46 protein-coding genes, 2 tRNA genes and 1 pseudogene are annotated in these 54,540 nt (G+C 41.6%); 47 read left to right on the forward strand and 2 right to left on the reverse strand.

The genetic code is table 11. The features are described 5' to 3' along the window. Positions 1 to 125: 125 nt before the first annotated feature. The 7 genes from leuS (at position 126) to glmS (ending at position 10,282) form a co-directional block, all read left to right on the forward strand. Positions 126 to 2,627 carry a leucine--tRNA ligase gene (leuS, locus tag L0M85_RS07860; RefSeq protein WP_238656799.1) on the forward strand — a complete coding sequence of 834 codons (2,502 nt, stop codon included), beginning with the start codon at positions 126 to 128 and terminating at the stop codon, positions 2,625 to 2,627. Positions 2,628 to 2,794: 167 nt separating this feature from the next. Next, positions 2,795 to 3,487 carry a gamma-glutamyl-gamma-aminobutyrate hydrolase family protein gene (locus tag L0M85_RS07865; RefSeq protein WP_048788718.1) on the forward strand — a complete coding sequence of 231 codons (693 nt, stop codon included), beginning with the start codon at positions 2,795 to 2,797 and terminating at the stop codon, positions 3,485 to 3,487. A gap of 146 nt (positions 3,488 to 3,633) precedes the next feature. Continuing rightward, positions 3,634 to 5,019 carry a glycoside hydrolase family 1 protein gene (locus L0M85_RS07870; RefSeq protein ID WP_238656800.1) on the forward strand — a complete coding sequence of 462 codons (1,386 nt, stop codon included), beginning with the start codon at positions 3,634 to 3,636 and terminating at the stop codon, positions 5,017 to 5,019. A 211-nt stretch (positions 5,020 to 5,230) separates the two neighbouring features. Next, on the forward strand, positions 5,231 to 6,157 hold the full coding sequence (locus L0M85_RS07875; RefSeq protein ID WP_238656801.1) for an XRE family transcriptional regulator: 927 nt from the start codon (positions 5,231 to 5,233) through the stop codon (positions 6,155 to 6,157). A 189-nt stretch (positions 6,158 to 6,346) separates the two neighbouring features. Next, positions 6,347 to 7,276, forward strand: a complete 930-nt coding sequence (locus L0M85_RS07880; RefSeq protein ID WP_238656802.1) for an ABC transporter ATP-binding protein — start codon at positions 6,347 to 6,349, stop codon at positions 7,274 to 7,276. Then, positions 7,269 to 8,147, forward strand: coding sequence for an ABC transporter permease (locus L0M85_RS07885; RefSeq protein WP_238656803.1), 879 nt, complete (start codon positions 7,269 to 7,271; stop codon positions 8,145 to 8,147). The genes L0M85_RS07880 and L0M85_RS07885 overlap by 8 nt, the downstream gene beginning before the upstream one ends. Positions 8,148 to 8,473: 326 nt before the next feature. Continuing rightward, a complete protein-coding gene (gene glmS / locus L0M85_RS07890) occupies positions 8,474 to 10,282 on the forward strand; it encodes a glutamine--fructose-6-phosphate transaminase (isomerizing) (protein WP_238656804.1) in 1,809 nt (602 codons plus the stop codon). A gap of 105 nt (positions 10,283 to 10,387) precedes the next feature. Here glmS and L0M85_RS07895 read toward each other — a convergent pair whose 3' ends face one another. Next, on the reverse strand, positions 10,388 to 11,209 hold the full coding sequence (locus tag L0M85_RS07895; RefSeq protein ID WP_061564687.1) for a Cof-type HAD-IIB family hydrolase: 822 nt from the start codon (positions 11,207 to 11,209) through the stop codon (positions 10,388 to 10,390). 552 nt (positions 11,210 to 11,761) lie between these two features. On the opposite strand from L0M85_RS07895, the gene L0M85_RS07900 reads away from it, so the two are divergent. The 9 genes from L0M85_RS07900 (at position 11,762) to L0M85_RS07940 (ending at position 25,433) form a co-directional block, all read left to right on the forward strand. After that, on the forward strand, positions 11,762 to 13,867 hold the full coding sequence (locus L0M85_RS07900; RefSeq protein WP_061564688.1) for an ATP-dependent Clp protease ATP-binding subunit: 2,106 nt from the start codon (positions 11,762 to 11,764) through the stop codon (positions 13,865 to 13,867). Positions 13,868 to 14,158: 291 nt separating this feature from the next. Next, positions 14,159 to 14,404, forward strand: coding sequence for a hypothetical protein (locus L0M85_RS07905; RefSeq protein ID WP_023022151.1), 246 nt, complete (start codon positions 14,159 to 14,161; stop codon positions 14,402 to 14,404). Between the two features lie 146 nt (positions 14,405 to 14,550). After that, positions 14,551 to 14,880: a preprotein translocase subunit YajC gene (gene yajC, locus L0M85_RS07910; protein ID WP_006595033.1), complete on the forward strand. Its 330-nt coding sequence runs from the start codon at positions 14,551 to 14,553 to the stop codon at positions 14,878 to 14,880. Between the two features lie 132 nt (positions 14,881 to 15,012). Further along, on the forward strand, positions 15,013 to 15,762 hold the full coding sequence (locus L0M85_RS07915; protein WP_048788712.1) for an isoprenyl transferase: 750 nt from the start codon (positions 15,013 to 15,015) through the stop codon (positions 15,760 to 15,762). 11 nt (positions 15,763 to 15,773) lie between these two features. After that, on the forward strand, positions 15,774 to 16,577 hold the full coding sequence (locus tag L0M85_RS07920; protein ID WP_061564690.1) for a phosphatidate cytidylyltransferase: 804 nt from the start codon (positions 15,774 to 15,776) through the stop codon (positions 16,575 to 16,577). Positions 16,578 to 16,618: 41 nt separating this feature from the next. Beyond that, a complete protein-coding gene (gene rseP, locus L0M85_RS07925; RefSeq protein WP_061564691.1) occupies positions 16,619 to 17,878 on the forward strand; it encodes an RIP metalloprotease RseP in 1,260 nt (419 codons plus the stop codon). A 17-nt stretch (positions 17,879 to 17,895) separates the two neighbouring features. Further along, complete coding sequence (locus tag L0M85_RS07930; protein ID WP_061564692.1) at positions 17,896 to 19,746, forward strand: proline--tRNA ligase; 1,851 nt, start codon at positions 17,896 to 17,898, stop codon at positions 19,744 to 19,746. Positions 19,747 to 19,888: 142 nt separating this feature from the next. After that, positions 19,889 to 24,280, forward strand: a complete 4,392-nt coding sequence (locus tag L0M85_RS07935; protein ID WP_238656805.1) for a PolC-type DNA polymerase III — start codon at positions 19,889 to 19,891, stop codon at positions 24,278 to 24,280. Positions 24,281 to 24,569: 289 nt separating this feature from the next. Then, the gene (locus L0M85_RS07940; RefSeq protein ID WP_125329785.1) at positions 24,570 to 25,433 is read left to right on the forward strand and encodes an Rgg/GadR/MutR family transcriptional regulator; all 864 of its coding nucleotides are present in this window, start codon (positions 24,570 to 24,572) and stop codon (positions 25,431 to 25,433) included. A 9-nt stretch (positions 25,434 to 25,442) separates the two neighbouring features. Here L0M85_RS07940 and L0M85_RS07945 read toward each other — a convergent pair whose 3' ends face one another. Continuing rightward, the gene (locus tag L0M85_RS07945; protein ID WP_125329786.1) at positions 25,443 to 27,026 is read right to left on the reverse strand and encodes an ABC transporter ATP-binding protein; all 1,584 of its coding nucleotides are present in this window, start codon (positions 27,024 to 27,026) and stop codon (positions 25,443 to 25,445) included. A 191-nt stretch (positions 27,027 to 27,217) separates the two neighbouring features. Here L0M85_RS07945 and L0M85_RS07950 point away from each other — a divergent pair, with 191 nt between their 5' ends. The 31 genes and pseudogenes from L0M85_RS07950 (at position 27,218) to L0M85_RS08100 (ending at position 53,952) form a co-directional block, all read left to right on the forward strand. Further along, positions 27,218 to 27,481, forward strand: a complete 264-nt coding sequence (locus L0M85_RS07950; RefSeq protein ID WP_120701289.1) for a type II toxin-antitoxin system RelB/DinJ family antitoxin — start codon at positions 27,218 to 27,220, stop codon at positions 27,479 to 27,481. Next, positions 27,474 to 27,752 carry a type II toxin-antitoxin system YafQ family toxin gene (locus L0M85_RS07955; protein ID WP_023022161.1) on the forward strand — a complete coding sequence of 93 codons (279 nt, stop codon included), beginning with the start codon at positions 27,474 to 27,476 and terminating at the stop codon, positions 27,750 to 27,752. Before L0M85_RS07950 ends, L0M85_RS07955 begins: the two co-directional genes overlap by 8 nt. Before the next feature lie 37 nt (positions 27,753 to 27,789). Then, positions 27,790 to 28,485: a hypothetical protein gene (locus L0M85_RS07960; protein WP_238656806.1), complete on the forward strand. Its 696-nt coding sequence runs from the start codon at positions 27,790 to 27,792 to the stop codon at positions 28,483 to 28,485. Then, positions 28,482 to 28,631 carry a hypothetical protein gene (locus tag L0M85_RS07965; RefSeq protein WP_238656807.1) on the forward strand — a complete coding sequence of 50 codons (150 nt, stop codon included), beginning with the start codon at positions 28,482 to 28,484 and terminating at the stop codon, positions 28,629 to 28,631. The genes L0M85_RS07960 and L0M85_RS07965 overlap by 4 nt, the downstream gene beginning before the upstream one ends. An 18-nt stretch (positions 28,632 to 28,649) precedes the next feature. Next, a complete protein-coding gene (locus L0M85_RS07970) occupies positions 28,650 to 29,891 on the forward strand; it encodes an aminopeptidase (RefSeq protein WP_238656808.1) in 1,242 nt (413 codons plus the stop codon). Positions 29,892 to 30,476: 585 nt separating this feature from the next. After that, complete coding sequence (gene truA / locus L0M85_RS07975) at positions 30,477 to 31,223, forward strand: tRNA pseudouridine(38-40) synthase TruA (protein WP_238656809.1); 747 nt, start codon at positions 30,477 to 30,479, stop codon at positions 31,221 to 31,223. After that, positions 31,216 to 31,977 (forward strand): bifunctional hydroxymethylpyrimidine kinase/phosphomethylpyrimidine kinase, encoded by a 762-nt coding sequence (locus L0M85_RS07980; RefSeq protein ID WP_238656810.1) that lies wholly within the window; start codon positions 31,216 to 31,218, stop codon positions 31,975 to 31,977. Before truA ends, L0M85_RS07980 begins: the two co-directional genes overlap by 8 nt. Beyond that, the gene (locus L0M85_RS07985; RefSeq protein WP_048691530.1) at positions 31,967 to 32,437 is read left to right on the forward strand and encodes an ECF transporter S component; all 471 of its coding nucleotides are present in this window, start codon (positions 31,967 to 31,969) and stop codon (positions 32,435 to 32,437) included. Before L0M85_RS07980 ends, L0M85_RS07985 begins: the two co-directional genes overlap by 11 nt. Before the next feature lie 3 nt (positions 32,438 to 32,440). Next, positions 32,441 to 33,004, forward strand: coding sequence for a TIGR01440 family protein (locus L0M85_RS07990; RefSeq protein ID WP_140814604.1), 564 nt, complete (start codon positions 32,441 to 32,443; stop codon positions 33,002 to 33,004). A 218-nt stretch (positions 33,005 to 33,222) separates the two neighbouring features. Then, positions 33,223 to 34,506 (forward strand): trigger factor, encoded by a 1,284-nt coding sequence (tig, locus tag L0M85_RS07995; RefSeq protein ID WP_048717652.1) that lies wholly within the window; start codon positions 33,223 to 33,225, stop codon positions 34,504 to 34,506. 217 nt (positions 34,507 to 34,723) lie between these two features. Further along, the gene (rpoE, locus tag L0M85_RS08000) at positions 34,724 to 35,302 is read left to right on the forward strand and encodes a DNA-directed RNA polymerase subunit delta (protein WP_048691524.1); all 579 of its coding nucleotides are present in this window, start codon (positions 34,724 to 34,726) and stop codon (positions 35,300 to 35,302) included. A gap of 263 nt (positions 35,303 to 35,565) precedes the next feature. Then, the gene (locus L0M85_RS08005) at positions 35,566 to 36,261 is read left to right on the forward strand and encodes a phenylalanine--tRNA ligase beta subunit-related protein (RefSeq protein WP_238656811.1); all 696 of its coding nucleotides are present in this window, start codon (positions 35,566 to 35,568) and stop codon (positions 36,259 to 36,261) included. Between the two features lie 163 nt (positions 36,262 to 36,424). Then, positions 36,425 to 36,510 (forward strand) — tRNA-Leu (locus L0M85_RS08010). Positions 36,511 to 36,687: 177 nt separating this feature from the next. Next, on the forward strand, positions 36,688 to 37,569 hold the full coding sequence (locus tag L0M85_RS08015) for a class II fructose-bisphosphate aldolase (RefSeq protein WP_048789867.1): 882 nt from the start codon (positions 36,688 to 36,690) through the stop codon (positions 37,567 to 37,569). 208 nt (positions 37,570 to 37,777) lie between these two features. Beyond that, entirely contained in the window at positions 37,778 to 38,563 is a 786-nt protein-coding gene (locus tag L0M85_RS08020; RefSeq protein ID WP_082162677.1) for a hypothetical protein, read from the forward strand. Positions 38,564 to 38,708: 145 nt separating this feature from the next. After that, on the forward strand, positions 38,709 to 39,464 hold the full coding sequence (locus L0M85_RS08025) for a DeoR/GlpR family DNA-binding transcription regulator (RefSeq protein WP_006595008.1): 756 nt from the start codon (positions 38,709 to 38,711) through the stop codon (positions 39,462 to 39,464). A 221-nt stretch (positions 39,465 to 39,685) separates the two neighbouring features. Then, entirely contained in the window at positions 39,686 to 40,111 is a 426-nt protein-coding gene (gene lacA / locus L0M85_RS08030; RefSeq protein ID WP_006595007.1) for a galactose-6-phosphate isomerase subunit LacA, read from the forward strand. A 16-nt stretch (positions 40,112 to 40,127) separates the two neighbouring features. Further along, positions 40,128 to 40,643 carry a galactose-6-phosphate isomerase subunit LacB gene (lacB, locus tag L0M85_RS08035; protein WP_238656812.1) on the forward strand — a complete coding sequence of 172 codons (516 nt, stop codon included), beginning with the start codon at positions 40,128 to 40,130 and terminating at the stop codon, positions 40,641 to 40,643. A gap of 11 nt (positions 40,644 to 40,654) precedes the next feature. Then, positions 40,655 to 41,584, forward strand: a complete 930-nt coding sequence (locus L0M85_RS08040; protein WP_238656813.1) for a tagatose-6-phosphate kinase — start codon at positions 40,655 to 40,657, stop codon at positions 41,582 to 41,584. Between the two features lies 1 nt (position 41,585). After that, a complete protein-coding gene (gene lacD, locus L0M85_RS08045; protein WP_238656814.1) occupies positions 41,586 to 42,566 on the forward strand; it encodes a tagatose-bisphosphate aldolase in 981 nt (326 codons plus the stop codon). A 291-nt stretch (positions 42,567 to 42,857) separates the two neighbouring features. Continuing rightward, positions 42,858 to 43,691 (forward strand): transcription antiterminator, encoded by an 834-nt coding sequence (locus L0M85_RS08050; RefSeq protein ID WP_048691506.1) that lies wholly within the window; start codon positions 42,858 to 42,860, stop codon positions 43,689 to 43,691. Positions 43,692 to 43,733: 42 nt separating this feature from the next. Further along, complete coding sequence (locus L0M85_RS08055; RefSeq protein ID WP_117745228.1) at positions 43,734 to 44,051, forward strand: PTS lactose/cellobiose transporter subunit IIA; 318 nt, start codon at positions 43,734 to 43,736, stop codon at positions 44,049 to 44,051. Continuing rightward, positions 44,051 to 45,751, forward strand: a complete 1,701-nt coding sequence (locus L0M85_RS08060) for a lactose-specific PTS transporter subunit EIIC (RefSeq protein WP_238656815.1) — start codon at positions 44,051 to 44,053, stop codon at positions 45,749 to 45,751. Before L0M85_RS08055 ends, L0M85_RS08060 begins: the two co-directional genes overlap by 1 nt. Before the next feature lie 102 nt (positions 45,752 to 45,853). Next, positions 45,854 to 47,260, forward strand: a complete 1,407-nt coding sequence (gene lacG, locus L0M85_RS08065; protein WP_238656816.1) for a 6-phospho-beta-galactosidase — start codon at positions 45,854 to 45,856, stop codon at positions 47,258 to 47,260. A gap of 464 nt (positions 47,261 to 47,724) precedes the next feature. After that, positions 47,725 to 48,717 carry an ATP-binding cassette domain-containing protein gene (locus L0M85_RS08070; protein ID WP_238656817.1) on the forward strand — a complete coding sequence of 331 codons (993 nt, stop codon included), beginning with the start codon at positions 47,725 to 47,727 and terminating at the stop codon, positions 48,715 to 48,717. A 1-nt stretch (position 48,718) separates the two neighbouring features. Then, a complete protein-coding gene (locus L0M85_RS08075; RefSeq protein WP_238656818.1) occupies positions 48,719 to 49,537 on the forward strand; it encodes an ABC-2 family transporter protein in 819 nt (272 codons plus the stop codon). 1 nt (position 49,538) lies between these two features. Further along, positions 49,539 to 50,324, forward strand: a complete 786-nt coding sequence (locus L0M85_RS08080) for an ABC transporter permease (protein ID WP_238656819.1) — start codon at positions 49,539 to 49,541, stop codon at positions 50,322 to 50,324. Positions 50,325 to 50,362: 38 nt separating this feature from the next. Further along, positions 50,363 to 50,823, forward strand: a pseudogene (locus tag L0M85_RS08085) (N-acetyltransferase). 47 nt (positions 50,824 to 50,870) lie between these two features. Beyond that, positions 50,871 to 50,943: transfer RNA gene (locus L0M85_RS08090), tRNA-Thr, on the forward strand. Positions 50,944 to 51,332: 389 nt separating this feature from the next. Beyond that, the gene (locus L0M85_RS08095; RefSeq protein ID WP_002908710.1) at positions 51,333 to 51,782 is read left to right on the forward strand and encodes a CopY/TcrY family copper transport repressor; all 450 of its coding nucleotides are present in this window, start codon (positions 51,333 to 51,335) and stop codon (positions 51,780 to 51,782) included. A 19-nt stretch (positions 51,783 to 51,801) separates the two neighbouring features. Next, entirely contained in the window at positions 51,802 to 53,952 is a 2,151-nt protein-coding gene (locus L0M85_RS08100) for a heavy metal translocating P-type ATPase (RefSeq protein ID WP_238656820.1), read from the forward strand. The last annotated feature ends 588 nt before the right edge of the window (positions 53,953 to 54,540 follow it).

A 54,540-nucleotide genomic window follows, 5' to 3' on the forward strand; every position in this document is an offset into this window, starting at 1 on the left:
GCTCGATAATCCAAAGACAATTGAGAGGCTAGGACTTTTGTCCCAGCCTCTTTTTGATGGATAGAACCTTTAAAAATCCCTTAAAAATGGTATAATAGGAGCATCACGAAAATTGGAGAGACAGCATGAGTTTTTACAATCATAAAAAAATCGAGCCTAAGTGGCAAAAATACTGGGCTGACCATCACACTTTTAAGACAGGAACAGATGCTTCAAAACCTAAGTTTTATGCATTGGACATGTTCCCTTACCCATCTGGAGCAGGTCTGCACGTAGGACACCCAGAAGGCTACACAGCGACGGATATCCTCAGCCGTTTCAAACGTGCGCAAGGCTACAATGTCCTTCACCCAATGGGATGGGATGCCTTTGGTTTGCCTGCAGAGCAATACGCTATGGATACAGGAAATGACCCAGCGGAATTCACAGCAGAAAACATTGCCAACTTCAAACGCCAAATCAATGCGCTTGGCTTCTCTTACGACTGGGACCGTGAAGTCAATACGACAGATCCAAACTACTACAAGTGGACGCAATGGATCTTCACTAAGCTTTATGAAAAAGGCTTGGCCTATGAAGCGGAAGTGCCTGTAAACTGGGTTGAGGAACTAGGAACAGCTATCGCCAACGAAGAAGTTCTTCCAGATGGAACCTCTGAGCGTGGTGGCTATCCGGTTGTCCGCAAACCAATGCGCCAATGGATGCTCAAAATCACTGCCTATGCGGAGCGCTTGCTCAATGACTTGGATGACCTTGACTGGCCAGAGTCTATCAAGGACATGCAACGCAACTGGATTGGGAAATCAACTGGTGCTAATGTCACTTTCAAGGTGAAAGGAACAGACAAGGAGTTCACCGTCTTTACGACACGTCCGGATACCCTTTTTGGTGCGACTTTCACTGTTTTAGCGCCTGAGCATGAACTAGTAGATGCCATCACAACACCTGAACAAGCTGAGGCTGTGGCTGACTACAAACACCAAGCTAGCCTTAAATCAGACTTAGCTCGTACTGACCTTGCCAAGGAAAAAACAGGGGTTTGGACTGGTGCTTATGCCATCAACCCTGTCAATGGCAAAGAAATCCCAATCTGGATTGCGGACTACGTTCTTGCTAGCTACGGTACAGGTGCTGTTATGGCCGTACCTGCCCACGATGAGCGTGACTGGGAATTTGCAAAACAGTTTGGTCTTCCAATCGTAGAAGTCTTGGAAGGTGGAAACGTTGAAGAGGCTGCTTACACAGAAGATGGCCTTCACGTCAACTCTGACTTCTTGAACGGTCTCAACAAAGAAGAAGCGATTGCTAAAATCGTGTCTTGGCTAGAAGAAAAAGGCTTTGGTCAAGAAAAGGTGACCTACCGTCTCCGCGACTGGCTCTTTAGCCGTCAACGTTACTGGGGTGAACCAATCCCAATCATTCATTGGGAAGATGGAACTTCAACAGCCGTTCCAGAAAGTGAACTCCCGCTGGTCTTGCCAGTAACCAAGGACATTCGTCCTTCAGGTACTGGGGAAAGTCCATTGGCTAACTTGACAGACTGGCTGGAAGTGACTCGTGAAGATGGTGTTAAAGGTCGTCGTGAGACGAATACGATGCCACAATGGGCCGGTTCAAGCTGGTACTACCTTCGCTATATCGATCCACACAACACTGAGAAATTGGCTGACGAGGATCTCCTCAAACAATGGTTGCCAGTAGATATCTACGTAGGTGGTGCAGAACACGCCGTGCTTCACTTGCTTTACGCTCGTTTCTGGCACAAATTCCTCTATGATTTAGGTGTCGTTCCAACTAAGGAGCCATTCCAAAAACTCTTTAACCAAGGAATGATCTTGGGAACAAGCTATCGTGACCACCGTGGCGCGCTTGTGGCAACTGACAAGGTTGAAAAACGTGACGGTTCCTTCTTCCATGTGGAAACAGGGGAAGAGTTGGAGCAAGCGCCAGCTAAGATGTCGAAATCCCTCAAGAACGTGGTGAACCCAGACGATGTGGTGGAACAATACGGTGCGGATACCCTTCGTGTCTATGAAATGTTCATGGGACCACTTGATGCTTCCATCGCTTGGTCTGAAGAAGGTCTGGAAGGAAGCCGTAAATTCCTTGACCGTGTTTACCGTTTGATCACAAGTAAAGAAATCGTTGCGGAAAACAATGGCGCTCTAGACAAGGTTTATAACGAAACCGTTAAATCTGTTACTGAGCAAGTCGAGTCTATGAAATTCAACACAGCCATTGCTCAACTCATGGTCTTTGTCAATGTTGCGAACAAGGAAGACAAACTTTATGTAGACTACGCCAAAGGCTTTATCCAATTGATCGCTCCATTTGCGCCTCACTTAGCAGAAGAACTCTGGCAAACAGTCGCAGCAACAGGTGAGTCTATCTCTTACGTGGCTTGGCCAACATGGGACGAAAGCAAATTGATTGAAGACGAAATCGAAATCGTCGTTCAAATCAAAGGAAAAGTTCGTGCTAAACTCATGGTCGCAAAAGACCTGTCACGCGAAGAATTGCAAGAAGTCGCTCTGGCTGACGAAAAAGTCAAAGCAGAGATTGATGGCAAAGAAATCGTGAAAGTGATTAGTGTCCCTAATAAACTCGTTAATATCGTTGTGAAATAAAAAATAAATCCTTCAGAGTTCAGCTCTGGAGGATTTTTGTGAAAAAGAAAGATAAATTCTAGAAAACTTCTCCTTATTTGAAAAAACATGAAAAAAGTTGAAAGTCACCTTCGGAGTATGATAAAATAAGGAACTATATTAGCTATGAAGAGATTGGAGAATGAGCGATGAAGAAACCAGTGATTGGGATTACGGGCAACCAACGCCCTTTCCGTGAAGAGGATGGAATGTACCTCAGTTATACACCGACAGGCTTTGTTCAGGGGGTTCAAGAAGCAGGAGGTATCCCTCTGATCCTTCCGATTGGAGACCCAGCAACGGCTGAGCACTATATTTCCTTGATTGACAAGCTGATCATCACAGGTGGTCAGCATGTTTCTCCTCAGTTTTATGGAGCAGAGAAGGAGATTGTTAGCGATGATTACTTGCTCGAGCGTGACCTTTTCGAGTTGGCCTTGATCAAGGAAGCAGTAGCTGCAAAGAAGCCCATCTTTACGGTTTGCCGAGGCATGCAGCTCTACAATGTAGCCATGGGCGGGACACTTTACCAAGATATCGACCATCACTGGCAGGAAAATCCTGCCAGCGAAACTAGTCATTCAATCGAAACAGTTGAAGGGACTGTTTTGCGGGACTTATTCGGAGAAGTTGGTCAGATCAATTCCTACCACCATCAAGCGATCAAGGATCTAGCCCCTCATCTAGAAGTGATTGCTGTTAGTCCTGAAGATCAGATCATCGAAGCAGTGCAATCATCCCACGGGACAGCCTTTCTCGGGGTTCAGTGGCATCCAGAACTGCGTTATCAGATAAGTGAAGGAGACAAGGCTCTCTTTGATTATGTCGTTAATCAACTATAATGGAAACAAAACACGTTAGAAATCGGGTCTTCTGATAGCTAGCGTGTTTTTTCTATAATCTGCGTAAAAATGACTGAAAATAGTCACTAGGAAGAGAGCTGAAAGGGAGTATAATAGAGAGGAAGACAATGAGAGAGGATAAACACATGATCAACTTTCCACAAGATTTTTTATGGGGGACTTCGACATCTGGTCCTCAGACAGAAGGGCGCTTTGCCGGAGATGGTAAGGGGGACAACCTCTGGGACTACTGGTATCAGGTAGAGCCTCATCGCTTTCGCTTCCAAGAAGGACCTGGCTTAACTTCGACCTTTTATGAAAACTGGGAGGAAGACATTGAGCTTCTAGTCGAGACGGGGCATACTGCCTTTCGGACCTCCATCCAATGGTCTCGGATTTTCCCTAAAGGGCGTGGAGAAGTCAATCCAGTAGGAGTGGCTTTTTACCGCCAAGTTTTTGAACGCATCAAGTCCAAAGGTATTCACTTGATGGTCAATCTCTATCACTTTGACCTTCCTTTTGCCTTGCAAGAAGAAGGAGATGGCTGGGAAAATAAGGAGACGGTCTACGCCTATCGCGACTATGCTCGTTTCTGCTTTGAAACCTATGGAGACTTGGTCGATCAGTGGATCACCTTTAATGAACCCATTGTTCCTGTAGAGTTTGGTTACTTTTATGATGCCCATTACCCACACAAGGTGGATGCCGCTGCAGCAGTTAAAGTTGCCTACCATACCCAGTTGGCAAGTAGCCTTGCTGTTCAGGCCTGTCATGAGGTGGATCCAAACTATCGAATTGGAGTGGTCTTAAACTTGACGCCAGCCTATCCGCGGAGTCAGCATCCAGCAGATGTCAAGGCGGCACGAATCGCTGAGCTCTTCCAAGCTAAATCCTTCCTCGATCCGTCTGTTCTTGGGACTTACCCACCAGAGTTGGTAGAGATTTTGCGGGAGCGTGCTCTCTTGCCAGAGGTGGATCCAAATGACTTAGAGCTGATCAAAGAACATACAGTCGACTTCTTAGGGGTCAACTATTACCAACCAATGCGTGTCTCTGCGCCCCGTTATGCGCCAAACCCAGAGTCTCCTATGTTGGTCGAGCAGTTCTACGAACCCTATGTCATGCCAGGAAGAAAGATCAACCCACATAGAGGCTGGGAGATCTATGAGCAAGGCTTGTACGATATTGCCCAAAATATCAAAGAAAATTACAACAACATCGAGTGGCTCCTAACAGAGAATGGAATGGGAGTTGAAGGGGAAGAAAAATTCAGTCAAAACGGGGAAATTCAAGATGACTACCGGATTGACTTCGTCAAAGACCACCTGCGTGAATTGCACCGAGCTATCCAAGATGGGGCCAACTGTAAGGGCTACCTTATGTGGACCTTTATCGACTGCTGGTCTTGGCTCAATGGCTATAAAAACCGCTACGGCCTTGTCGAATTAGACCTAGCCACTCAAGAAAGACGCCTGAAAAAATCCGGTCATTGGTTCCGTGAATTGAGCCAGCAGAATGGATTTGAAGAGTAAGTTTTTGAGGATTCTGTTATCTAAGTACGATAGGCCCGTTCATTTCAGTAAATGACTGACTAGTTTTATTTTCGGAAGTGTGGAACTCCATCAGATGCAGATGTTTCTGACGGCATTCTTCATTTCCGATTTTTCATTTAGTGCTGGAAAAGGTTCAAAACCCTTCAACTTCAATATGTGCTATAATGAAATCAGAAGAAAAGGAGCTTGTATGATGGATTTTAAAACAGAACTAGGACAAAAAGTACAAACTCTACGTGAAAGTAAGGGATTAAGTAGACAAGCAATCTGTGGTATTGAGGACCTATTATCGACGCGCCAACTCCAGCGAATTGAAAAGGGTCAGTCTTTGCCAACGATTGCAACAGCGAAGTATATTGCTGAACAACTAGGTGTTTCTTTGGATGCTTTGACAAATCAAACTAGTTTGGAATTACCTGCAGAGTATCTGAACCTGAAATATCAACTACGGACGTTATACCATTATGGAGATCAAGATCGTCTTCATCGGCATGAAGAAATTATTGAGGATATTTACGAAAACTATTTTGATAACCTGCCAGAGGAAGAAAAACTGTCTGTCCAGGTCGCCCAAGCCACGGTTGATATGATTGGATCCAAAAATCCTTCTTTTGATCAAGGTTTATTAGATGAGTATCTAGAGCAAGCCATGAAGAAAAAAGAGTTAAGTCTCAACGATGTGGAGATTATCAAATTGCGCTTGCTTTCTTTGGCTTTGGGAGCCTTTGATCAAGATGAATTTATACACTTAGTAGAGAAAATCCTACTTGCGATAGATTATTTCCCCTTATCAGAGTTGGAAATACTACAAAACACTCTTATCTCAGCTGCAGGTGTGTTAGCCCATTATGGGATATACGACAGATTGCCAGACATTGTTAAAGCCTTAAATGATATTATGACAAAGAGACATGATTTTCAGGATAATATTTTTGTTTATGCATTAAATTGGAAAGTTGCTTTATTTATAGAAGATAACTTAGAAGAAGCAAAAAATGATTATCAAAAAGTATGCTTGATGGCTGATTTGTTATCTGAGGATCTAGTGAAGAGAAACATGCAAGAAGAGTGGAAAGAGGACCTTGCCAAAAAAGGTCTAAACTACACTGAGGTATAGAGGAGCATTTATCCTTTCGTTTGTTGCCCTCAAAAAAATATAAAATGAACATTAAACACCTGTGAAGATTCACAGGTGTTTTTTGATGAAAAAGATGCTTAGACTGGACATGAATGTCCTCACGTTAAGGGATAGAAATTGGGTATACTGAGAGTACAAGGAAAGAAAAAAGGATCTTGGTGTCAGAAAATGGAAATTAGATTACACAATGTAAAGAAAAGTTATGGTTCCTTTGAGGCTTTGAAAGGAATTGATTTAGTCTTTGAGGAAGGTAAATTTTATGGACTTCTTGGACCGAATGGGGCTGGGAAAACAACGCTTTTTAATTTGTTGATTCAGAATTTCAAGCCAAGTTCAGGAGAGATTTTTTGGGAAGTAGATGGAAAATCATTGTCAACGAAAGATTTTTATCGACATATCGGTGTTGTATTTCAAAGCAATCGTCTAGATGATCATTTAACGGTAGAGGAAAACCTGATTTCTCGAGGAGCCTTGTATGGATTATCAAAATCACAAGTACAAAAGCGTATTAAAGATCTGCAATCCTATTTGGATGTAGCTACTCTTAAAAAGAAAAACTATGGCAGTTTATCAGGAGGACAAAAACGAAAAGTGGACATTGCCCGAGCGTTATTGCCACAACCGTCTTTGCTCTTGTTAGATGAGCCAACAACTGGTTTAGATCCACAATCTCGTCATGATTTATGGGAAGCGATTAATTATCTGAACAAAAAAGAAAATATGACAGTCGTTCTAATTACACACTATTTAGAAGAGATGGCTGCTTGTGATGTCTTAAATGTCTTAATCGAAGGGAACTTGTACTATTCAGGAGATATTGCCAATTTTATTAAACAGCATTCAACCACTAACCTGAATCTTACGTTAAAACCTGGTAAACCAGTCAATTCGTTATCTGTCTCTAAGTTTGCTAATAAGTGTCAGATCCTTTCGGAGGCAGAAGTCGTATGTAAGGATGTTTCCGTTGAAGAGATGATGGAAATTATTGCAGAAAATCAAGGAAAATCAATTATTGAAACATTTAATGTAGAATATTCAAATTTAGAAGCAGCTTATTTGAACTTACTAAGATCTAAAGGAGGAGAAGGGAATGCTTGAATTAATCTCTAGAAATCGGAAAGTCTATATAAGAGATCGCTTAGCTTTCTTTATGTCCTTCTTATCGGTCATCATCTTGATCTTGGTTTATCAAGTCTTTTTAGGACAAATTCAGATTGATGCCATCAAGGAGGCTTTGAATAGTGATACCGCCTCTACGGACACCATCCAGATGGTCAATTATTGGTTAATCTCAGGTTTAACGACCATTATTTCAATGACCAGTACTCTTGGTGCATTTGGAGTGATGGTTTCGGATAGAGAAAAGAAATTGAGTGAGGACTTTAAAGTCAGTCCAGTTTCTAACTTTAAAATTGAACTATCGTATGCGGTCTTTGCGATTTTATTTGGGATTATTATGACCATGTTCTCTTGTATCTTTGCAATTGGTATGTTTAATGGTTTTAGTGCTCTTCTTGACTATTCTATGATGGACTACTTATCTATTTTAGGAGTTGTCACAATGGGAACGATGTTATCTGCAACTATTATTCTGCCAATCCTAGCTTTTATTCGAACCAGTTCAGCATTTACAACTTTGAGTACAATAGTTGGAACTTTTATCGGATTCATTTCAGGTGTTTATCTTTCTATTGGTTCTGTAGGAGGAAGCTTGCAACAGGTCATGACCTGGTTCCCTTTAACACAAGTGAATGCACTACTAAAACAGATTTTAATGAAAGATGCAATTAGTAAAGTCTTCGATCATGCACCGTCTACAGTAATTATGAACTACAAAGAATCTTATGGGATTATCTTGCAGAATGCGAGTGGTGAACAACTATCGACTCGATTCATGTTTGCCTATATTTCTATTATGATAGTTGTTTTGCTAGGAGTTCATTTTATGATTAAGAAGGTAAAAAAATGAAGTGAAGCTTATGAAATTATTGGATACACATTTAGATAAGTTGGAATCAATGACGATCTTAAAATAAGCCAATCATCCTAACCTATCACTAAAAAAGTTGATAGGTTTTTCTTAACCCTTTCTTAACTAGACCAATTTTTGATATATTTGAGGTTGACAAACAGAAAAAAGCATTGTATAATGACTCCGCTGATGATTTTTTTATCGAATCAGACTAGACCAATTTTATAAATTGGCTAAGAAAATAAGGGAACTCAAGAATGGATACCTATTTTCTTTCATTTTTATAGAAGGAGAAAGCACAGCTTGTCTGTGTCGTATATACTATGTGTGGAATTGTTGGTGTTGTTGGAAACACAAATGCAACGGATATTTTGATTCAAGGGCTTGAAAAGCTCGAATACCGTGGTTATGATTCTGCGGGAATTTTTGTCCTAGGTGGTGCTGAAAACCATTTGGTGAAGGCGGTTGGTCGTATTGCGGAATTGTCTGCTAAAACGGCTGGTGTTGAGGGGACAACTGGTATTGGACATACTCGTTGGGCCACTCACGGTAAACCAACAGAAGACAATGCTCACCCACATCGCTCTGAGACAGGACGTTTTGTATTGGTCCACAATGGGGTGATTGAAAATTATCTTGAAATCAAGGAAGACTACCTTGCAGGTCACCACTTCAAGGGACAAACAGATACAGAAATCGCTGTACACTTGATTGGAAAATTTGCAGAAGAAGAGGGCTTGTCAGTACTTGAAGCTTTCAAAAAAGCTCTTCACATCATCCGTGGATCTTATGCCTTTGCCTTGATTGACTCTGAAAATCCAGATGTCATCTACGTGGCCAAGAACAAATCACCACTTTTGATTGGTCTTGGTGATGGCTACAACATGGTCTGCTCAGATGCTATGGCCATGATTCGTGAGACCAACCAATATATGGAAATCCATGACCAAGAGTTGGTGATTGTGAAAGCTGATAGCGTTGAAGTGCAAGACTACGATGGCAACAGCCGTGAGCGTGCTAGCTATACTGCTGAGCTTGACTTGTCTGATATCGGTAAGGGGACTTATCCTTACTATATGCTCAAGGAAATTGATGAGCAACCAACGGTAATGCGTAAGTTGATCCAAGCCTACACAGATGAAGCTGGTCAAGTAGTAGTTGACCCAGCCATCATCAAGGCTGTTCAAGACGCAGACCGCATCTACATTCTTGCTGCTGGAACTTCTTACCATGCAGGATTTGCTTCTAAGAAGATGTTGGAAGAATTGACGGATACACCAGTTGAACTTGGCATCTCTTCTGAGTGGGGATATGGTATGCCACTACTTAGCAAGAAACCCCTCTTCATCTTTATCAGCCAATCTGGTGAAACAGCTGATAGCCGTCAGGTTTTGGTTAAGGCCAATGAAATGGGAATTCCAAGCTTGACAGTGACAAACGTGCCAGGATCAACCCTTTCACGTGAAGCCAACCATACTATGTTGCTTCATGCAGGTCCTGAAATTGCCGTAGCATCAACCAAGGCTTATACAGCGCAAATCGCAGCCCTTGCCTTCCTTGCAAAAGCGGTTGGTGAAGCAAATGGCAATGAAAAAGCCAAAGCTTTTGATTTGGTTCATGAGTTATCTATCGTGGCTCAGTCTATCGAATCAACCCTTTCAGAAAAAGAACTGATTGATGCTAAAGTTCGTGACCTCCTTGAAACAACACGCAACGCCTTTTACATCGGACGTGGTCAAGACTACTATGTGGCTATGGAAGCTAGTCTCAAACTCAAAGAGATTTCTTACATCCAATGTGAAGGTTTTGCGGCTGGAGAACTCAAGCATGGAACCATTGCCTTGATCGAAGATGGAACACCTGTTTTGGCCCTCTTGTCAGATCCAGTTCTTGCCAACCACACTCGTGGGAATATCCAAGAAGTGGCAGCGCGTGGTGCTAATGTCCTCACCATCGCAGAAGAAAATGTTGCCAAAGATACAGACGATATCGTTCTTACGACCGTACACCCTTACCTCTCGCCAATCTCAATGGTCGTACCAACGCAATTGGTCGCTTACTTTGCAACCCTACACCGTGGGCTCGACGTGGATAAACCACGGAACCTTGCTAAGTCCGTAACAGTAGAATAAAAATGAAAAGAAGATAGGATCAAGTCCTAGCTTCTTTTTCTTTTATCAGAGGCTGGGTTAAAAAACAGTGAGTTAGAAAACCCATGAAAGCAGGAGCTCCATGGGCTATTTGTTTGATGGCGGTAAGACATACTCTTGGATAGCTTGCGCTACACCGTGTTCTTGGTTGCTGGTAGTGACAACTTGAGCTTCCTTTTGGACGGCTTCAGGAGCATTTCCCATGGCAACTCCAAGTCCAGCCAGACGAATCATAGGGAGGTCATTGAAGTGATCTCCGATGGTCATGACCTGTTCCAAAGGGACCTGGTAATAAGCAGCCAGTTCAAGGACAGCATCCCTTTTTGAGACGGACTTGGCGGTGACTTCTAGGTAGTTTTCTTTTGAAAGGTAAAAGGCAGTCTGCGGAAATTCTTGTGGATCTAGCTTTTGATAGAGTTCTTGAATGTTCTGAGTCTCGCCGATCAAGAGCAATTTGTGTAGATGGAGAGCATCGTCAGAGAGGGTCTGAGAAAGGGGCTGTATCTGTGGCGTCTCACCAGTAATCGAAGCCTCAACTTGGGTCCACTGGTCCTCTCTAGAGTTAAACCAGACTGCCCCACTATAACAATTAATCGAAATGCTGGGATCTAGTTCTTCCACGCGATGGAGGAAGGTGCGGATCTCATCTTTTTTCAGGCTGTGTTCAAATAGAATCTCTTCTCCCTTGACGATGAGAGCTCCATTGTAGCACGCGATCGGTTCCTGATGGACGCCCAATCTTCTAGCGATAGGAGCAATCCCGATAGGAGAACGAGCCGATGCCAAGATAAAAGGAATCTTTTTTTCTTGGAGCTGGGGGATGAGTTCGATGAGGTCGGGATCGACCTGATGCTGCTGATCCAGAATAGTTCCGTCAATATCACTGACAATTAAACGAATGGAAGACATAGGCACCTCCTTTTTCTTTAGTATACCATATTTTAGGAGGGAAGGATGTGCAGTATCATTAGGAAGTTACGGAAGGGATGGTTTCTTTTCCAGACGCTAAAAAACCCATAGCTGAAAGAAGCTATGGCTGTGGCCTTATCGAGGTTTTATTTCAATAAGGCTCATGTATAAAAGTTGTTGGTTTAGAGAGTACCCGCTAATTTTCGCCTAAATATAAACGTTTTAGTCTTAGGAAAAAATTTTTTAAAAAAATGTTAAAAATTATGTAAAAAGTGTTGACAAAAAAATCATCCTGCTTTATAATAATTTATGTAAACAAAAAGAGGTTGAGAAAATCTCAAAAGTTTACAGGATCAATAGTGGAAAGGAGATGGTAAGATGCTATTTCCAAAATATAGAAAACTAATTGATAAAAGAAGAAATACAAGTTCCTAGCCCTCGAGGCTATTCATTTAAAAGCAAAATAAAATTATGTAAACAAACTTAAAGTAGCTAAATCGGCTACTCATTTTCAAGAATGAATTAAAATTATGTAAATTAGAGGTAAACAATATGAACAACAACTTTAACAATATGGATGATCTTTTCAATCAACTAATGGGAAACATGGGTGGTTTTCGTTCTGAAAGCCGTCGCTACATGATCAATGGTCGTGAAGTAACACCTGAAGAATTCGCCATTTACCGTCAAACTGGTCAACTTCCAACCGAAGGAAGTGAACCAGTGCAACACCAACAAGGCAAAGGCATGAAACAAGATGGAATCCTTGCGAAGCTTGGTCGTAACTTGACTGAAGAAGCTCGTGAAGGAAAATTGGATCCAGTTATCGGACGCAACAAAGAAATTCAAGAAACTGCTGAAATCTTGTCTCGTCGTACCAAGAATAACCCTGTCCTTGTAGGGGATGCAGGTGTTGGTAAGACAGCTGTTGTAGAAGGCTTGGCCCAAGCTATCGTGAATGGTGACGTTCCAGCAGCCATCAAGAACAAAGAAATCATCTCCATCGATATTTCTGGTCTAGAAGCTGGTACGCAATACCGTGGTAGCTTTGAAGAAAATATCCAAAATATGATCCAAGAAGTCAAAGCCATGGGAAATGTCATTCTCTTCTTTGATGAAATTCACCAAATCCTTGGTGCTGGCTCAATCGGTGGTGATAGTGGTTCTAAAGGTCTTGCGGATATCTTGAAACCAGCTCTTTCACGTGGTGAATTGACCGTGATTGGGGCAACGACTCAAGATGAATACCGCAACACTATCTTGAAAAATGCAGCTCTTGCACGTCGTTTCAACGAAGTCAAGGTCAATGCTCCATCTGCTGAAGATACCTTCAAGATTCTCCAAGGAATCCGTGAATTGTATCAACAACACCACAATGTTGTCTTGCCAGATGAAGTCTTGAAAGCAGCAGTTGATTACTCTGTACAATACATTCCACAACGTAGCTTGCCGGATAAGGCCATCGACCTAGTCGATGTGACAGCTGCTCACTTGGCAGCACAACACCCAGTGACAGATGTCCATGCTGTGGAACATGAAATTGAAGAAGAAAAAGCGAAACAAGAAGCTGCAGCTGCTAAAGAAGATTACGAAGCAGCCCTTAATGCAAAAGTTCGGATCGAAGAATTGGAAAAACAAATTGCCAACCATACAGAAGATCACAAGGTGACAGCAACTGTCAATGACGTAGCTGAGTCTGTCGAACGGATGACTGGTATTCCAGTATCACAAATGGGGGCAACCGATATCGAACGCTTGAAAGATATGGGTCACCGTTTGCAAACCAAGGTTATTGGTCAAGACAAGGCTGTTGAAGCAGTTGCCAAAGCAATTCGTCGGAACCGTGCTGGCTTTGATGAAGGAAACCGCCCAATCGGTAGCTTCCTCTTTGTAGGTCCTACTGGTGTTGGGAAGACTGAGTTGGCTAAACAATTGGCCCTTGATATGTTTGGTACTAAAGATGCCATCATCCGTTTGGACATGTCAGAATACAGCGACCGTACAGCCGTGTCTAAATTGATCGGTACAACTGCCGGTTATGTCGGTTACGACGACAACAACAATACTTTGACAGAACGTGTTCGCCGTAATCCATACTCTATCGTCCTTCTTGACGAGATTGAAAAGGCGGATCCTCAAGTGATCACCCTTCTCCTTCAAGTATTGGATGATGGTCGTTTGACAGACGGTCAAGGAAACACCGTCAACTTCAAGAATACCGTAATTATCGCTACTTCAAACGCTGGCTTTGGTTACGAAGCTAACTTGACAGAAGATGCGGACAAACCAGAACTCTTGGATCGTTTGAAACCATTCTTCCGTCCAGAATTCCTCAACCGTTTCAACGCTGTCATTGAATTCTCACACTTGAGTAAGGAAGACCTTTCTAAGATTGTTGACTTGATGTTAGCAGAAGTGAACAAAACTCTTGCGAAGAAAGACATTGACTTGACAGTGAGCGATGCTGCTAAAGAATACATGACTGAAGAAGGCTATGATGAAGTCATGGGCGTACGTCCACTCCGTCGGGTGGTTGAACAACAAATCCGTGACAAAGTGACCGACTTCCACTTGGATCACCTTGAGGCTAAACATTTGTTAGCGGATATGGAAGATGGAGAATTGGTCATTAAAGAGAATACAAACTCAGAAGAATAACTAGGACATCTAGCACCATAAACGGGAGAAAATCAGTTTGAAAAAGAAGGCTAAGAAGAAATTCTTAGCCTTTTTGATATCGATAAAAGAAAAATATATAAGGTATAGTTTTATCGTTTTTTTTCCCAGAAAGTGAAAAATGATAAAAAATAGGTATGTTTTTTCATGAATTGACGCTAAATACAGCGTGAAAATGCCTTAGAAAGCGTCTGTAAGCAAGATTTCCATATAAATGAACAAATAAATTATATAATATATAAAAGACTAAATTTAAGGGGATAGGATGATTTTATGAAAAATCCAATTGATATTTATTCGACAAAAGATTATAAGAAAGTTGAAGCTGTCGTTCAATTGATGGTGGATGGAAAGGTGACAAGTTATAGAGTAGCAACTGAGACAGATATTAGTAAGATGAGTCTAGCTACCTTGACAAAAGGAACCAGTAAAATTAAAAACATTACCTATCAAACAGCGATGTTGTTGATTGAATGGTATGATAAAAATCATGAAAAGTATGGAATCACAATCGATTAGCAAAAACCATAAAAGCTGTCTGGATCGAATAGTGGCTGGACACCTCCATCCATGGACTTATTTTTTTGAAAATCAAGGGTTCGTATTGAAAATACCTATAAAATTTGCTATAGTAGAGCATATATGATTTAAAAAGGAGAAACGGTATGCAAAGTGGTACAACCTTGCTATTTATGCTTGCGCTAATGGTCGGAATGATGTTCTTCATGAGCCGTAGCCAAAAGAAACAATACCAAAAACGGATGGAGAGCTTGAACAAGCTTCAAAAAGGGTATGAAGTGATTACCATCGGTGGTTTGTATGGAACAGTTGATGAAGTAGACACTGAACGTAAAACCGTTGTCTTGGATGTGGATGGCGTATACCTCACATTTGAATTGACAGCTATTAAAACAGTTTTGCCAGTTTCAGAAGGAGTGACAGCTGGTGCAGTTGAAGGCGCTGGTGACTCAGATTCTATCATCGACGGTGAATAATAAGAAAGAGCGATCAAAAGGTCGCTTTTTTCATTTTTAGCTAGATGCCCCCTAGAAAAGGGGCTAGACTGCCATTTTAAGCGGATTTATGATATAATGAAGCGATAAAAACAGTGAAATAGGTAGAAAAACATGTTTCGTTTTAAAAAGAAAGAAAAATTAAGTGTTCCCTTAGAAGTGCCCAAGCACATTGGAATCATTATGGATGGGAACGGTCGTTGGGCCAAAAAACGGATGCAACCTCGTGTCTTTGGCCACAAGGCTGGCATGGAGGCTCTGCAAGAAGTAACCATCGCAGCCAAGGAGATGGGAGTGCAAGCCCTAACGGTCTATGCTTTCTCAACGGAAAACTGGACACGTCCTCAACAGGAAGTGAGCTTTATCATGAATCTTCCAGTTGAATTTTACGATCGCTTTGTTCCAGAACTTCATAGAAATAATGTGAAGATCCAGATGATTGGCGAGGTTTCCCGTCTTCCGAAGGAAACCTTAGAGGCTCTGGAAAAGGCAGAGGCGTTAACCCACTCCAATACAGGCTTGATTTTGAATTTTGCCTTGAACTATGGAGGACGGGCGGAACTGACCCAAGCAGTCAAACAAATCGCCCAGGAAGTTCTCGATGCGCACTTAAATCCAGGTGATATTTCAGAAGAGATCATTGCCAATTATTTGTATACCAGTAGTCTACCCAAGGACTTGCGAGATCCTGATCTGATTATTCGGACCAGTGGCGAGCTTCGCTTGAGTAACTTTTTACCTTGGCAAGCAGCCTACAGTGAGCTTTACTTTACCGATGTGATGTGGCCTGACTTTGGAGAAAAGGCCTTGCATGAAGCAATAGAAGAATACAGCCATCGTCATCGACGTTTTGGTGGTGTATAGGAGAGAAATAGATGAGAAAAGATTTACAGAAGCGAGTGATTTTTGGAGGAATCGCCCTAGCATTCTTTATCCCAGTTGTCCTTATGGGAGGCCTTGTGTTCCAGATTGTAGTGGGACTCATCGCTATGTTGGGTGTTCATGAATTGTTGAAGATGAAAGGTCTGCAGACTGAAACCATCGAAGGAGCCTTGGCCATGCTAGCAGCTCTTGTGTTGGCGTTGCCCTTAGAGAGTTACCTTCCCTTCTTACCAGCGGGTGGCAATTTCATCGCCTATGGCCTTTTGGTCTTATTATTGATGGGGACGACTGTCTTGGCGCAAGGCTATACCTATGACGAGGTTGTCTATCCGATTGCTTCAAGTTTTTATGTTGGATTTGGCTTCCATGCCTTGATTCAAGCACGATTAGCAGGCGTAGATAAAATTCTCTTGGCCCTCTTTATTGTTTGGGCTACGGATTCAGGGGCCTACTTTATTGGGAGCCATTTCGGTAAGAAAAAACTCTTGCCAAGAGTATCACCTAACAAGACTGTTGAAGGAAGTCTAGGCGGGATCGCTTGTGCTATCGTTGTGACGATGATCTTTATGATGCTAGATCGCACCGTTGCGGGGGATTACGGTTGGATGACCATGATTCTCTTTACCATTCTTTTCAGTATAGCAGCTCAGTTTGGTGACCTAGTTGAAAGTGCCATCAAGCGCCATTTTGGAGTGAAAGACTCTGGCCGTTTTATTCCTGGTCATGGTGGTGTCTTGGATCGATTTGATAGCTTGATTTTTGTTTTCCCATTGATGCTATTCTTTGGTCTGTTTTAAACAGAAATCATCCCATCATCAGATAAAACGAAGGAGCGTGTATGCAATTTATTGCCTTTATTATCATTTTTGGCGTCATTGTCCTGGTACATGAGTTCGGCCATTTCTATTTTGCAAAGAAATCAGGCATCCTTGTTCGCGAGTTTGCGATTGGGATGGGGCCAAAGATTTTTGCCCATGTAGGCAAAGACGGAACAGCCTATACTATTCGAATCCTTCCATTGGGGGGCTATGTCCGAATGGCAGGCTGGGGCGAAGATACGACAGAGATTAAGACAGGAACGCCTGTCAGTCTAACTTTGAACCCTGAGGGAACAGTTGTTCGGATCAACCTTTCTGGGAAAAATATCGACCAGACGGCTCTTCCCATGAATGTCACAGATTTTGATTTTGAGGATAAACTTGAAATCACAGGAATCGTCATCGAAGAGACCAAGACCTATCCTGTCCACCATGATGCGACCATCGTTGAGGAGGATGGGACAGAAGTACGGATTGCTCCTCTAGATGTGCAGTATCAAAATGCTAGTATCTGGGGACGACTCATTACCAACTTTGCTGGTCCCATGAACAACTTTATCCTGAGTATTGTCGTCTACTCTCTCCTAGCCTTTATGCGAGGAGGAGCAGTGGACTACTATAGCAACCATGTTCAGGTTGTTCCTCAAGGAGTGGTAGCTAAGGCTGGTTTGAAAGATAATGACCAGATCGTTCAGATCAATGAATATAAGGTTTCCAACTGGGATGAGTTGACAGATTCTGTCCAGAAGGCAACCCGTAACCAAGGAAAAAATCCAGAAGTAACGATTACCTATGAACGAGACGGGAAGACTCAAAAAGTGACGGTCCAACCAGAAGAAGATGGTGGACGCTATTATATCGGTGTGACCAATGCTGTCAAGACGGGCTTCCTCGATAAGCTTCTGTCAGGTGTGACAGATACTTGGTACACAGCAACTCGTATCTTAACGGCCTTGAAGGATATCCTCTTCCACTTTAGTTTGAACAAGTTGGGTGGTCCGGTAGCGATCTACAAAGCGAGTTCGCAAGCCGCGGAGCTTGGACTTCCAGCTATCCTGTCTCTGATGGCCATGTTGTCCATCAATATCGGAATCTTTAACTTGATCCCCATTCCGGCCTTGGATGGTGGAAAAATCTTGATCAATCTGATCGAGCTGGTTCGTAGAAAACCGCTGAAGCAGGAGGTAGAGACCTACTTGACCCTTGCTGGAGTGGCGGTCATGGTTATCTTGATGATTGCCGTTACTTGGAACGATATTATGAAATTATTTTTGAAATAGAAAAGGAATGAATCTGAATGAAACAAAGTAAAATGCTTATTCCAACACTTCGCGAAATGCCAAGTGATGCGCAGGTCATCAGCCACGCTTTGATGCTCCGTGCGGGTTATGTTCGTCAAGTCTCAGCAGGTGTCTATTCATACCTACCACTTGCTAACCGTGTGATCGAAAAAGCTAAGAAGATCATGCGCCAAGAATTTGATAAGATTGGTGCGGTTGAGATGTTGGCTCCAGCCCTTCTCAGTGCTGACCTTTGGCGCGAATCTGGCCGTTATGAAACTTACGGTGAAGACTTGTATAAATTGAAAAATCGTGAGAAGTCAGACTTTATCTTGGGCCCAACTCACGAAGAAACCTTCACAGCGATTGTCCGTGATTCTGTCAAGTCTTACAAGCAATTGCCACTGAATTTGTACCAAATCCAGCCTAAATACCGTGATGAAAAACGTCCACGTAATGGCCTTCTTCGTACGCGTGAATTTATCATGAAAGATGGTTATAGCTTCCACGCTAACTACGATAGTTTGGATGTAACTTATGATGAGTACAAGGCAGCCTACGAGCGTATCTTCACTCGCAGTGGTTTGGACTTCAAAGCCATCATCGGTGATGGTGGTGCCATGGGTGGTAAGGATAGCCAAGAATTTATGGCCATTACACCTTCGCGTACAGACCTTGACCGTTGGGTGGTGTTAGACAAGTCTGTTGCATCATTTGACGAGATTCCTGCAGAAGTGCAAGAAGAAATCAAGGAAGAATTGCTCAAATGGATGGTTTCTGGTGAAGACACCATTGCCTACTCAAGTGAATCAAGCTATGCAGCTAACTTGGAAATGGCAACGAACGAGTACAAACCAAGCAATCGTGTTGTGACGGAAGAAGAAGTGACTCGCGTGGAAACACCAGGTGTCAAATCGATTGATGAAGTTGCAGCCTTCTTGAATGTTTCTGAAGAGCAAACCATCAAGACCTTGGTTTATATCGCAGATGAGGAGCCAGTTGTGGCCCTACTCGTTGGCAATGACCAGCTCAATGAAGTCAAATTGAAAAACCACCTTGGAGCAGACTTCTTGGAACCTGCAACTGAGGCCGAAGTGAAGGAATTGTTGGGAGCGGACTTTGGTTCCCTTGGCCCAGTCAATCTTCCTGAAAATGTTAAAATTATCGCTGACCGCAAGGTGCAAGATAGCCGCAATGCTGTTGTGGGGGCTAACGAAGATGGCTACCACTTGACGGGTGTCAACCCAGGTCGTGACTTCACTGCGGAATATGTCGATATCCGTGAAGTGCGTGAGGGTGAAATCTCACCAGACGGACAAGGCGTTCTCAACTTTGCGCGTGGGATCGAAATTGGTCACATCTTCAAACTTGGAACTCGTTACTCAGCAAGTATGGGGGCAGATGTCTTGGACGAAAATGGCCGTGCTGTGCCAATTATCATGGGCTGTTACGGTATCGGTGTCAGCCGTCTCCTTTCAGCCGTTATGGAGCAACACGCTCGCCTCTTTGTTAACAAGACGCCTAAAGGTGAATACCGTTACGCTTGGGGCATCAACTTCCCTAAAGAATTGGCGCCGTTTGATGTGCACTTGATTCCAGTCAATGTCAAGGATGAAGCTTCTCTTGAATTGACAAGCAAGATCGAAGACCAATTGGTCAAGGCTGGCTACGAAGTCTTGGTAGACGACCGTAACGAACGTGCTGGTGTTAAATTTAGCGATAGTGACTTGATTGGTTTGCCAATCCGCATCACTGTTGGGAAGAAAGCAGCTGATGGTGTCGTAGAAGTGAAAATCAAAGCTTCAGGCGACACGATTGAAGTACATGCAGACAACCTGCTTGAAACTCTTTCTATTTTAAATAAATAAGCAACGGTAGAAGGCTAGAATTCTCAACATCCTAGCCTTCTTTTTTGTAAGCTGATCCAGCTAGCTGAAAGGATCTTCTTATAGTCGAAAAGTTAGGCGAATTATGATAAAATAAAGGCTAGTAATTCGTCAGGGAGAAATCATGTCAACTAGCTTTGAAATCTTAATGAATCAGTTGGGAATGCCTTTGGAAATGCGTGAATCAGACGCTTTTAAAGGGGCTGAAATCCAAGAGGTCATCGTCCATAAGCTCAGTCGTGTTTGGGAATTTCGTTTTGTTTTTGCCGAAATTCTTCCCATCACGATTTTTCAGGAGCTCAAAAACCGCTTGGCTGAGGAGTTTTCAAAGACAGGAAATCGAGCGGTGTTTGAGATTCAGGTAAAGAATCCAACTTTTAGTGAGGAGCTCTTGCAAGCCTATTATCAGGAGGCTTTTGAAGATGGTCCCTGTGCGAGTCAGGGCTTTAAGAGCATGTATCAACACCTACAAGTCCGCTCTCAAGGAGAAGAGTTGATCATTAGTGGCCCTTCATCTGTGGATACGGAGCACCACCGGAAAAACCATCTGCCTAATCTTGCGAGTCAATTGACCAAGTTTGGTTTTCCTCATTTCCAGTGTCGGGTCGAGGCGGATGACCAGATGACAGAAGAACTCCAGCAGGCCTTCGAGGCTGAAAAGGATCAAATCTTCCAAGCAGCTAATGAAGAAACCTTGCGGGCTATGGAGTCCTTGTCTCAAATGGCTCCACCACCAGCAGAGGAAAAACCAGCCTTTGATTTCAAGGCCAAAAAGGCTGCGGCCAAGCCCAAGCTGGATAAGGCAGAAGTCACTCCTATGATTGATATCACGACAGAAGAGAACCGCATTGTCTTTGAAGGAGTGGTCTTTGATGTTGAGCACAAGGTGACTCGGACAGGTCGGGTCTTGATCAATTTCAAGATGACCGACTATACTTCCAGTTTTTCGCTTCAAAAATGGGCTAAAAACGAAGAAGAAGCTCAGAAGTTTGACATGATCAAGAAAAACTCTTGGTTGCGGGTTCGTGGGAATATCGAGGTCAATAACTTCACACGCGATTTGACCATGAATGTCCAGGATGTCCAAGAAGTGGTCCACTACGAGCGCAAGGATCTGATGCCAGAAGGCGAGCGTCGGGTCGAGTTCCATGCCCATACCAATATGTCAACCATGGATGCCCTACCTGAGGTAGAGGAGCTAGTCGCAAAAGCAGCCAAATGGGGTCACAAAGCAGTAGCTATCACAGACCATGGAAATGTTCAGTCCTTCCCTCATGGCTATAAGGCTGCCAAGAAAGCTGGTATCCAACTCATCTATGGGATGGAAGCCAATATCGTCGAAGACCGCGTGCCGATTACCTACAATGAAGTCGACCTAGACCTTCATGAAGCAACCTATGTGGTTTTTGACGTGGAAACGACGGGACTTTCAGCGATTTACAATGATTTGATTCAGGTTGCCGCATCTAAAATGCATAAGGGCAATATCATTGCTGAATTTGATGAGTTCATCAATCCAGGTCATCCTATCTCTGCCTTTACAACGGACCTGACAGGCATTACCGATGATCATGTTCGCAATGCCAAACCCTTGAAACAAGTCCTAGAGGAGTTTCAGGAATTCTGTCAGGATGCGGTTTTGGTTGCCCATAATGCCACCTTTGACGTGGGCTTCATGAATGCCAACTATGAGCGTCATGGCCTTCCAAAAATCACTCAGCCAGTGATTGATACGTTAGAGTTCGCGCGTAACCTTTATCCAGAGTACAAGCGTCATGGTTTGGGTCCCTTGACCAAGCGCTTCGGCGTTGCCTTGGAGCACCACCACATGGCCAACTATGACGCGGAAGCGACGGGTCGCTTGCTCTTTATCTTTATCAAGGACGTCGCAGAAAAACATGGCGTGACCAATCTAGCCAAGTTGAATGTGGATCTAATTAGTCCAGATTCCTATAAAAAGGCACGGGTCAAACACGCGACCATCTATGTCAAGAACCAGACCGGCTTGAAAAACATGTTCAAATTGGTCTCTCTTTCCAATACTCAATATTTTGAGGGTGTTCCTCGGATTCCGCGGACAGTTTTAGATGCCCATCGAGAAGGGTTGATCCTGGGATCTGCTTGTTCTGAAGGAGAAGTCTTTGATGCGGTTGTCTCTCAAGGAGTTGACGCAGCAGTCGAAGTAGCCAAGTACTATGACTTTATTGAGGTGATGCCTCCAGCCATCTATGCCCCCCTCATTGCCAAAGAGCAGGTTAAGGACATGGACGAGCTCCAGACCATCATCAAGAGCTTGATTGAGGTGGGAGATTGCCTTGGCAAGCCGGTCCTCGCGACAGGAAATGTCCACTACCTTGAGCCTGAGGAAGAGATCTATCGAGAAATTATTGTCCGCAGTCTCGGGCAAGGGGCTATCATCAACCGGACTATCGGCCATGGAGAAAACGCTCAACCAGCCCCTCTGCCAAAAGCTCATTTCCGCACAACCAATGAAATGCTGGATGAATTTGCCTTTCTAGGGGAAGATTTAGCACGAAAATTGGTCATTGAAAATACCAATGCTCTGGCAGAAATCTTTGAACCCGTTGAAGTGGTTAAAGGAGACTTGTATACCCCATTTATTGACAAGGCCGAAGAAACAGTTGCCGAATTGACCTATCAGAAGGCTTTTGAAATCTATGGCAATCCGCTACCTGATATTGTTGATTTGCGGATTGAAAAAGAATTGACCTCTATCCTGGGGAATGGCTTCGCCGTGATCTATCTGGCTTCCCAGCTCTTGGTGCATCGCTCCAATGAACGGGGTTACTTGGTGGGTTCACGGGGATCCGTCGGATCCAGTTTCGTAGCGACCATGATTGGGATTACCGAGGTCAATCCGCTCTCGCCTCACTATGTCTGTGGCCAGTGCCAGTACAGTGAGTTTATCACCGATGGTTCTTATGGTTCAGGCTTTGATATGCCCAATAAGGACTGTCCAAACTGTGGACACCAGCTTAGCAAAAACGGCCAAGATATTCCGTTCGAGACCTTCCTTGGTTTTGATGGGGACAAGGTACCCGATATCGATTTGAACTTCTCAGGGGAAGACCAGCCGAGTGCCCACTTGGATGTCCGGGATATCTTTGGAGAAGAATACGCCTTCCGGGCAGGAACAGTAGGTACGGTTGCGGCCAAGACGGCCTATGGGTTTGTCAAGGGCTATGAGCGTGATTTTGGCAAGTACTACCGAGATGCCGAGGTAGAACGTCTGGCCCAAGGTGCCGCTGGGGTCAAACGGACGACCGGTCAGCACCCAGGGGGAATCGTTGTTATTCCTAACTACATGGATGTCTATGACTTCACCCCTGTTCAGTATCCAGCAGATGATATGACAGCCGAATGGCAAACCACTCACTTTAACTTCCACGATATCGATGAGAACGTCCTCAAGCTCGATGTCCTGGGACACGATGATCCGACCATGATTCGCAAACTTCAGGACTTATCAGGCATTGATCCAAACGATATTCCTATGGATGATCCTGGTGTCATGGCTCTCTTCTCAGGGACCGATATCTTAGGAGTCACACCGGAGCAAATCGGTACCTCAACCGGTATGCTGGGTATCCCAGAGTTTGGGACCAACTTTGTTCGGGGAATGGTGGATGAGACGCATCCAACCACCTTTGCCGAGTTGCTTCAGCTGTCAGGGCTGTCTCACGGTACCGATGTATGGTTGGGAAATGCCCAAGACTTGATCAAGGCGGGAATTGCCGACTTATCGACCGTTATCGGATGTCGGGACGACATCATGGTTTACCTCATGCACGCTGGCCTAGATCCAAAAATGGCCTTTACCATCATGGAGCGGGTGCGGAAAGGCATGTGGCTCAAGATTCCTGAAGAAGAGCGTAATGGCTATATCGAGGCCATGAAGGCTAACAATGTACCAGAATGGTACATCGAGTCTTGTGGAAAAATCAAGTACATGTTCCCTAAAGCCCATGCGGCAGCCTACGTTATGATGGCCTTACGGGTGGCTTACTTTAAGGTTCACCATCCGCTCTACTATTACTGTGCTTACTTCTCAATCCGTGCCAAGGCCTTTGATATCAAGACTATGGGTGCAGGCCTAGAAGCCGTGAAAGCGCGTATGAAGGAGATTGCTGAAAAACGCAAGAACAACGAAGCTTCCAATGTGGAGATTGACCTCTACACAACTCTTGAAATTGTCAATGAGATGTGGGAGCGTGGCTTCAAGTTTGGGAAGCTAGACCTCTATCGCAGTGATGCGACGGAATTCATCATCGATGGAGATACCCTTATCCCACCATTTGTCGCCATGGATGGATTGGGAGAAAACGTCGCCAAGCAGATTGTGCGAGCTCGGAAAGAAGGAGAATTCCTCTCTAAAACAGAGTTACGCAAACGTGGTGGCGTCTCCTCAACCTTGGTAGAAAAGATGGATGAGATGGGAATTCTTGGCAATATGCCTGAGGATAATCAGTTGAGTTTGTTTGATGATTTGTTCTAATTTAAAGTCAACTTGTTCAAATAAGCCGACTAAGTTTCATCTAATTAAGACTTAACAGTAAAACCAGTAGAGATGATTTTTTATGATTTTCATTTCTACTGGTTTTTAGATATGATAGAGTATAAGTAAGTTTTTATCCAAAGATTATAACTTTAGGAAGTTATATATTGAAATTATCAAAAATGATTGCTATAAATTACTAATAATGATACTCTCAAACAAGAGTAAGCTTAACGGAAGTAGTGTTTGCTATACCTTAATAACTTTTCGATATGGAATGGAGATAAGTATGATTTTAGGTGAAACTTATAGGAAAATAAGAGAAGAAAAGGGGATTTCTATTTCTTCGTTAGCAGGTGCTGAAATTTCAAAATCTCAAATATCTAGATTTGAATTAGGAGAAACAGAGATTTCTGTCTTTAAGTTATTGTATCTTCTTGAAAGAATAGGAGTAACACTAGAAGAATTTCTGCTTATCTGTAATCATTATCAACCTTCGGATTTTAATACCTTAATAGCTTCTGTTAAACAGGCTGCATATAATGAAGATGCTCAAGCATTACTAGATATGGTAGAGAAAGAAATAGAACTTTTTCATGGGACAAATTCTCATTACCATAAATTAAATGCTATTTTCATTGAAAGTATTGTTTCGGGAATGGATAAGAATCATCAATTGAGTCGTCAAGACGCCTCTTATCTTACAAACTATTTATTTTCTGTTGAAAACTGGGGTTATTACGAAACGCTCATCCTTGGAAATTGCTGTCGTGTTCTATCTCCAGATTTATTATTTAGATATGCCAAAGAGACGCTCAACAAAGGGAAGTTGTATAGTTCTATACCTAGAAATAGACAATCTCTCATTCAACTACTTCTCAATTCTTTGATTATAATGATTGAGAACGACTTATATGAGGAATCTTTATTTTTAAAACAGGCTACGAAGAATATATTAGCGGATTCCACAGATTTTTTTGAACAAACTATTTTGCTGTATTTAGATGGATATTTGGAACTGAAATTCTATCATATTCAAAAATCACTTTTAAAAATCGAAGAAGCTTTAAAAATTTTCGAACTCTTCAATAAAACAATCTACAAAAATTACAAAGAATACTTTGAGAAACACATCATTCATTTAGTAGACTAGGCCATTTATCTATAAGGTAATAACGTGATCAAACTCTTCCAATATTTTTGGATTTTGATCATGAGTAATGACAATAACAATTGCATCTTTAATGGATAGAATGTAGTCCATCATTGCTTTGGCTTTTATTGGATCAAGGTTGCTTGTAGGTTCGTCAAATATATATACAGAATATGGTTTGACTAAAAACCTAGCTAAATCAATTCGTTGCTTTTCTCCTTCTGAAATACTTTGACCTGATTGAGATAGACACTTATTAAGAAATTCTTCATTAAATCCTAAGGCTTTTCTTAATTTTTCAGTTAAATAAAGATTTCTGGATAGTTTGATATTCTCTAGGACATTTCCTTCAATCAGAAAATCATTTTTTTGCACAAATGCAATATCTTTATATAACTCCTCTGAGGAAATATCAATATTCTGTTTTCCGTTGATTTGTATTTCCCCATCATAAAGATTTTTGGAATAATAATTTAGTATTAATTTTACTAAAGTTGTTTTCCCAGCTCCCGAAGCACCGATAATTGCATAGTGTTTGCCTTTTTTAAATTCATAGGAAAAATGATCAAATAATATTTTATTTTCAATTTCATAATGTAATTGGCTAATAGAAATGGTCGAAATGTTATCACAATCAATTGTACTTATTTTATGGAAAATTTCATGATTTGTCTCATATAGATTTTCTTGGATATTATCAATAATGGACTTGCTACTGCTGATTAAATTTTTATTGTAAAGAATAGATTGTAATGGAGCAAAAACACCGTTTAATAATTGAATACTTGCTACGAGTAATCCAATAGTCAGTAAGTTATTTCTTACAAAAAAGATACCAGCGACCATACAGGATAGTTGAGAGCCAAAACTTAGTAAAATTCCAGTAGTTGAAGCTAAGTCTTTTAAGAATTGATATGTTTTTCTGGACTCTTCAAATTCTAAACTGATTCCCTGAATTTTTTCTTGGGTCCAACTTTGAATATTTAATAACTTAATTTGTTCAAAACCATTAATAAAGTTTGTCATTTTTGACAAATAGTGATTATTTTGTAGAGAATAATTATTAGTTGATTTAGTCATTAACTTTCCAGGAATTTGTGATAGAAAAACCGTTATACTTGACAATAAAAGAAAGACTAATGCTAATCGCCATTCTATATAAATAATAGCAACCACACTCATGATAAGGCTCCCTAAATTTGCAATTAGAGAGATTTTAGGGATTAATAAATTTTCTTGAATAAGCTCACTGTTTTTGGTGATATTATTTAAGAAATCTGAATGGTTACGGTTGTCAATTTGGTTAAATTCACGCGATAAATAATGTAATAAGAGACGCATTTTTAGATCTAAAATAACTTTTTTTACATATTGGTTTTTAAGATAGGAATAGGAACAAGAAATCAAGAACCACAGTAAAATCGAACCTACAGAAATAGTGATATGAAAGAGTAATCCACTATTTGAATTAGATATACTATCAAGTATTCTTCCTAATTGCAGAGAGAAGAATGTCATTAAAAGTGCACTTGTTAGACTTAATAAAATGAGCAAGAAATATAGTAATTTATATTGTTTCGTAATCTGGTTCATATTTTTCACCTCTTAATCTATGATAGCAACATTATATTCTAAAACTAAAACTCAGACTGAGATCTCCCATATTTGGGACATTAATTTTATTTCTTTACTATATTTTGGCTTATAGACATCCGTTGTATATCCAATAGATTTACAATAGCCTTCTTTTTTGTTACAATAATCAATAGAAAGAAGGTGAGAGTATGTCTAAGACGAGCATGAGTATTCGTTTGGATAGTGAGGTTAAGGAGCAGGCTCAACAGGTTTTTAACCATTTAGGGATGGATATGACTACAGCCATCAACATTTTCCTCCGTCAGGCTATTCAATATCAGGGTCTACCGTTTGATGTAAAGATAGATGAAAACAGGAAATTGCTTCAAGTGGTCACGGATGTAGAGCAAAATAGGAATATGAGTCGGTCTTTTGAATCTGTCTCAGACTTGATGGAGGACTTGCGTGCTTAAGATTCGCTATCATAAACAGTTTAAAAAAGATTTTAAGTTGGCAATGAGGCGTGGATTGAAAGCAGATTTGTTAGAAGAAGTCTTGCATTTTCTGATTCAAGAAAAAGAACTTCCTGTCAGATATCGTGACCATCAACTGACCAACTCCAAGCATTTTCAAGGTGTTCGTGAGTGTCATATTCAGCCGGATTGGCTTTTGGTGTATAAAGTGGACAAGGATGAATTGATTTTAAACTTGCTGAGGACAGGAAGTCATAGTGATTTGTTTTGATGGATTCAACGATCCTCGCTCGATTTGAGGTTGATTAATGATGGAAAAGAAAAAAAGAGCAACACCCTGGAAGTCAGGGAAAGTCATTTCCATTCGCCTACGAAATGGTGTTTATGTCTTAGCACAAATGGTGCGAGAGCCCTATCTGGTATTTTTTAACCATTTTAAGGAGAAAAATAGCTGGAAGGGAGTGACCTTGAAAGAGGAGAATATTCTCTTTTGTAAAGCAGTCACTCGTCAGTTTCTACGCTCTAGTCCTGTAACGATTGTCAAAGATCTTGACCCTCTCTTAGATTATCGGCTGCCTAAAGAATGGATTTATAGCCATATGGGAGGGCATCCGATTACGGTTTCGGTGAAGGGACGAGAGCGCCAAGTAGCTGGTTTTGGCCAACGGCTTTCCTTGGTTCAAGCGGATAAAGATTGTGGACTACCAGAGGATAATCCTCTAATGGGCCTTTTCCAAGCCTATATCCTACCAGACATCCAAGAGCAAGATTGGGAGCGGGTCGGTCAGGCTGAGCTCATGTCACTTGAAGTCTTTCCGACGCTCAATGAACGTCTCTATCTCTGCTTTCTCCATGGGAAAAATGTGAATCCAGAGCAAGATATTTCTTTAGGAAAACCCTTGCCCGATGATTATGAAACTTATCTCGATATTCTTACCAATAGCCCAGAGGCACGAGGCCTTTATCTAGGTGAGGAGGATGCTAAGAAAGGAATAGAACGATGAGAGTAAAAATTTTTGCAGAAGACAAACCTGCTCAAAAAACATTTAGCTATCAATTAGAGCTAGATAATGATACCATTTTAAAAGTCACTGGCTTGGTCTGCTCCACTGTCGTGGTAGCAAACCTCTTGTCACTCTTAAAGGATTAATATAGAAAAGGATTGAACATGGTTTTACCAAATTTTAAAGAAAACTTAGAAAAATACGCAAAATTGTTGGTGGCGAACGGCATCAACGTGCAACCTGGCCATACCTTGGCTTTGAGCATCGATGTGGAGCAAAGAGAATTGGCCCACTTAATTGTGAAGGAAGCCTATGCCTTGGGGGCCCACGAAGTCATTGTCCAATGGGCAGATGATTTTACTACCCGGGAAAAATTCCTCCATGCACCGATGGATCGCTTGGACAATGTACCTGACTACAAGATTGCAGAGATGAATTACCTCTTGGAACACAAGGCCAGTCGTTTGGGTGTCCGTTCTTCTGATCCAGGTGCCTTGAACGGCGTCGATGCAGAGAAACTTTCTGCTTCTGCCAAGGCTTTGGGAATGGCCATGAAACCAATGCGCATCGCTACTCAATCCAACAAGGTCAGCTGGACCGTTGCTGCAGCAGCTGGTTTAGAATGGGCGAAAAAGGTCTTCCCAAATGCGGCGAGTGACGAAGAAGCAGTGGATCTCCTATGGGATCAAATCTTCAAGACCTGCCGGGTTTACGAAGAAGATCCAGTCAAGGCTTGGGAAGAGCATGCAGCTATTCTCAAGAGCAAGGCAGATACACTTAATAAAGAACAATTCTCAGCCCTTCATTACACAGCGCCAGGCACCGATTTGACCCTTGGTTTGCCGAAAAACCACGTTTGGGAATCTGCCGGGGCTATCAATGCTCAAGGCGAAGGTTTCTTGCCAAATATGCCGACAGAAGAGGTCTTCACAGCTCCTGACTTCCGTCGTGCAGAAGGTTATGTAACATCTACAAAACCACTTAGTTACAATGGGAACATTATCGAAGGCATCAAAGTGACCTTTGAAAATGGAGAAATCGTAGATATCACAGCTGAAAAGGGCGATCAAGTCATGAAAGATTTGGTCTTCAAAAACAAGGGAGCGCGTGCCTTGGGGGAATGTGCCCTCGTACCAGATCCAAGCCCAATTTCCCAATCAGGCATTACCTTCTTTAACACCCTCTTTGATGAAAATGCCTCTAACCACTTGGCCATCGGGGCAGCCTATGCAACTAGTGTAGAAGGTGGTGCAGAGTTTACAGAAGAAGAACTCGAAGCAGCCGGCCTCAACCGCTCAGACGTCCACGTTGACTTCATGATCGGCTCAAGCCAAATGGATATCGACGGCATCCGTGAGGATGGAACACGCGTCCCAGTCTTCCGCAACGGAGATTGGGCAATATAGGGAGCAGGACAGAAATCGGTAACTCGAAGAGTTTGATTTCGTAGTCCTGCCCCCGCCCAGTTGATTAGGAAGTACGAGTACCGCAGGTAGGAGTAGTTCCAATCAACCACTGCTCAGAGAGACAGAAATCAGTAACTCGAAGAGTTTGATTTCTACCTCGCTTTTTGAATTCAAGGCTCGGGCAAAAAAGGTCCACAGGACCTTTTTAGTGCCCCCGCCCAGTTGATTAGGAAGTGCTAGTACAGCAGGTAGGATTAGTTCCAATCAACCACTGCGCCGAGAGACAGAAATCGGTAGACGCAGTCTCGATTTCTTCCTCGTTTTTTGGATTTAAGGCTCGGGCAAAAAAGGTCCCCCCACCCAGTTGATTAGGAAGGGCCTTACTTGGAGCTGTTCTTGGTGCAACAGGGATGGGTCTCAAAGGACGGAAAGAAGACTAATCAGCCCCCCGATTGAACTAAGTTTTTCTATTTTCCAGAGATGGAAAAGGAAAGACTTGGTTCTTTTTTTGACTTCTAAACTGTACCCGGACAGTCATGGCTTTTCTGCCTTGTTCAGCTTGGATGAACTTGATAAAATAAAAACATGACACGATACAAAGCAACTATTTCTTACGATGGAACGCTATTTGCAGGTTTCCAACGCCAACCGCATGCGCGTAGTGTACAAGAAGAAATCGAGAAGACCTTAATGCGTCTGAATCAAGGAAATCCCGTGACCATCCATGGCGCGGGCCGGACGGATGCAGGCGTCCATGCCCTTGGGCAGGTCATCCATTTTGATCTCCCTCAGCCACGGGATGAGGAGAAGCTCCGCTTTGCCCTCGATACCCAGACCCCAGAGGATATTGATTTCATCCGGGTGGAGCAAGTAGCAGATGACTTTCACTCACGTTACAAGAAGCACAGCAAGACTTACGAATTCATCGTGGATTATGGTCGCCCCAAGAACCCCATGATGCGCCACTATGCCACCCACTATCCCTACCCCTTGGATGTGGCCAAGATGCAAGCAGCCATCCAAAAGTTGGAGGGGACCCATGATTTCACTGGATTTACTGCTTCGGGTACCAGTGTGGAAGACAAGGTTCGCACGATTACAGAGGCTCGCTTGGTTGAGGACGAGGCAAATCATCGCCTTCTCTTTACCTTTTCAGGTAATGGCTTTCTCTACAAGCAAATCCGCAATATGGTGGGAACCTTGCTAAAGATTGGCAATGGACGAATGCCGGTAGAGCAAATTGAATTGATTTTAGAAAAAAAGGACCGCAATCTAGCAGGTCCTACAGCAGCGCCAAATGGCTTATATTTAAAGGAGATTCGGTATGAGTAATGAATTGATTCTAGCTATTTCAGGAAATGATATTTTTAGTGGAGGAGGTCTTCACGCAGACCTTGCGACCTATACGACCAACAAACAGCATGGTTTTGTAGCAGTGACTTGTTTGACCGCTATGACCGAGCATGGTTTTGAAGTGATTCCAGTGGATCCGACGACCTTTGCTCAACAGCTCAGCTCTCTCAAAGACGTTCCTTTTTCTGCTATTAAACTCGGCCTCTTGCCAAATGTTGAAGTGGCAGATTTAGCCCTGGACTATGTCAAAGCCCATGCAGGTATCCCTGTGGTGCTGGATCCTGTCTTGGTCTGCAAGGAAACCCATGATGTGGAAGTGTCAGCCCTTCGATACGAATTGATCAAGTTCTTCCCTTATGTGACCATCATCACACCAAACTTACCAGAGGCTGAGATCTTGACCCAAAGCAAGATTCAATCGCTCGATGATATGAAGGAGGCTGCTCGTAAGCTCCATGAATTGGGAGCAGCGACTGTCGTGGTCAAAGGGGGCAATCGCCTCAACAAGGAAAAAGCCATCGATGTCTTTTATGATGGCCAAGACTTTACGGTCTTCGAAGAAGACGTTTTAGAAAAGAATAATACAGGAGCTGGTTGTACCTTTGCCTCTAGCCTTGCAAGCCAGTTAGTTCAAGGGAAGGCAACGTTAGAAGCTGTTAAGGCTTCAAAAGCGTTCGTCTACCAAGCCATTCAAAAATCAGATCAATATGGAGTAGTTCAATATGACCAATAACCGTACCCAAGTAATCGCGCATTTAGCCATTTTAACCGCCTTGACAGTTGTGCTGGGCTATTACACCAAGTTGCCAACTCCAACCGGGATGGTGACCTTGCTGGATTTAGGCGTTTATTTTACCGCCTTTTATCTGGGGCGCAAAGAAGGAGCAGTGGTCGGTGGTCTTGGAGCCTTTCTCTTAGACCTCCTCTCTGGCTATCCTCAATGGATGTTCTTTAGTCTCTTGTTCCACGGAGCTCAAGGCTACTTTGCTGGCTTTAAAGGAAAAGCCCGTTACATCGGTCTGCTTCTAGGAACGGTTATCATGGTAGGCGGCTATGCCCTAGCATCAGCGCTCTTTTTAGGAAATACCTGGGTAGCGGCCATTGAAGAGGTTCCTCATAATCTGGTTCAAAACTTCGTTGGGATGGCTCTGGGATATGCTCTGTACCATTTCTTGCCAAAGAAGGGGAATTAGAGGATGGAGTTAGAGCAAATAAAAAGAGAAACCCAGGAGATTTTGCTGGATCTTTTATCCAAGGCCAATCTGCATCAGGGACAAATCCTCGTATTAGGCCTGTCCACCAGTGAAGTCGCTGGCGCAAGTATCGGGAAGAACTCAAGCCTAGAGATTGGACAAGCCATTGTGAAAACCATCCTAGATACCCTAACTCCCAAAGGGATTTACTTAGCTGTCCAAGGATGTGAGCATCTTAACCGCGCTCTGGTGGTCGAACGTGAACTAGCAGAAAAGAAAGACTTAGAAATCGTCAATGTACTACCGAGCCTCCATGCGGGTGGTGCTGGACAGTTGGCAGCCTTCGGTTATATGAAAGACCCAGTCGAAGTTGAATTTATCACAGCTCAGGCTGGTTTGGATATTGGAGATACCTCTATCGGCATGCATGTCAAGCATGTGCAAGTACCCGTTCGTCCAGTCTTGAAAGAACTGGGTGGTGCTCATGTAACGGCTCTAGCGAGTCGTCCGAAGTTAATCGGTGGGGCGCGTGCTTCTTACCAAGAAGATTCGCTTCGGAAGTCCTAATAGGAAGGAAACTAGTTCAGGCATGGACTAGTTTTTTTGTTCCGTGACAAATTTTGAGATAGGAAAGAGATTTTTAATCTTTGGGTCTCCAGAAACCACTATAAGATTCTTCTAAAAAGAAGCAGTTTCCACAAAACCAAGATGCCCAAAAACTTGCATTTTCGAAGTTTTATGGTAAAATTATTAGGAATGACTATATTATTTTAAGGAGAGACAGAATGTCTGTATCATTTGAAAACAAAGAAACAAACCGCGGAGTATTGACTTTTACCATCAGTCAAGACCAAATTAAACCAGCTTTAGATCGCGTGTTTGAATCTGTTAAGAAAAACTTGAACGTACCAGGATTCCGTAAAGGTCACCTTCCACGTCCAATCTTCAACCAACGTTTTGGTGAAGAATCACTCTATCAAGATGCTTTGAACGATCTTCTTCCAGCAGCTTATGAAGCAGCAGTAAAAGAAGCGGGTCTTGAAGTGGTTGCTCAACCAACTTTTGACGTTGTATCAATGGAAAAAGGTCAAGACTGGACATTGACAGCAAATGTTGTTACAAAACCAGAAGTAAAATTGGGTGCTTACAAAGACCTTGAAGTATCTGTAGAAGTTTCTAAAGAAGTAACAGATGAAGATGTTGATGCACGTATCGAACGCGAACGCAACAACTTGGCTGAATTGGTAATCAAAGAAGGACCAGCAGCTGAAGGTGATACTGTTGTGATCGACTTTGTAGGTTCTGTTGACGGTGTTGAGTTTGACGGAGGAAAAGGAGATAACTTCTCACTTGGACTTGGTTCAGGTCAATTCATCCCAGGTTTTGAAGACCAATTGGTTGGACACTCAGCTGGTGAAACAGTTGATGTCATCGTAACTTTCCCAGAAAACTACCAAGCAACTGACCTTGCAGGTAAAGAAGCAAAATTCGTGACAACTATCCACGAAGTAAAAGCAAAAGAAGTACCAGCTCTTGACGATGAATTGGCAAAAGACATAGATGAAGAAGTTGAAACTCTTGCTGAATTGAAAGAAAAATACCGCAAAGAGTTGGCTGAAGCGAAAGAAGAAGCTTATAAAGATGCAGTTGAGTCAGCAGCAATTGACCTTGCAGTAGAAAATGCAGAAATCGTTGACCTTCCTGAAGAAATGATTCACGAAGAAGTACACCGTGCTGTAAATGAATTCCTTGGAAACATGCAACGTCAAGGAATCTCTCCAGACATGTACTTCCAAATCACTGGAACAACTCAAGAAGATCTTCACAAGCAATATGAAGCAGACGCAGCAGCACGTACTAAGACAAACCTTGTCGTAGAAGCAGTTGCCAAAGCAGAAGGTTTCGAAGCAACTGACGAAGAAGTAACTGCAGAAATCGAACAATTGGCAGCAGACTACAACATGCCAGTTGAACAAGTTCGTAGCTTGCTTTCACCAGAAATGTTGAAACACGACATCGCTGTGAAGAAAGCTGTCGAAGTGATCACAAGCACTGCGAAAGTAAAATAAAAAGACGATCTTCCATCTTGATGGAAACAAGTCATAAGAAGAAAAGCTGAGGCCATGTGTCCCGGCTTTTCTCTTCTTCTTGGCGCGGAATTTTCCTTTGACGAAAGGGGAAAATTATCGTACAATAGAGTGTAACGATAAATGATGTATTCTAGGGGTATCCTCTTTTTTAATGAAAAAGAGTGTTGCCTTGAGATAAAAATGAAGGAGATCTACCTTGGAATTAGAAGTATTTGCTGGACAAGAAAAAAGTGAACTTTCAATGATTGAAGTAGCCCGTGCGATTTTGGAGTCACGTGGCCGTGATCATGAAATGTATTTCAATGACCTGGTCAATGAAATTCAAAACTACCTCGAAAAATCAAACAGTGAAATTCGTGAAGCTCTTCCCTTGTTCTATACGGAATTAAATGTGGACGGAAGCTTTATCCCACTAGGAGACAACAAATGGGGACTTCGCTCATGGTATGCGATCGATGAGGTAGATGAAGAAATCATCGCTCTTGAAGAAACAGATGAAGATGAAGAGCCTAAGAAACGTAAGAAAAAACGTGTCAACGCCTTTATGGATGGAGACGAAGACGCGATCGATTACAATGCGGATGATCCAGAAGACGAAGATGTCTATGAAGCAGATCCAGCACTTACTTACGATGATGAAAACCCAGAAGATGAGAAGGATGAAGTGGAAGCCTATGATGCTGAAATTAATGAAATCTCACCAGATGAGTTGGATGAAGAAGTTGAGTTAAGTGACGAAGAAGACGAAGAAGAGTCTTACGAAGAAGAAGAATAATCCAAAGAGGCTGGGACAAAATTCCTAGCCTCTTTCTATGTTTATTTGGATTGTCGAGCAAGACGCAGTGGTTGAGTGGGCTCTACTACGCTGATTTCATCAGCTTTTACAGCCCTACTCAACTGTGCGGAGGTGGGACGACGAAATCGAATTCTAACGAATTACCGATTTCTGTCCCACTCTCTTTCTTTACTTGAAGAACGCTTCAAGGAGGAGTATAATAAGGGTGTAAGACTGATGTAGCGTAGAAGGAGGAAGGGCATATGGACTGGATACTTGATCAAAGTTTGGTGGATTTGGGGATTGAGACGGTCGTGATTGGAGTGGCCAAACAGGTGGATCCGCAAGCTCCCCTATCTGCAGATTTTTTATCTAAAAAGAAGGAGATGGAAGCTTGGGCCTTGAATTGTGATCTCAGCTCGGTGAAAGAGGAGGCAGTTGTACAAGGCTATATGGAATTGTTGAAGGAAGTGGGACGAAGTGTCAAGAAGAACCCGCCGACTATTCTTGCTTTGATTAAGAATATCCAAAGTCGTGGCTTCCTTCCGACGATCAATAGTGTGATTGATATTTATAATGTTGAATGTCTCCGTTCCTTTCTAGCCATTGGAGGGCATGATCTGGATAAAATCCAGGAACCAATCGAGTTTACGATTAGTCAAAGAGAGGATACCTTTTTGCCCATCTTATCAACAGAAAAGCATGTTAGTGAAACCGATCCGGTCTACCGAGATCAAGAGGGTATTATGGCCTGGCTAGATGTGAGAGATGGTGAGCGCTATAAGATGGAGGAGACTACCCGCAATGCCCTCTTTATCATCCAGGGAAACAGAGCGACCTCTGTAGAGATGCGCTTGGAAGCACTGGAGCGGATTAGAGAAGATTTGTCCTCTTGCATGCCTGATTTAGAATTTGAAAAATATCTGGTTACCCCCAGTGAGACAATTCCAGTCCCTTAAAGGAGCCCTTCTGTAATAGGGATGAATCCTCATTTGAACAGGAGAGACAAGTGAAGTAGCCGACACTCTTCTTGACCTGTGAGAATCTGCAAACTTTGAAAAAAGTTTGAAAAAAATCTTGACAAGAAAGTAGAAGATTGATATACTAGTAAGGTACTCAATCGCGGGGATGGCGGAATTGGCAGACGCGCAGGACTAAGGATCCTGTGACCGCTTTAGGTCGTGAGGGTTCAAGTCCCTCTCTCCGCATCGGATGATCAAGACAGCTTCGGCTGTCTTTTTTGTTTTTCATTTAGGAGAAAGATTGCTTGAAAGAGAAGAAAACGCTTTAAAGCTTCAGGAAAAGCTAGCATTTTCAATGAAAAAGTGATAAAATAAACAATGTAAGTGGTTTAACCACAATAAATTAGAGGAGGCCTACTACTAATGGCAATCGTTTCAGCAGAAAAATTTGTCCAAGCAGCTCGTGACAATGGTTACGCAGTTGGTGGATTTAACACAAACAACCTTGAGTGGACTCAAGCTATCTTGCGTGCAGCAGAAGCTAAAAAAGCTCCAGTTTTGATCCAAACTTCTATGGGTGCTGCTAAATACATGGGTGGTTACAAAGTAGCTCGCAACATGATCGCTAACCTTGTTGAAGCAATGGGTATCACTGTACCAGTTGCAATCCACCTTGACCATGGTCACTACGAAGATGCTCTTGAGTGTATCGAAGTTGGTTACACTTCAATCATGTTCGACGGATCACACCTTCCAGTTGAAGAAAACCTTAAATTGGCGAAAGAAGTTGTAGAAAAAGCTCACGCTAAAGGTATCTCAGTTGAAGCTGAAGTTGGTACAATCGGTGGTGAAGAAGATGGTATCGTTGGTAAAGGTGAATTGGCACCAATCGAAGATGCTAAAGCAATGGTTGCTACAGGAATCGACTTCTTGGCAGCAGGTATTGGTAACATCCACGGTCCATACCCAGCAAACTGGGAAGGTCTTGACCTTGACCACTTGAAGAAATTGACAGAAGCTCTTCCAGGATTCCCAATCGTATTGCACGGTGGTTCAGGTATCCCTGATGAGCAAATCAAAGAAGCTATCAAACTTGGTGTTGCGAAAGTTAACGTTAACACTGAGTGCCAAATCGCATTCGCTAACGCAACTCGTCAATTCGTACGTGAATACGATGCAAACGAAGCAGAATACGACAAGAAGAAACTCTTCGACCCACGTAAATTCTTGAAACCAGGATTCGAAGCAATCACAGCTTCAGTTGAAGAACGTATCGACGTATTTGGTAGCGAAAACAAAGCTTAATCTTGCTTGAAACGTTATTAACCAGAGGTTTATCCATAAGGATAAGCCTTTTTTTGATTTTACATTGATTTTTTCTAACTAATGGTAAATGAATAAAATAGTAAGATAAAATTAATTCGAAGTTACATACAAATGTTAATATATTTACTTCTGTGATGAGTTGTGATAAAATGAAATCAGTTTTAGGTATATAGGAGGTAGTGTGAATATGAAAAACACTAAATTATTGTTAACAGTTTTAATAGCTGGATCGTTGCTAACGGCTTGTCATACAAATAATGTATCGAAAGATACTACTTTGCCTGAAAAAAATCCAACTGTAAAATCAGATTCTACATCTAAGTCTAAAAAGAGTTCATCAGTGAAAGATGTTACAAAAGAGAGTTCGAGTGTAGAGGAGATGAATTCGTTGGCAAAACAATCGAAATCAACTGAGGAAATTTACGCAACTGGAGATATTGTTGTAGGGGAGAATGGTGATGTAAAACCTGGGATTTATGATTTGGAAATAACAGGAGGTTCAGGAAATATTTTCGGTAATAGGAAGAATCATCTTATGTTGTTTATAAATTGGTTAGGAGGTGCACCAGGCACTTCTGTAGACTATCCCTCAAAAATCAGAATAATTTTATTTGAAGGAGATTCATTAGAACTAAAAAGTATCTCTAAAGTTAAATTTACTGCTGTTCCTGCCCAAGTACAAATGACTAATGAATTAGGAATTGGTGAGTATGTCGTAGGTCGCGATATAAAAGCTGGCACATATAAATTGACTACAAATGTAAAAATGGATCCTCAATTTGATAATTTAGGTTGGACAGTTGATATTTATAATATTTCAACAAAAAAGACGAAAGAACAAACTTTAACTCCTGGTAATCAAGATGTTGTTGTGAAGCTAGAAGACGGTGATATAATTTCAACTAGTTTATATAATACAGATCAGGATGTACCAAGTGATGATGCTAGATTAATTTTCACTGAATATAAATAGATTAATAATTAACCAGAGGTTTATCCGTAAGGATAAGCCTTTTTGATTTCTCTTTTTCTAAGAAATGTTTGTTTCAAACAAATAATGATTGCGATTCTGACAGTTTAAGGTTATAATAAACAAAAACGAAGCAAGTAGGTAGGAAATGAAAAAACAGGAAAGACTGAATGAGATCATCAATCTGGTCAATAAGGCTGGAACCGTTTATGTTCAAGACATCATGGAAAGTATGCAGGTGTCGGATATGACTGTCCGTCGGGATTTGATTGAATTGGAAAAGCAAGGGCTCCTTATTCGGGTTCGAAATGGAGCCAAAAGTAACCAATTCCTCCCTTCACGAGAGCTTCCCCATGAAGAGAAGTTACTCAAGAATATTCTGGCTAAGCGTGAGGTGGCGAAGAAAGCTAGCGAACTGATAAAAGAAGGTGAGAGTATCTTCCTTGGGCCGGGGACCTCTGTTGAGGTCCTTTCCGAAGCCATTAATAATAAGGAATTGCGTGTGGTGACCAACTGTCTGCCGATTTTCCAAGAGTTGTTAAAGAAGAAAAGTGATACCTTTAAGGTAATCCTCTTAGGAGGGGAACTTCGAGAAACCAGTCAAGCTTTTGTCGGCGAGATAACGAACACTCTCATGGAAAGAATGTACTTCCACAAGATGTTTTTTAGTGGGAATGGCATTGTGGATGGACGCGTTCTGACCTCTTCTTTTGAAGAAGCCTATACGCAAAAGTTAGCCTTAGAACGTTCTTCTGAAGCTTACCTACTGATTGACTCCTCCAAGATTGGCAAGGAAGACTTTACCTCTATCTGTTCCTTGAAAAAAGTAACTGCAGTGATAACGGACGATGCATCTGAGAAAGCACATGAAGAATTAGAGGAATATACACGTGTGATTGTATAAATAATAAACTGAAAAGAGAGAGCGATTCTCTCTTTTTTGTTTATTACAAACAATTTAGGGCTAAAAAATAATAAAAAATAAAGACAAATGAAAAAAATAAACAAAAATAGTTGACAACAAACAAAATTAGCGCTATACTGTGTTTGTGAATAACAAAACGAAGTCGAATGAAGAAAGAGGAGAACTTTCTTTGTTGACGGAAATGCAAAAAGGAGAAGCATATGGCAATTGTAGTTGGTGCGGATGCAGCAGGTATTCGCTTAAAAGAAGTAGTCAAAGAATATTTGGAAGCAGAAGGTTTCCAAGTCGTGGACGTGACAGAAGAAGGGCAAGATTTTGTCGATGTGACCTTAGCTGTTGCAAAAGAAGTGAAACAAGCAGAAGATAATCTGGGTATTGTTATTGACGCTTACGGAGCTGGTCCATTTATGGTCGCAACTAAAATTAAAGGAATGGTTGCAGCAGAGGTTTCAGATGAGCGTTCCGCTTATATGACTCGTGGCCACAACAATTCTCGCATGATCACCATGGGGGCTCAAATCGTGGGTGACCAATTGGCAAAAAATATCGCTAAAGGTTTTGTAAACGGTAAGTATGACGGCGGTCGCCACCAAATCCGTGTCGATATGCTCAACAAAATGTGCTAAGGGGAGGAGTAAACGAATGAAAATTGCAATTGGATGTGACCATATTGTCACAAATGAAAAAATGGCTGTTTCTGAATTTTTGAAATCATTGGGGCATGAGGTCCTTGATTTCGGAACCTATGACCATGCTCGGACCCACTATCCAATTTTTGGGAAGAAGGTTGGGGAAGCAGTAGTGAGTGGTCAAGCAGATCTTGGTGTATGTATCTGTGGAACTGGCGTTGGAATTAACAACGCGGTTAACAAGGTTCCGGGTGTCCGTTCAGCCTTGGTCCGCGATATGACCTCTGCTCTTTATGCGAAAGAAGAACTCAATGCCAACGTCATTGGTTTTGGTGGGAAGGTCACAGGAGAACTTCTGATGTGTGACATTTTGGAAGCCTTCATCCATGCGGAATACAAACCAAGTGAAGAAAACAAGAAATTGATTGCCAAGATTCAACATTTGGAAACCCACAACGACCATCAAGAAGATGAGGATTTCTTCACAGAATTCCTTGAAAAATGGGACCGTGGGGAATACCACGACTAAGAGGTGAGTCTATGATACTAACGGTAACCATGAACCCTTCAATCGACATTTCCTATCCATTAGAAACCTTACACTTGGATACGGTCAATCGAGTTGACAAGGTAAGCAAAACCGCAGGTGGTAAGGGACTCAATGTCACACGGGTCCTAGCAGAGATTGGAGATCCTGTCTCGGCAACTGGTCTGATTGGTGGTTCAACAGGCCAATTTATCTTGGACCATCTGGATCAAGAAATCGGTAAAGAATTCTTTGAAATTCAAGGGGAGACCCGGAATTGTATTGCGATCCTTCACGAAGGTCAACAAACAGAAATCTTAGAAAAAGGTCCATCTGTTTCTGAAGAAGAAGGGCAAGCCTTTCTTGATCACTATGAAGCCTTGCTTCCAGATGTAGCAGTCGTTGCTATCTCAGGTAGTTTACCAGCTGGCTTGCCACTTGATTATTATTCTCAATTGGTCGAGCGCGCTAAGAAGGCAGGAAAACCAGTTGTTCTTGATTGTTCAGGTGTTTCCTTGGAAAAAGCTCTAGCAGCTCCTATTAAACCAACGGTTATCAAGCCCAATAATGAAGAATTGTCTCAACTCTTGGGCTACGAGGTGACCAAGGATCTGGATCAATTAAAAGAGGTCCTTCAATCTAACTTGTTTAAAGGGATTGACTGGGTCATCGTCTCCCTAGGAGCTGACGGTGCCTTTGCCAAACATGGTGATGTCTTCTATAAAGTGGATATTCCAAAAATTGAAGTGGTTAATCCAGTGGGATCTGGTGATTCGACAGTTGCTGGGATTGCCTCAGCTCTCTATCATCAGGAAGACGACCAAGCACTTTTAACCAAAGCCAATGTCCTTGGCATGTTGAATGCTCAAGAAGCAACGACAGGCCATATCAATATTCATCGCTATGATGATTTGTATCAACAGATAAATGTAAAAGAGGTATAAGATGGTATTAACAGAACAAAAACGCAACTATTTAGAAAAATTGAGCACCAAAGAGGGTGTGATCTCAGCCTTGGCTTTTGACCAACGTGGTGCCTTGAAACGCCTCATGGCTCAGTATCAAGACACAGAACCAACAGTGGCTCAAATGGAAGAGTTGAAGGTCTTGGTGGCTGAAGAATTGACACCATTCGCATCTTCTATGCTCTTGGACCCTGAGTATGGACTTCCAGCGACTAAGGTTTTGGATGCGGAAGCAGGGCTCCTGTTGGCTTATGAAAAAACAGGCTACGACACTTCAAGCACCAAGCGTCTGCCAGACTGCCTCAACCTTTGGTCAGCTAAACGCATCAAAGAACAAGGTGCAGATGCAGTGAAATTCCTGCTTTATTATGATGTGGATAGTGCTGATGAACTCAACCAAGAAAAACAAGCCTACATCGAGCGCATCGGTTCAGAATGTGCGGCAGAAGAAATTCCATTCTTCCTTGAAATCTTGGCTTACGATGAAACCATCGCTGATGCAGGTTCTGTCGAATACGCTAAAGTGAAACCTCGCAAAGTCATCGAAGCGATGAAAGTGTTCTCAGAGCCCCGCTTTAACATCGATGTCTTGAAAGTAGAAGTTCCTGTCAACGTCAAATACGTAGAAGGTTTTGGCGATGGGGAAATCGTTCATAGCCGTGAAGAGGCTGCAGCCTTCTTTAAAGAACAAGAAGCGGCAACTAACCTTCCATACATCTACTTGAGTGCCGGTGTTTCTGCAAAACTCTTCCAAGAAACCCTTGTCTTTGCCCATGAAGCAGGCGCAAACTTTAATGGAGTTCTCTGTGGTCGTGCAACTTGGGCTGGATCTGTAGAAGCCTACATCAAGAATGGGGAAGAAGCAGCTCGTGAATGGTTGCGTACCGAAGGTCGTCGCAACATTGAAGAACTCAATCAAGTCTTGGACCAAGTCGCAACTTCTTGGAAAGAGCGCATTTAACAGTGTAGACTACTCCTTTAACAATGGGCGTTCGAATTTCCTTGAAGAGCCCAGAGAAGACAGCTATAAACAGCTATTTGTTAGAAAAAAACAAAAAAGTTAAAAAGTTGTTAAGAAAGGGTTTACAAAAACAAAAGCGTGTGCTATACTTAATCCATAAGTGAATACAAGGTGAGTGTTAGTAAGTTAGATTACGCATGATCACAGATGAATCGGGGAGAAGCCTCTCTGATCTCATTTGTGGTCATTTTTTATACCCTTAACCTTAAATAAACTAGCAAGGAGAGTACCATGTATCGGATTTTAAATCCACTCAATCACAATGTTGCTCTGGTGAGGAATGACAAAGGGGAAGAACTGATTGTCATTGGAAAAGGAATCGTTTTTGGGAAAAAGAAGGGTGACCTAGTCCCTAAAGAAAAGGTAGAAAAGCTCTTTCGGATGAAAACAGAGGAATCCCGAGAGAACTTTATGACCCTGCTAAAAGACGTTCCTTTAGACTTCATCACAGTGACCTACGAGATGATTGATTACTTGAGCAAAAAGTATCACTACCCCGTTCAAGAATATATCTATGTGACCTTGACCGACCACATGTTTTGCTCTTACCAGGCAGTGACCCAAGGCAGGTATAAGGAAAGTAATCTTTTGGATATCTCAGAGAACTATCCAGTGGCTTTTGAGATTGCCAAAGAGGCAGTAGACATCTATCGGGAGAAGCTCACAACTAGCTTCCCTGAAGATGAGGTCACTCGTATCGCCTATCATTTCATCAACGCAGAAGGTGAAAATGGAGCGGAGGTCGTGGATTCCATGGACCAGCGCAAAGAAATCTTAAAAGGTGTGGAAGAGGTTTTGGATAGTTATTCAATCAAACGAACCGAGACCAACAACAACTTTTATGATCGTTTCATGATTCATCTTAACTACTTCTTGGATTACCTGGATCGCAATCGGGATGATAATCAATCGCTTCTAGATATGGAGGAACATATCAAAAGCTCCTATCCCAAAGCCTTTGAGATTGGTTCCAAGATTTATGATGTGATTTCTAGGGAGACCGGGGTTGACTTGTACAAGAGTGAACGAGTCTATCTGGTCTTGCACATTCAACGCTTATTGTAACAACTTTTAAATATTAAGAAATTCAAATTGGAGGAATTGGTCATGACCAAAGAAGAAATGACACTATTAGGTTTTGAGATCGTTGCGTATGCAGGGGATGCTCGTTCTAAACTCTTGGAGGCCCTCAAGGCGGCTGAGAAGGGTGACTTCGCTCAAGCGGAAAGCTTGGTAGAAGAAGCAGGAAGCTGTATCGCAGAGGCTCACAAGTCTCAAACAACTATGCTAGCGCAAGAAGCAGCAGGAGAAGACCTCCCCTACAGCATTACCATGATGCATGGACAGGACCACTTAATGACAACGATCCTATTAAAAGATGTGATTCATCATCTCATTGAATTATACAAAAGAGGAGTAAAATAATGCATAAATTAATTGAATTAATTGAGAAAGGAAAACCTTTCTTCGAGAAGATTTCTCGTAATAAATATTTGCGTGCGATTCGTGATGGATTTATCGCGGGGATGCCTGTGATCTTATTCTCGTCTATCTTTATATTGATTGCTTACGTCCCAAATGCGTGGGGCTTCCATTGGTCAAAAGAAATTGAGAATTTCTTGATGACACCTTATAGCTATTCGATGGGAATTCTGGCTTTCTTCGTAGGTGGAACCACAGCCAAAGCTTTGACAGATTCTGTCAACCGTGATTTACCTGCAACAAACCAGATCAACTTCTTGTCAACTATGTTGGCATCTATGGTTGGTTTCCTACTAATGGCAGCTGAACCAGCGAAAGAAGGAGGTTTTCTGACTGCCTTCATGGGAACAAAAGGTCTTTTGACAGCCTTTATTGCAGCCTTTGTTACCGTTAATGTTTACAAAGTCTGCGTGAAAAATAATGTGACTATTCGCATGCCAGACGAAGTTCCACCGAATATCTCTCAAGTATTTAAAGACTTGATCCCATTCACTGTATCTGTTGTTCTCCTTTATGGACTTGAATTGGTTGTGAAGGGAAGTCTGGGTGTAACAGTAGCTGAATCTATTGGTACTCTCCTTGCGCCTCTCTTCTCAGCAGCAGACGGTTATGTTGGTATTACGATCATTTTTGGTGCTTTTGCTTTCTTCTGGTTTATTGGTATTCACGGCCCATCTATCGTTGAACCTGCGATTGCAGCGATTACTTATGCAAATGCTGAAGTCAACTTGAACCTTCTCCAACAAGGTATGCACGCTGATAAGATCCTTACATCTGGTACACAAATGTTCATCGTTACTATGGGTGGTACTGGTGCAACTCTTGTTGTTCCGTTCATGTTTATGTGGTTATGTAAATCAAAACGAAATCGTGCTATTGGACGTGCTTCAGTAGTTCCTACATTCTTCGGTGTAAACGAACCAATCTTGTTTGGTGCACCGCTTGTTTTGAACCCAATCTTCTTTATCCCATTCATCTTTGCACCAATTGCAAACGTATGGATCTTTAAGTTCTTTATTGAAACACTTGGCATGAACTCATTTACTGCCAACCTTCCATGGACTACACCAGGACCTCTTGGTATTGTTCTTGGTACAAACTTCCAGTTCTTATCATTCGCTCTTGCAGCATTGTTAATTGTAGTAGATATTGCTATCTACTATCCATTCCTCAAGGTTTATGATGAACAAATTCTTGAAGAAGAACGTTCAGGTAAAGCTAATGATGAATTAAAAGAAAAAGTAGCTGCAAACTTTAACACTGCAAAAGCAGATGCTATTCTTGCAAAAGCTGGTGTTGAAGGTGAACCAGTTCAAAACAATATCACAAAAGAAACAAACGTATTGGTTCTTTGTGCAGGTGGTGGAACTAGTGGACTTCTTGCCAATGCTTTGAATAAAGCTGCTGCAGAATACAATGTTCCTGTGAAGGCTGCTGCTGGTGGTTACGGTGCTCACCGTGAAATGTTGCCAGAATTTGACCTTGTTATTCTTGCTCCTCAAGTAGCTTCAAACTATGAAGATATGAAGGCTGAAACAGATAAACTTGGAATCAAATTGGCTAAGACTGAAGGAGCTCAATACATCAAGTTGACTCGTGATGGTAAAGGCGCTCTTGCATTCGTTCAAGAACAATTTCAATAATAAATACATTTACTGTTAATTGAAGTGAGATGGAGAAGGATTGCTCACTTACTCCTCTCCATCTTGCTTTGTTTTTATTTCATGATTGAGAAGGGGAAACTTATGTCAAAAACATTACCTAAAGATTTTATTTTTGGTGGGGCAACGGCTGCCTATCAAGCAGAAGGAGCTACCCATACTGATGGTAAAGGACCAGTTGCATGGGACAAATACTTAGCAGACAACTATTGGTATACTGCTGAACCAGCAAGTGATTTCTACCATAAATATCCAGTAGATCTTCAATTAGCTGAAGAATACGGTGTCAATGGTATTCGGATTTCCATTGCCTGGTCGCGTATTTTCCCAACTGGCTATGGTGAAGTCAATCCAAAAGGGGTAGAATTCTATCATAAGTTATTTGCAGAATGTCATAAACGTCATGTAGAACCATTCGTAACTCTTCACCACTTTGATACTCCTGAAGCTCTTCACTCAAACGGAGACTTCTTGAATCGTGAAAATATCGAACACTTCGTAGATTATGCTGCCTTCTGTTTTGAAGAATTCCCAGAAGTCAACTATTGGACAACCTTTAATGAAATTGGACCAATCGGTGATGGTCAATACTTAGTAGGAAAATTCCCTCCAGGGATTCAGTATGACCTTGCCAAAGTTTTCCAATCACACCACAATATGATGGTTTCTCATGCGCGTGCTGTGAAATTGTATAAAGACAAAGGGTATGAAGGTGAAATTGGAGTTGTGCACGCTCTTCCAACCAAGTATCCGTTGGATCCAGAAAATCCAGCAGACGTTCGGGCGGCTGAATTGGAAGATATCATCCATAACAAGTTTATTCTAGATGCAACCTACCTTGGACACTATTCCGATAAAACCATGGAAGGCGTAAACCACATTCTTTCAGTTAATGGTGGTGAGTTGGATCTTCGAGACGAAGACTTTGTGGCACTTGAAGCAGCTAAAGACCTGAATGACTTCCTTGGAATTAACTACTACATGAGTGATTGGATGGAAGCATTTGATGGTGAAACTGAAATCATCCACAACGGTAAAGGGGAAAAAGGAAGCTCTAAGTACCAAATTAAAGGTGTTGGTCGTCGTGTAGCTCCTGACTATGTACCTCGCACTGACTGGGACTGGATCATCTACCCTCAAGGTTTGTATGATCAAATCATGCGTGTCAAGAAAGATTATCCAAACTACAAGAAGATCTACATCACTGAAAACGGACTTGGATACAAAGATGAATTTGTGGACAACACTGTTTACGATGATGGCCGGATTGATTATGTGAAGCAACACTTGGAAGTCTTGTCCGATGCGATTGCGGATGGAGCCAATGTCAAAGGTTACTTCATCTGGTCCCTCATGGACGTCTTCTCTTGGTCAAATGGTTACGAAAAACGCTATGGTCTCTTTTATGTGGACTTTGAAACCCAAGAGCGCTACCCGAAAAAATCGGCTCACTGGTACAAGAAAGTAGCAGAAAGCCAAGTAATTGAATAAAGAAATAAACATGTAAGAAGGCTTATCCGTAAGGGTAGGTCTTTTTTGGAAAAGTGTTTATTGTAAACAAAACAATTCACTCATTTCTAGTAATAATTTTTTGTTTGGAGGGTCAATATAGTTTTTACATGATATAATTAAATTGTTGAGTTAATATCAGGAGATTATGATGGAGATTGATCAAAATAGTTTGCCTTTTTACAATTCGTAGCCTGCCCCTAAGGGCAGGTTTTTTGGTGTCTTAAGGAAACTATTTAACAGAATTTTTGATTAAAAGTTTCATTTTAAGAGAGAAATCTCTAATTTCATAATCGATAAGCAAACGCTTGCATTCCTTTTTTTATTAGATTATAATAGGTTGGTATAAAGCCTTCTGTAATAATATTGAAAAAGTGTAGAAAGTAAGGATTTAGAATATTTGTAGTCAAAAATACAATGTTGCTTCTTACGATAGGGAGATAGATATGGCAATGATAGAAGTGCAACATCTTCAGAAAAATTTTGTGAAGACAGTCAAGGAGCCGGGGTTAAAGGGAGCCTTGCGCTCCTTTATTCATCCTGAAAAGCAGACCTTTGAAGCGGTCAAGGATTTAACTTTTGAAGTTCCAAAAGGGCAGATTTTAGGATTTATCGGGGCAAATGGTGCTGGGAAGTCAACCACCATCAAAATACTGACAGGAATTTTGAAGCCCACATCTGGCTTTTGTCGGATTAACGGCAAGATTCCCCAGGATAATCGCCAAGATTATGTCAAGGATATTGGAGTCGTTTTCGGACAACGCACCCAGCTATGGTGGGATTTGGCTCTGCAAGAGACCTACACGGTCTTGAAAGAGATCTATGATGTACCGGACTCGCTTTTCCATAAGCGCATGGACTTTTTGAATGAAGTTTTGGATTTGAAGGAATTTATCAAGGATCCTGTGCGGACTCTTTCACTAGGTCAACGGATGCGGGCGGATATTGCGGCTTCCTTGCTTCACAATCCCAAAGTTCTCTTTTTAGATGAGCCGACTATTGGTTTGGATGTGTCGGTCAAGGACAACATTCGTCGGGCCATTACTCAGATTAATCAGGAGGAAGAGACAACTATTCTCTTGACTACTCATGATTTGAGTGATATTGAGCAACTCTGTGATCGGATTTTTATGATTGATAAGGGGCAAGAGATTTTTGATGGAACGGTTAGCCAGCTCAAGGAGACCTTTGGAAAGATGAAGACTCTCTCCTTTGACCTGACGCCAGGTCAAAATCATCTAGTCTCTCATTATGAGGGCTTGCCTGATATGTCCATTGATAGACAAGGAAATACTCTCAATATTGAATTCGATAGTTCCCGCTACCAGTCGGCTGATATTATCAAGCAAACCTTATCTGATTTTGAAGTTCGTGATTTGAAGATGGTAGATACAGATATTGAAGATATTATCCGTCGCTTCTATCGAAAGGAGCTCTAAGATGGTCAAATTGTGGAGACGTTATAAACCCTTTATCAATGCAGGGATTCAGGAGTTGATTAGCTATCGAGTCAACTTTATTCTCTATCGGATTGGTGATGTCATGGGGGCTTTTGTGGCCTTTTATCTCTGGAAGGCTGTCTTTGACTCCTCCCAGGAGCCTTTGATTCAGGGCTTCAGTATGGCAGATATCACTCTCTACATCATCATGAGTTTTGTGACCAATCTTTTGACCAGGTCTGATAGCTCCTTTATGATTGGGGAGGAGGTCAAGGATGGCTCCATTATCATGCGCTTGCTGAGACCAGTGCATTTTGCGGCCTCTTACCTTTTCACCGAACTTGGCTCCAAGTGGTTGATTTTTATCTCTGTTGGACTGCCATTTTTAAGTGTCATTGTTTTGATGAAAATCTTATCTGGGCAAGGTATTGTAGAAGTGCTGGGATTAACTGTCCTTTATCTCTTTAGCTTAATTCTGGCTTATCTGATTAACTTTTTCTTTAATATCTGCTTTGGATTTTCAGCCTTTGTATTTAAAAATTTATGGGGTTCCAATCTACTCAAGACTTCAATAGTGGCCTTTATGTCTGGCAGTTTGATTCCCTTAACGTTTTTTCCAAAGGTGGTTTCAGATATTCTCTCCTTATTGCCATTTTCATCCTTGATTTACACTCCGGTTATGATCATTGTTGGGAAATACGATGCCAGTCAGATTCTTCAAGCACTTTTGCTTCAGCTTTTCTGGCTTATAGTGATGGTGGGCTTGTCTCAGATGATTTGGAAACGAGTCCAGTCATTTATCACCATTCAGGGAGGTTAGTATGAAAAAATATCAACGCATGCATCTGATTTTTATCAGACAATACATCAAACAAATCATGGAATACAAGGTGGATTTTGTGGTAGGTGTGTTGGGAGTCTTTCTGACTCAAGGCCTAAACCTCTTGTTTCTCAATGTCATTTTTCAACACATCCCCTCGCTAGAAGGTTGGACCTTTCAAGAGATTGCCTTTATCTATGGATTTTCCTTAATTCCAAAGGGATTAGATCATCTCTTTTTTGACAATCTCTGGGCCTTAGGTCAACGACTAGTCCGAAAAGGGGAATTTGACAAGTATCTGACCCGTCCTATCAATCCTCTCTTTCATATTCTGGTTGAGACCTTTCAGATTGATGCCTTGGGTGAACTTTTGGTCGGTGGAATCTTACTAGCGACAACGGCGGCTAGCATTGCTTGGACTCTTCCAAAATTCCTGATTTTTCTAGTTTGTATTCCTTTTGCGACCTTGATTTATACTTCCTTGAAAATTGCAACAGCCAGCATCGCTTTTTGGACTAAGCAGTCAGGTGCCATGATTTACATTTTTTATATGTTTAATGATTTTGCCAAGTACCCGATTTCCATTTACAATTCGCTCCTTCGTTGGTTAATTAGCTTTATTGTGCCTTTCGCCTTTACGGCCTACTATCCTGCCAGCTATTTCTTGCAGGACAAGGATGGACTCTGGAATATTGGTGGCTTGATTCTGATTTCTCTTATCTTTTTTTGCATCTCTCTGAAACTCTGGGATAGGGGGTTAGATGCCTACGAAAGTGCTGGTTCGTAAGAGCTAAAGTAAGACTAAAACCAAGAAAAGATTTTGTAATGTTTGTTATTAAAGAAGTTAAGGATGAGAGCAAAAAATGGCAGTTGTCGCTGAAATTTTAAAGGATTTGCCAGAATACTTTGGAATACCAGAAAGCACACAAGCCTACATCGAAGGAGCCAAGGACTTGAAGGTGTAGACCGCCTTTCAGGAGAGTAATTTGCTTGGCTTTGTAAGCTTGTCCTATTCTAGTGAAGATTGTGCAGAAATTGATTGTCTCGGTGTAAAAAAAGCTCATCAAGGTAGAGGAATTGGGAGTCAATTGCTTGCTACTTTAAAAAGTGAAGCACGCAAAAACGTTGATTATTTACAAGTGAAAACAGTAGCAGAAGGCTCTAATAAAGATTATGATCGAACAAATATCTTTTATCGCAGTCTTGGCTTTAAAAAATTAGAGATTTTTCCACAACTTTGGGGGCCTCAAAGTCCTTGTCAGATTTTGATTAAAAAGATGAATTAAGAACCCCTTGACATCCTTCCTTATAGTGCTATACTATAAGGGTAATCGCCGATTTAGCTCAGTTGGTAGAGCACCGCACTCGTAACGCGAAGGTCACAGGTTCGATCCCTGCAATCGGCATCAAATGATACAAGAAAAGCCCCTTGTGACGGGCTTTTTTTGATGTTGAATCACTTTTTGTACCAAATTATTATAAAAGTTTTCGGATGTTTTCAAATTCATCGTTAATCTTCTCTTGTAATGTATAATCGTAGTCTTAGCTAATATGGGAATGGCTTTATCAATATTCTAGAGCTATTTTAGAAATGCTCAAAACTATCTTTCCAGAAAATAAAAATTTTTCGGAAAGTTAGCTATTAATATTTATCAATGATAAAAATAGTATGTTTTAAGGGACTGACCCCAAAAAGTGAGAATTTAATAAAAAGACTTGACATAATTCGTTTACAATGGTAAACTTATTTTAAACATATTCGTTTACATATGTAGACGACTAGGGGGGAAGGGGAATGAGCACAATAGAATTTAATACTTATATCACAGATGCAGAATGGGAAGTCATGCGTGTAGTTTGGGCAAATGATCGAGTAACTAGTAAAAAAGTCATTTCCGTATTGCAAGAAAAAATGGACTGGACACAATCCACTATCAAAACGATCTTAGGTCGATTAGTTGGAAAAGGCGTACTAAATACAGAGCATGAAGGTAGAAAGTTTATTTACACTGCCAATATTGAAGAGACAGAAGCCGTAAGGGATTATGCAGAAGATATTTTTAACCGTATTTGCAATAAGAAAGTCGGAAATGTAATAGGAAGCATCATTGAAGATCATGTTTTAAGCTTCGATGATATAGATCGACTAGAAAAAATATTAGAGATGAAAAAATCTTTCGCAGTAGAAGAAGTGGATTGCAATTGTCCAGAAGGACAATGCGAATGTCATTTACATCATCATTAAGCATAAGGAGGAATTTAAAATGAATAATGACAACAAATATTCGTCCCATAATCACCATGATTATGACGACATGGATAAGTTAAAACACGAGCATGGAATCACAGATGAACATGGATACCATAAGGATCAACATCAAGTACATCATGCTGGGCATGATCACTGCGGGCACAGTGGGCATGATCACAGCGGGCACAGTGGGCATAATCACAGCGGACACAGTGGGCATGCCCACCATCATCACGGAAGCTTTAAGGAACTTTTCTTAAAGTCATTGCCACTAGGAATCATTATTATGCTCTTAGTCCCTTTGCATGGATTTGAACTACCATTCCAGTTTACTTTTCCATATTCTGATATTGTAGTAGCTATTTTATCTACTATATTAATTATTTATGGTGGACGTCCATTCTATCAAGGTGCAGTTGACGAATTTAAACAAAAAGAACCTGGAATGATGGCACTCGTTTCTTTAGGTTTAAGTGTTTCATATTTATACAGTATTTATGCTGTGATCATTACCTACGTAACGGGTGAACACGTGATGGACTTTTTCTTTGAATTTGCTTCATTACTATTAATCATGCTATTAGGTCACTGGATTGAGATGAAAGCTATTGGAGAAGCAGGAGACGCTCAAGCAGAATTGGCTAAGTTAGTGCCGAAAGATGCTCACGTTGTATTAGAAGACGATTCAATTGAAACACGACCAGTTGCTGACTTAAAGGTAGGTGATTTAATTCGTGTTCAAGCCGGAGAAAATGTGCCAGCAGACGGGATTATCGAGCGTGGCGAATCACGTTTAAATGAAGCTCTTTTGACTGGAGAATCAAAAGCAGTTAAAAAAGGCCCTGGCGATGAAGTAATCGGGGGCTCAACAAATGGAGAAGGGGTTCTTTATATTAAAGTGAATGAGACAGGTGATCAATCCTTCATCTCTCAAGTTCAGAATTTAATCAGCCAAGCTCAAAGTCAGCCTTCCAGAGCAGAAAATATTGCTCAAAAGGTTGCAGGGTGGCTCTTCTATATTGCTGTTATTGTCGCGCTAATTGCTTTTGTAGTGTGGATGATTATTGGAGATATCCCAACGGCAGTTATATTTACTATTACTACATTAGTTATTGCTTGTCCGCACGCATTAGGTCTGGCTATTCCATTGGTAACCGCCCGTAGCACAAGCTTAGGAGCTAGCCGTGGCTTACTAGTAAAAGACCGCCAAGCCTTAGAAATAGCTCAAGATGCAGATGTGATCATTTTAGATAAAACGGGTACTTTAACAACTGGTGAATTTAAAGTATTAGATGTAAAACTTCTTAATGACGAATATACAAAAGAGGAAATCATTGCCTTATTGGCAGGTATTGAAGGAGGATCTAGCCACCCAATTGCTCAATCAATTATAAGGTTCGCCGAGCAGCAAGATATACGTCCAGCATCTTTTGATTCGATTGATGTGATTTCCGGTGCTGGAGTAGAGGGTAAAGCAGGTGAGCACCGTTACCAATTAATCAGTCAAAAAGCCTATGGACGTAATCTTGATATGGATATTCCAAAAGGAGCAACTCTTAGTGTCTTAGTAGAAAACGATGATGCCATTGGTGCTGTAGCTTTAGGGGACGAATTAAAACCAACGAGTAAAGAGTTAATTAAAGCTCTTAAAAAGAACAATATTCAACCAATTATGGCAACAGGTGATAATGAAAAAGCGGCTCAAGGCGCAGCAGAAGTTTTAGGGATTGAATATAGATCAAATCAATCTCCACAAGACAAATATGAGTTGGTTAAAACACTTAAAGATGAAGGAAAGAAAGTTATCATGGTAGGTGATGGTGTAAATGATGCTCCTTCTCTTGCCTTAGCAGATGTTGGTATAGCTATAGGTGCTGGAACTCAAGTTGCATTGGATTCAGCTGATGTCATATTGACTCAATCCGATCCAGGAGATATTGAATCATTCATTGAATTAGCACACAAAACAACTCGTAAAATGAAACAAAACCTATTTTGGGGAGCTGGTTATAACTTTATAGCTATCCCTCTAGCTGCAGGAATTTTGGCTCCTATTGGTATCACATTAAGCCCTGCATTAGGAGCAATCCTAATGTCTGTGTCAACAGTCATCGTCGCCATTAATGCGATGTTATTAAGTTTAGATCCAAAAAATAACGGTTAACAGATCGAATGATTGAAACTCCTTAAAGTATCAAGATACAATATTTTACAGGAGAAAAAGAGATGTAAGTACTGGCTCTTTGTAAAATCGTGTTGGTAGAAGTAGACGATTTTTCTACCAACACGATTTTTAATTTATTATAGAACTGATTTCTTTTAAAATCCTAAAAGCCACCTATTTCGACAGTTTTATAGCTTGTTATTCTATTTTCTTGACAATAATACCACCGTCTCCACACGTTTTTTAACCATAAAAAGCCACCTCCATGAGCATTTGATTATATTGTACCAAATCCAACTTGGAGGTGTTTTTATTTAATTCTAATTTACGGGGGTCAGTGCCAATTAAAATTGCGTATTTTTTATTTAAAATGTATTAGAATTAAATTCATATAAAATATGCACGAAAAATAAATCAAAATTAAAAAGTACAAATTAATGAAGTGATTATTGATAAAAATAGTTAATAATTGGTTAAACAAAATATATAACTCGTTTAAAAATTTATAGAAATGAACCATTATAAATCTCCTCTTAAATATTGAAAAAACCATTGGCAGTGGACATACTTTAAGACTATATATTTCTG

The organism is Streptococcus sp. DFI.7.26, from assembly GCF_022240605.1.
Classification (GTDB): Bacteria; Bacillota; Bacilli; order Lactobacillales; family Streptococcaceae; genus Streptococcus; species Streptococcus xiaochunlingii.

Coding starts and splice junctions, on each gene's coding strand:
- L0M85_RS07930 (WP_061564692.1), top strand. CDS start 17,896: ATGAAACAAAGTAAAATGCTTATTCCAACACTTCGCGAAATGCCAAGT.
- truA (WP_238656809.1), top strand. CDS start 30,477: ATGACACGATACAAAGCAACTATTTCTTACGATGGAACGCTATTTGCA.
- L0M85_RS08075 (WP_238656818.1), top strand. CDS start 48,719: ATGGTCAAATTGTGGAGACGTTATAAACCCTTTATCAATGCAGGGATT.
- leuS (WP_238656799.1), top strand. CDS start 126: ATGAGTTTTTACAATCATAAAAAAATCGAGCCTAAGTGGCAAAAATAC.
- L0M85_RS08100 (WP_238656820.1), top strand. CDS start 51,802: ATGAATAATGACAACAAATATTCGTCCCATAATCACCATGATTATGAC.
- L0M85_RS08005 (WP_238656811.1), top strand. CDS start 35,566: ATGGACTGGATACTTGATCAAAGTTTGGTGGATTTGGGGATTGAGACG.
- L0M85_RS07970 (WP_238656808.1), top strand. CDS start 28,650: ATGGTTTTACCAAATTTTAAAGAAAACTTAGAAAAATACGCAAAATTG.
- L0M85_RS07895 (WP_061564687.1), bottom strand. CDS start 11,209: ATGTCTTCCATTCGTTTAATTGTCAGTGATATTGACGGAACTATTCTG.
- L0M85_RS07960 (WP_238656806.1), top strand. CDS start 27,790: ATGATGGAAAAGAAAAAAAGAGCAACACCCTGGAAGTCAGGGAAAGTC.
- L0M85_RS08080 (WP_238656819.1), top strand. CDS start 49,539: ATGAAAAAATATCAACGCATGCATCTGATTTTTATCAGACAATACATC.
- L0M85_RS08095 (WP_002908710.1), top strand. CDS start 51,333: ATGAGCACAATAGAATTTAATACTTATATCACAGATGCAGAATGGGAA.
- L0M85_RS07865 (WP_048788718.1), top strand. CDS start 2,795: ATGAAGAAACCAGTGATTGGGATTACGGGCAACCAACGCCCTTTCCGT.
- L0M85_RS07875 (WP_238656801.1), top strand. CDS start 5,231: ATGATGGATTTTAAAACAGAACTAGGACAAAAAGTACAAACTCTACGT.
- L0M85_RS08055 (WP_117745228.1), top strand. CDS start 43,734: ATGACCAAAGAAGAAATGACACTATTAGGTTTTGAGATCGTTGCGTAT.
- L0M85_RS08050 (WP_048691506.1), top strand. CDS start 42,858: ATGTATCGGATTTTAAATCCACTCAATCACAATGTTGCTCTGGTGAGG.
- lacA (WP_006595007.1), top strand. CDS start 39,686: ATGGCAATTGTAGTTGGTGCGGATGCAGCAGGTATTCGCTTAAAAGAA.
- L0M85_RS07870 (WP_238656800.1), top strand. CDS start 3,634: ATGATCAACTTTCCACAAGATTTTTTATGGGGGACTTCGACATCTGGT.
- L0M85_RS07915 (WP_048788712.1), top strand. CDS start 15,013: ATGTTTCGTTTTAAAAAGAAAGAAAAATTAAGTGTTCCCTTAGAAGTG.
- glmS (WP_238656804.1), top strand. CDS start 8,474: ATGTGTGGAATTGTTGGTGTTGTTGGAAACACAAATGCAACGGATATT.
- rseP (WP_061564691.1), top strand. CDS start 16,619: ATGCAATTTATTGCCTTTATTATCATTTTTGGCGTCATTGTCCTGGTA.
- tig (WP_048717652.1), top strand. CDS start 33,223: ATGTCTGTATCATTTGAAAACAAAGAAACAAACCGCGGAGTATTGACT.
- L0M85_RS08025 (WP_006595008.1), top strand. CDS start 38,709: ATGAAAAAACAGGAAAGACTGAATGAGATCATCAATCTGGTCAATAAG.
- lacG (WP_238656816.1), top strand. CDS start 45,854: ATGTCAAAAACATTACCTAAAGATTTTATTTTTGGTGGGGCAACGGCT.
- L0M85_RS08015 (WP_048789867.1), top strand. CDS start 36,688: ATGGCAATCGTTTCAGCAGAAAAATTTGTCCAAGCAGCTCGTGACAAT.
- L0M85_RS07980 (WP_238656810.1), top strand. CDS start 31,216: ATGAGTAATGAATTGATTCTAGCTATTTCAGGAAATGATATTTTTAGT.
- yajC (WP_006595033.1), top strand. CDS start 14,551: ATGCAAAGTGGTACAACCTTGCTATTTATGCTTGCGCTAATGGTCGGA.
- L0M85_RS07920 (WP_061564690.1), top strand. CDS start 15,774: ATGAGAAAAGATTTACAGAAGCGAGTGATTTTTGGAGGAATCGCCCTA.
- L0M85_RS07880 (WP_238656802.1), top strand. CDS start 6,347: ATGGAAATTAGATTACACAATGTAAAGAAAAGTTATGGTTCCTTTGAG.
- L0M85_RS07940 (WP_125329785.1), top strand. CDS start 24,570: ATGATTTTAGGTGAAACTTATAGGAAAATAAGAGAAGAAAAGGGGATT.
- L0M85_RS07965 (WP_238656807.1), top strand. CDS start 28,482: ATGAGAGTAAAAATTTTTGCAGAAGACAAACCTGCTCAAAAAACATTT.
- L0M85_RS08060 (WP_238656815.1), top strand. CDS start 44,051: ATGCATAAATTAATTGAATTAATTGAGAAAGGAAAACCTTTCTTCGAG.
- L0M85_RS08020 (WP_082162677.1), top strand. CDS start 37,778: ATGAAAAACACTAAATTATTGTTAACAGTTTTAATAGCTGGATCGTTG.
- L0M85_RS07905 (WP_023022151.1), top strand. CDS start 14,159: ATGAAAAATCCAATTGATATTTATTCGACAAAAGATTATAAGAAAGTT.
- L0M85_RS07990 (WP_140814604.1), top strand. CDS start 32,441: ATGGAGTTAGAGCAAATAAAAAGAGAAACCCAGGAGATTTTGCTGGAT.
- L0M85_RS08040 (WP_238656813.1), top strand. CDS start 40,655: ATGATACTAACGGTAACCATGAACCCTTCAATCGACATTTCCTATCCA.
- L0M85_RS07950 (WP_120701289.1), top strand. CDS start 27,218: ATGTCTAAGACGAGCATGAGTATTCGTTTGGATAGTGAGGTTAAGGAG.
- L0M85_RS07900 (WP_061564688.1), top strand. CDS start 11,762: ATGAACAACAACTTTAACAATATGGATGATCTTTTCAATCAACTAATG.
- L0M85_RS08070 (WP_238656817.1), top strand. CDS start 47,725: ATGGCAATGATAGAAGTGCAACATCTTCAGAAAAATTTTGTGAAGACA.
- L0M85_RS07935 (WP_238656805.1), top strand. CDS start 19,889: ATGTCAACTAGCTTTGAAATCTTAATGAATCAGTTGGGAATGCCTTTG.
- L0M85_RS07945 (WP_125329786.1), bottom strand. CDS start 27,026: ATGAACCAGATTACGAAACAATATAAATTACTATATTTCTTGCTCATT.
- lacD (WP_238656814.1), top strand. CDS start 41,586: ATGGTATTAACAGAACAAAAACGCAACTATTTAGAAAAATTGAGCACC.
- L0M85_RS07985 (WP_048691530.1), top strand. CDS start 31,967: ATGACCAATAACCGTACCCAAGTAATCGCGCATTTAGCCATTTTAACC.
- L0M85_RS07885 (WP_238656803.1), top strand. CDS start 7,269: ATGCTTGAATTAATCTCTAGAAATCGGAAAGTCTATATAAGAGATCGC.
- lacB (WP_238656812.1), top strand. CDS start 40,128: ATGAAAATTGCAATTGGATGTGACCATATTGTCACAAATGAAAAAATG.